A 56,870-nucleotide genomic window follows, 5' to 3' on the forward strand; every position below is an offset into this window, starting at 1 on the left:
GATGCAGGAACAGCCCGTAGAGCAGGCCGATCAGCAGGCAGCCAACCAGGTTGACCGCCAGCGTACCGAGATAAAAGTGCCGAGGCCAGTGGCCAGCCACCCAATTGGAGGTAGCGAAGCGCAACAGGGTGCCGGCAATGCCTCCGGCACTGACGGCGGCGACGAGTGCGATCACGGTTTTCTCCGCTGCCGGGGGCTGTTGCGGTCGAGCTCGGCCAACTGGCGCAGCTTCTCGCCGATCTTCAATTCCAGCCCGCGCGGCACCGGCTGGTAGTACTGGCGCGGTTCGAGTTCGTCGGGGAAATAGTCCTCGCCGGCGGCGTAGGCGCCCGGCTCGTCGTGGGCGTAGCGGTATTCCTCACCGTAGCCCAGTTGCTTCATCAGCTTGGTCGGGGCGTTGCGCAGGTGCAGCGGCACCTCCAGCGAACCGTGTTCGGCGGCTTCGCGCAGTGCCGCCTTGAAACCCACGTACACCGCGTTGCTCTTCGGTGCGCAGGCCAGGTAGGTGATGGCCTGGGCCACCGCCAGCTCGCCTTCCGGGCTGCCGAGGCGCTCCTGCACGTCCCAGGCCGACAGACACAGGCTCAGGGCGCGCGGGTCGGCGTTGCCGATGTCCTCGCTGGCCATGCGCACCACGCGGCGCGCCAGGTACAGCGGATCGCAGCCGCCATCGAGCATGCGCGCGAACCAGTACAGCGCGGCATCCGGGTTGGAGCCGCGGATGGATTTGTGCAGCGCGGAAATCTGGTCGTAGAAGGCCTCGCCGCCCTTGTCGAAACGCCGCCGGCTGTCGCCGAGCAGGCTCTGCAACAGATCGACGCCGATTTCGCCGCCGTCTTCCGCCAGGTCCGAGGCGTTTTCCAGGAAGTTGAGCATGCGCCGGCCATCACCGTCGGCGGCGGCCAGGAGCATTTTGAAAGCCTCGTCGCCAAGGCGCAGCTGGCGCTTGCCCAAGCCGCGCTCCTCGCTCAGCGCACGCTGCACCAGGCGCCGCAGGGCCTCCTCGTCGAGGCTCTTGAGCACATAGACCCGCGCCCGCGACAACAGCGCGTTGTTCAGCTCGAACGAGGGGTTTTCGGTGGTGGCGCCGATGAAAATCAGCGTGCCGTCTTCGACATAAGGCAGGAAGGCGTCCTGCTGCGACTTGTTGAAACGGTGCACTTCGTCGACGAACAGGATGGTCCGCCGCCCGTACTGGGCCGCCTGCTGCTTGGCGATCTCCACCGCATGGCGGATTTCCTTGACCCCGGCGAGCACCGCCGAAACCGTTTCGAAATGCGCGTCGCAGAACTGCGCCAGCAGCCGCGCCAGGGTGGTCTTGCCGACCCCGGGCGGGCCCCAGAAGATCATCGAATGCAGCGCGCCCTGCTCCAGGGCCTCGCGCAGCGGCTTGCCACGTGCCAGCAGGTGCTGCTGGCCGACGTATTCGTCCAGGTTGGCCGGGCGCATGCGCGCGGCCAGGGGCTGGGCAACCGGTTCACTGCGAAACAGGTCCATGGACGGCTGTACGACCTCTTACTCTTGGATCACATCCGCGCCTTTGGGGATGTCGAACTTGAACTTGCTCGCCGGTACCGGCTCGTTGGCCTTGACCCCGGTGAAGACGATGTTGGTGCGCTGGCCGACACTGTCGATCAGTTGCATGTCATTGACCAGGCCCTTGCGGAACGACAGGCGCAGGGAGTCGAACAGGGTGTCCTTGGTCTTCGGGCGCAGTTCGAAGTCCATCACTTCGCCCTGCTCCTTCGAGCTGATGTCGAAGCTCTGGCTGATCTTCGATACGTCACCCGACAGCAGCAGCGCCGGGGTCTGGGTCAGGCGCTGGTCGAGCTTCTTGATGGTCGCCTGTTCCAGGTCCGGGTCCCACAGGGTGACCTTGGCACCGTCGGACACCACGACCTGCTCCTGCGGCGCGTCGGTGTGCCAGTAGAACAGGCCCGGACGCTGTACCGCCATCTGCCCGGTGGTTTCCTGCAGCTGGGTGCCGCTGGCGTCAAGGGTCAGCTGGGAAAAGTTGGCACTGATGGTCTTCGAGTTGTTCAACAGCTGGGTCAGGCGGGCCACGTCGGCCTCGGCGGCGAACAGCGAAGCGCTGGACAGGCTCAGAGCGGAAACCAACATCATGCGAATCAGGCGCATGGCAATCCTCGTTGCAGAATGAATGAACCGGCGGGCGTCGTTGCCCGCCAGTGAAACCTGGGTATCAGTCGCGCGGCGATCCCGGGGCGATGACTTCGCGGGAACCGTTGGTGTTCATCGGCGTGACCACGCCGGCCATCTCCATCGCCTCGATCATCCGCGCGGCACGGTTGTAGCCGATCTTCAGCTTGCGCTGCACCGCGGAAATCGAAGCACGACGGCTTTCCAGGACGAACTGCACCGCCTCGTCGTAGAGCGCGTCGGTCTCGGCGTCGTCGCCGCCCTCACCGCCGCCGCCACCATCGAAGCCACTACCGGCTTCCTCGACACCGTTGAGGATGTCGTCGTTGTAGTCGGGAGCACCGCGCAGCTTCCAGGCCTCGACCACGCGATGCACTTCGTCGTCGGAGACGAAGGCACCGTGCACACGGATCGGCAGACTGGTGCCCGGCGGCATGTAGAGCATGTCGCCGTGACCGAGCAGCTGCTCCGCGCCACCCTGGTCGATGATGGTCCGCGAGTCGATCTTGCTCGACACCTGGAACGCCATGCGCGTCGGGATGTTGGCCTTGATCAGGCCGGTGATGACGTCCACCGACGGGCGCTGGGTGGCGAGGATCAGGTGGATACCGGCGGCCCGCGCCTTCTGCGCGATACGCGCGATCAGTTCTTCGACCTTCTTGCCGACGATCATCATCATGTCGGCGAATTCGTCCACCACCACCACGATGGTCGGCAGGGTATTCAGGGTCGGCGGCACGTCGTCCATGCTTTCGCGGCGGAACATCGGGTCGTAGATCGGCTCGCCGGCTTCCTCGGCGTCCTTGATCTTGCGGTTGAAGCCGGCCAGGTTGCGCACGCCCATCGCAGCCATCAGCTTGTAGCGCCGCTCCATCTCGGCGACGCTCCAGCGCAGGGCGTTGGCGGCATCCTTCATGTCGGTGACCACCGGGCAGAGCAGGTGCGGAATGCCTTCGTAGATCGACAGTTCGAGCATCTTCGGGTCGATCATGATCAGCTTGGCGTCTTCCGGGCCCGACTTGAACAGGATCGACAGGATCATGGCGTTGACCCCCACCGACTTGCCCGAACCCGTGGTACCGGCCACCAGCAGGTGGGGCATCTTCGCCAGATCGGTGATCACCGGCTTGCCGCCGATGTCATGGCCGAGGGCCATGGTGACCGGCGACTTGGCCTCGTCGTACTGCGGCGACGACAGCACCTCGGAGAAGCGCACGATCTGCCGGTCTTCGTTGGGAATCTCGATACCGACGGTGGTCTTGCCCGGAATCACCTCGACCACACGCACGCTGGTTACCGCCAGGGAGCGCGCGAGGTCCTTGGCCAGGTTGGCGATGCGGCTGACCTTCACACCGGCGGCCGGCTGGATTTCGTAGCGGGTGATCACCGGGCCCGGGTGGATCGAGTCCACGGAAACCTCGACGCCGAATTCCTTCAGTTTGATTTCCAGCAGCTGGCCGACGCCTGCCAGCGATTCCGGGGAGTAGTTGACTTTCTTCTTCTCGGCCGGATCGAGGATGGAAATCGGCGGCAGCGTGCCTTCGACGGCGCTGTCGACGAACAGCGGCGCCTGCTTCTCCTTCTGCACGCGCTTGCTCGGTTCTGGAGCCTTGACCGGGGCCGGCATGATTACCGGCGGAGTTTTTTCTTCGCGTTCGGCGACATGCCTGGCCAGCGCCTGGTCGCGTTCGATGATGCGCTCGCGGGCCTTGGCCTGCTCGCGACGGTCCGGAACGACCGGGGCCACCACTTCATTGACCTGCTGATCGACCTCGCGCAGTTGCGCGACCAGTTGCTTGCGCTCGAGACGGGCATTCCACCAGCGGCTGGCGGCGCCCTGGATCAGTTCGAACAGATCGAGGGTGATCTTGCCGGTGATGTCCATCACTTTGAACCACGACAGGTCGGTGAACACGGTCAGACCGAAAAGGAACAGGGCGATGAACATCAGGGTACTGCCCTGCACGTTCAGGGCGTTCTTCGCCAGATCGCCAAGGCTCTCGCCCAGTGCACCTCCGGCCGAAGCCGGCAGGCTCGGCGCGGAATGGAAGTGGATATGCGCCAGCGCGGCACCGGACAGGACCAGGAACACCAGGCCGATCAGGCGCCAGGAGAACAGCCAGCCGCTCCACTGCCAGGGCTGATGGCGCTCGCGGAAGATCTGCCAGGTCTTGATCGCCAGCAGCAAAGGGAAGATGTAGGCGAAATAACCCAGCACCATGAACAGGATGTCGGCGAAGAAGGCACCGGCACGGCCCGCGGCGTTCTGCACCTGATCGACGGTGCTGGTGTGACTGAAGCCGGGGTCGGCCTGGTCGTAGGTCAGCAATGCCATCCACAGATAAAGGCACAGGGCGCCCATGGCAATCAGGGCACCTTCCTTGAGCCTGTAATGCAACTGCTGGCGCCAGAGCGGCTCGGGATTGGGTGTTGCTGTGGGTTTCTTCAAAACTCGTCTATTCCTGCGCTTTGTGCGCGTCCAACCGTGATTGACCAAAGGGGACGGTCAACAAATCACTACTTTTAACATTACTGCCGAACGATCGCCATTACGGCTCGGCGGAACGAGCCATGACAGAGACAAAATTCCCCTGCAACAATTTGAGCACGCATTTTCTTTTGTGACAAAGGCTTATGCGGTGTTTTTGCGTAGTTGGGACAACTGTCCCCGGGTTAAGTTGCGCTACATGGCACAAGGCCCCGCGCCCGCACCACGACGGGCTTGTCCGAAGACGCTGGTTCGGGTCATGCTGAGCGCCCTCCCCTTGCGTGTCGATGACAATGCTCACCTGGCTGAACCGCAACACGCTGGACTTCCCGCCACTGGAACGCGCCCTGCGCGATCCCGACGGCCTGCTGGCCGCGGGCGGAGATCTGCGACCGGAACGCCTGGTCCAGGCTTACCGCCACGGCTGCTTCCCGTGGTACCAGGATGGCCAGCCGATCCTGTGGTGGTCGCCCGATCCGCGCACGGTGATGTTTCCGGACGAGTTGCACGTATCCCGGTCATTGCGCAAATTCATTCGCCAGGGCCACTACCAGGTCAGTTTCGACCAGGACTTTGCCGCGGTGATTCGCGCCTGCGCCGCGCCACGCGCCTATGCCGACGGCACCTGGATCACCGACAGCATGCAGGCGGCCTACATCGAGCTGCACCGCCGCGGGCTCGCCCATTCGGTCGAGGTGCGCCGCGACGGTGAGCTGGTCGGCGGCCTCTACGGCCTGGCCATGGGCCGCCTGTTCTTCGGCGAGTCCATGTTCAGTCGCGCCGACAACGCCTCCAAGGTGGGCTTCGTCGCGCTGGTGGAACACCTGCGCGATGCCGGTTTCGTCCTCATTGATTGCCAGATGCCTACCGACCATCTGCACAGTCTCGGTGCCCGGCCTATCGCCAGGGCGAGCTTCGCCGACTATCTGCGTCAGTATCTCGACCAGCCCAATCGCGCCACCTGGATCTGCACCCCGGCCGTTTGCTAGGCGAGTTTTCACAGCTGGCTTACAATTAGTAAAAAACACCTGCCGAGGGGTTGATCATGACTGAGTTGGCGCGGTTGAAGTTCTATGCCACTCAACCCCATGCCTGCAGCTACCTGCCTGACGAGCAGGCCACCACGCTGTTTCTCGATCCGAGTCAGCCGATGGACGCCACCGTCTATGCGGACCTGTCGGAAATGGGCTTTCGCCGCAGTGGCGACCACCTTTACCGGCCCCATTGCCAGAACTGCAATGCCTGCGTACCGGCGCGGATTCCGGCTGCACGCTTCTCCCCCAATCGTCAGCAGAAACGCATCATCAAGCGCAACGCCGACCTGGTGGTGACCCCTGCCCGCCCGTCCTTCAATGAAGAATACTTCGACCTGTATCGGCGCTATATAGAGCAACGCCACTCGGATGGCGACATGTATCCGCCGAGCCGCGACCAGTTTTCCACCTTCCTGGTCCGCGACCTGCCGTTTTCACGTTTCTACGAGTTCCGCCTGGAGGGCCGCCTGGTCGCCGTGGCGGTGACCGACCTGCTGCCCAATGGCCTGTCGGCGGTGTACACCTTCTACGAGCCGAGCGAGGAACGACGCAGCCTGGGCCGCTTCGCCATTCTCTGGCAGGTCGGCGAAACCCTGCGTCTGGAGCTGGACGCGGTTTACCTCGGCTACTGGATCAAGAACTGCAAAAAAATGAACTACAAGACCCAGTACCGCCCCATCGAACTGCTGATCAACCAGCGCTGGGTCACCCTGAACTGAAAACCTTGGCTTGACCTTCCTTTTTCGGGCACAATGCACGCCACTTTTTGTAGCCGGGTGCTTCTGTGGCCGGCCATAACTGAACACCGAGGGCTTTACTGCATGTCGAAAGAAGACAGCTTCGAAATGGAAGGCACTGTCGTCGACACCCTGCCCAACACCATGTTCCGCGTGGAGTTGGAAAACGGGCACGTCGTAACCGCGCACATCTCCGGAAAGATGCGCAAGAACTACATCCGTATCCTGACTGGCGACAAGGTCCGCGTCGAACTGACGCCGTACGACCTGAGCAAAGGCCGCATCACCTACCGCGCTCGCTAAACGTCGATACGACGAAAAAGCCCGGCAGATGCCGGGCTTTTTCGTTGCTGCAGAACGTCGCGGGGCAAGCCCCGCGATTTTCGTCAGGCCATTTCCGCCGTGGTTTCGAAGTCGAAGACCAGTTCGCCATCGCGGATATCGACATGCACCACACCGCCGTGCTCGGCCAGCTCGCCGAACAGGATCTCCTCGGCCAGCGGCCGCTTGATCTTGTCCTGGATAAGCCGTGCCATCGGTCGCGCGCCCATCTGTGCATCGTAGCCGCCTGTCGCCAGCCAACTGCGCGCCGCATCGGACACTTCCAGCAGGACGCGCTTGTCCTCCAGTTGCGCCTGCAGTTCGGTGAGGAACTTGTCCACCACGCTCTTGATGGTTTCGTGAGTGAGGCGACCGAACTGGATGATGGTATCCAGACGGTTGCGGAACTCCGGCGTGAAGCTCTTCTTGATCACTTCCATCGCGTCGGACGAATGATCCTGATGAGTGAAGCCAATCGACGCACGGGCCGCGGTTTCCGCACCGGCGTTGGTGGTCATGATCACGATCACGTTGCGGAAGTCCGCCTTGCGCCCGTTGTTGTCGGTCAGGGTGCCGTGGTCCATGACCTGCAGCAGCAGGTTGAAGACTTCCGGATGCGCCTTCTCGATCTCGTCGAGCAGCAACACGCAGTGTGGCTGCTTGGTGATCGCCTCGGTGAGCAGACCGCCCTGGTCGAAACCGACATAACCCGGAGGCGCACCGATCAGGCGCGACACGGTGTGCCGCTCCATGTACTCGGACATGTCGAAGCGCACCAGCTCGACCCCCAGCGCCTTGGCCAGTTGCCGCGCCACTTCAGTCTTGCCCACCCCGGTCGGACCGGAGAACAGGAAGGACCCGACCGGTTTGTCCGGCGCTTTGAGACCGGCACGAGAAAGCTTGATCGCGGTGGCCAGCGAGTCAATGGCCGCATCCTGACCGAATACGGTCAACTTCAGATCGCGCTCCAGATTACGCAGCAGCTCCTTGTCGGAACTGGTGACGTGTTTTGGCGGAATCCGCGCGATCTTGGCGACGATGTCCTCGACCTGCGGCACCTCGATGCGCTTGACCCGCGCCTCGACCGGCTGCAGACGCTGATAGGCGCCAGCTTCGTCGATCACGTCGATGGCCTTGTCCGGCATGTGTCGGTCATTGATGTAGCGCGCCGCCAGTTCAGCCGCGGCACGCAGGGCCTCATCGCTGTATTCGATGCTGTGATGCGACTCGAAACGGCCTTTGAGCCCGCGCAGGATGCCCACGGTGTCTTCCACCGACGGCTCGCTGACATCGACTTTCTGGAAGCGCCGCGCCAGAGCCCGGTCTTTTTCGAAGATGCCGCGGAATTCCTGGAAGGTGGTCGAACCGATGCAGCGGATATCGCCGGAAGACAGCAGCGGCTTGAGCAGGTTCGAGGCGTCCATCACCCCGCCGGATGCCGCGCCGGCACCGATGATGGTGTGAATTTCGTCGATGAACAGGATCGCTTGCGGACGTTTGCGCAGCTCTCCGAGCAGCGCCTTGAAGCGCTTCTCGAAATCGCCGCGGTACTTGGTCCCGGCCAGCAACGCACCAAGGTCCAGGGAGTAGACCACGCTGTGGGACAGCAGGTCCGGCACCTGGCCATCGACGATACGCTTGGCCAGCCCCTCGGCGATGGCGGTCTTGCCGACACCGGCCTCACCGACCAGCAACGGATTGTTCTTGCGCCGCCGGGCGAGAATCTGCGCTACCCGTTCGACTTCGGTTTCGCGACCGACCAGCGGATCGATCCGGCCCTGACGCGCCAGTTCGTTGAGGTTGCTGGCATAGGCGTCCAGAGGATTGCCCGAGGACGACGTTTCGCCGCCGTCCTCGTCCTGCATCTCCTGCTCGCCTTCCTGGTGTTCACCATGTCCCGGAACCTTGGAAATGCCGTGGGCGATGTAGTTGACCACATCGATGCGAGCCACGCTTTGCTGCTTGAGCAGGAACACCGCCTGGCTTTCCTGCTCACTGAAAATCGCTACCAGCACATTGGCACCGGTCACTTCACGCTTGCCCGAGCTCTGTACATGGAAAACGGCACGCTGCAGCACCCGTTGGAAGCCCAGAGTCGGCTGGGTCTCACGGTCCTCGTCGTGTACGGGGATCAAAGGTGTGGTGGAGTCGATGAACTCCTGCAGATCGTGTTTGAGCTTGTCGAGATTTGCGCCGCATGCACGCAGAACGGTGGCGGCTGCCTCGTTGTCCAGCAATGCCAACAGAAGGTGCTCGACGGTCATGAACTCATGACGCTTCGAGCGCGCCTCCTTGAAGGCCAGATTGAGGGTGACTTCGAGCTCGCGGTTTAACATAGCTTCACCTCATACCCAAGTGGTCGGCGATTAACCGTCCTTCTCGATTTCACAGAGTAGCGGATGCTGGCTTTCCCTGGCGTATTGGTTGACCTGCATGGCCTTGGTCTCGGCGATGTCGCGGGTAAACAATCCGCACACTGCCCGCCCTTCTGTATGGACGGCCAGCATGACCTTGGTCGCCAGCTCGCGGTTCAGGTTAAAAAACACCTCGAGCACTTCGACGACGAAATCCATCGGTGTGTAGTCATCGTTGAACAAAACCACCTTGTACATCGGTGGCGCCTGCAGCGCCGGCTTGGACTCCTGTACGGCCAGGCCGGAACTATCGTCCTCATGCGATTGCGGGCGATCCTGATTGAATGTTAGTCGAATCTGGCTATGTGCATGCATGGAAAGAATTTCATCATTTCGACAGGTTAAGGTTGTGGGTTGACCGCTGTAACCGGCGCAGAATACGGCCCGTCGCCTGACCTTGACTATCGGCAAAACGGTGTTACAACCAATAAGAACCCACCGTGGTCGATAAAGATCCGCGCAGTCAACCAGAAATTTCGCAGGTTCGTATGCGGATGGAGTGGATGATACTCCAGTGATGGAGTCCTTTGCAGAGGGATATGAGGATGGCAAGCGGTAAAGTCAAGTGGTTCAACAATGCGAAGGGTTACGGCTTCATCAATGAAGACGGCAAATCGGATGACCTGTTCGCGCATTACTCGGCAATCCAGATGGACGGCTACAAGACGCTGAAAGCCGGACAGGCCGTAACTTTCGAAATTTTTCAGGGCCCCAACGGACTGCTGGCCAAGAACATCCAGGCTTGTAAAACCGGTAGCGAGGTCCAGAGCGCCACGTCCACGGCCGCAAGCATCTGACCACAGGCAGCACTTTCAGTCGAAACCGGCCAACCGCCCAAAAGGCGGTCGGCCGGTTTTTCTTTACATGTGCTTGATCAGCGCTTCGCCGAAGCCGGACGACGAGACCAGGGTCGCGCCTTCCATCAGCCGTTCGAAGTCGTAGGTCACGGTCTTGGCGCGGATCGCGCCGTTGGTACCCTTGATGATCAGGTCGGCAGCCTCGGTCCAGCCCAGGTGGCGCAGCATCATCTCCGCGGACAGGATCACCGAACCCGGGTTCACCTGATCCTTGCCTGCGTACTTCGGCGCGGTGCCGTGGGTCGCCTCGAACATCGCCACGGTGTCGGACAGGTTGGCGCCCGGCGCGATACCGATACCCCCCACTTCCGCCGCCAGGGCATCGGACAGGTAGTCACCGTTGAGGTTGAGAGTGGCGATCACGTCATATTCGGCCGGACGCAGCAGGATCTGCTGGAGCATCGCGTCGGCGATGGCGTCCTTGACGATGACTTCGCGGCCGGTTCTCGGGTTCTTGAACTTCATCCACGGGCCGCCGTCCAGCAACTCGGCACCGAACTCGTTCTTCGCCACCTCGTAGCCCCAGTCCTTGAAGGCACCCTCGGTGAACTTCATGATGTTGCCCTTGTGCACGATGGTCAGCGACTTGCGGTCGTTGTCCACGACATACTGCAGGGCCTTGCGTACCAGACGCTGGGTGCCTTCCTTAGACACCGGCTTGACGCCGATACCGCAGTCCTGGTCGAAACGGATCTTGGTGACACCCATTTCCTCCTTGAGGAACTTGATCACCTTGTTCGCCTCGGGCGACCCGGCCTTCCACTCGATGCCGGCATAGATGTCCTCGGAGTTCTCGCGGAAGATCACCATGTCGACGTCGCCAGGTTTCTTCACCGGACTCGGCACGCCGTCGAACCACACCACAGGGCGCAGACAGACGTACAGGTCGAGTTGCTGGCGCAGGGCCACGTTGAGGGAACGAATGCCGCCGCCGACCGGAGTGGTCAACGGTCCCTTGATGGAAACCACGTAATCCTTCACCGCATCGAGGGTTTCCTGGGGCAGCCAGGTGTCCTGGTCATAGACCTGGGTGGCCTTCTCGCCGGCATAGACTTCCATCCAGGAAATCTTGCGCTTGCCGCCGTAAGCCTTCTCGACCGCAGCGTCGACCACTTTGATCATGACCGGGGTGACGTCGATGCCAATGCCGTCGCCTTCAATGAACGGGATGATCGGATTGTCTGGAACATTGAGAGAATGGTCTGCGTTGACGGTGATTTTGTCGCCGACTGCCGGAACCTCGATTTTCTGGTATCCCATGCTGCACTCCGCTTTTTTCTTGGTTTGAAGTCCTGCAATCCCCAGAGCCTAACCCACTTGGCGGCGAACGGAAACCTTGTCGCCAAAACCGTCACGAAGCGGGAAAACGCTCTACATCTTTGGTCTATAGACGATTATCCGATATGTTCGTCTTGATGATTAGGACCAAGGAATTGGTATACTGCGCCGGTGACTCAAGGGTCACTCGGGGCGAGATGTCCGCTACAGGCCCCGCGGCCCCGACAAGACTGGACTGTTACCGCGGTCCAGCCGTTTGACACTCGACTGATGCAACCCACCATCACAGCCCGGGATCCTCGACTTTCCGCTCATGGATGTGTCTGAGCGAAGCGCTTACCCTGCGCGCCCTACCGAGATTCCGAGCACGCTCAGCAAAACAGAGAGTTAACCCGAATATGTCCACCCGATCCAAGATCATCTACACCTTCACCGACGAAGCCCCCGCCCTCGCCACCTTCTCGTTGCTCCCTATCGTCGAAGCCTTCACCGCTACCGCCGACATCGCGGTAGAAACCCGGGACATCTCTCTCGCGGGCCGCATCCTTTCCGCCTTCCCAGAACAGCTCGGCGCCGACAAGCAAGTGGCCGACCACCTGGCGGAACTGGGTCGACTGGCGACCACCCCTGAAGCCAACATCATCAAGCTGCCGAACATCAGCGCCTCGGTTCCACAACTGAAGGCCGCGATCAAGGAGCTGCAAGGCAAGGGCTTCAACGTTCCGGATTATCCGGAAGCACCGGCCAACGACGCCGAGAAGGAAGCCCGCACCCGCTACGACCGCATCAAGGGCAGCGCCGTGAACCCGGTCCTGCGCGAAGGCAACTCCGACCGCCGCGCCCCGCTGTCGGTCAAGAACTATGCCCGCAAGCACCCGCACAAGATGGGCGCCTGGGCCGCTGACTCCCAGTCTCACGTCGCTCACATGAGCCACGGCGACTTCTACGGCAGCGAAAAAGCCGCACTCATCGAAGCCGATGACAGCCTGCGTATCGAATTGCTGGGCAAGGACGGCTCCACCACCGTTCTGAAAGAAAAAACCGCGGTCAAGGCCGGCGAGATCGTCGACTGCGCGGTCATGAGCACCAAGGCCCTGCGCGCCTTCGTCGCCAAGGAAATCGAAGACGCCAAGGCCAGCGGCGTACTGCTCTCGGCCCACCTGAAAGCCACCATGATGAAGGTCTCCGACCCGATCATGTTCGGCCAGATCGTCGCCGAGTACTACGCCGACGCGCTGAACAAGCACGCCGCCGTCCTCGAAGAAATCGGCTTCAACCTGAACAACGGCATCGGCGACCTGTACGCCCGCATCAAGTCCCTGCCAGCCGAGCAGCAGGCGCAGATCGAAGCCGACATCCAGGCCGTCTATGCCGTTCGCCCGGCCCTGGCCATGGTCAACTCCGACAAGGGCATCACCAACCTGCACGTGCCGAGCGACGTGATCGTCGACGCCTCGATGCCGGCGATGATCCGTGACTCGGGCAAGATGTGGAACACCGCGGGCCAGCTGCAGGACACCAAGGCGCTGATCCCGGATCGTTGCTACGCGACCATCTACCAGGCCGTGATCGAAGACTGCAAGAAGCACGGCGCCTTCGACCCGACCACCATGGGCAGCGTACCGAACGTCGGCCTGATGGCACAGAAAGCCGAAGAGTACGGCTCTCACGACAAGACCTTCCAGGCCAAGGCCGACGGCGTCATCCGCGTCGTGGACAGCAAGGGCAACCTGCTGCTGCAACAGGAAGTGGAAGCAGGCGACATCTTCCGCATGTGCCAGACCAAGGACGCACCGATCCAGGACTGGGTCAAGCTGGCCGTCAACCGTGCTCGCGCCAGCAGCACCCCGGCGATCTTCTGGCTCGACCCGCAACGCGCCCACGACGGCGTGCTGATCGAGAAAGTGCAGAAGTACCTGAAGGATCACGACACCACCGGCCTGGACATCCGCGTCCTGGCCCCGGTCGAAGCGATGAAGGTTTCCCTGGAGCGCATCCGCGCGGGCCAGGACACCATCTCGGTCACCGGCAACGTGCTGCGCGACTACCTGACCGACCTGTTCCCGATCATGGAACTGGGCACCAGCGCCAAGATGCTGTCGATCGTGCCGCTGATGAACAACGGCGGCCTGTTCGAAACCGGCGCTGGCGGTTCGGCGCCGAAGCACGTGCAGCAACTGGTCGAGGAAAACTTCCTGCGCTGGGACTCGCTGGGTGAGTTCCTGGCCCTGGCCGCCTCCCTGGAGCACCTGGGCAACGCCTACGCCAACCCGAAAGCCAATGTACTGGCTGCTACCCTGGACCAGGCCACCGGCCAGTTCCTGGATACCAACAAGTCCCCTGCGCGCAAGGTCGGCGGTATCGACAACCGTGGCAGCCACTTCTACCTGACCCTGTACTGGGCCCAGGCACTGGCTGCACAAACCGAAGACGCCGCGCTGCAGGCGCGCTTCGCTCCGCTGGCCAAGGCACTGACCGAGAACGAAGCGACCATCGTCGCCGAGCTCAACGCCGTCCAGGGCAAACCAGCCGAAATCGGTGGCTACTACTTCACCGACGTCGAGCTGACCAGCAAAGTGATGCGCCCAAGCCAGACCTTCAACAGCGCGATCGCCGCACTGTAAAGGCAGCTTGAAGTAACAAGAAAAACCCCGGCCACGCACCGGGGTTTTTCTATTTCGCCCCGAACGACACCGGCCCCTACGGGGGCGGCGCAACGCTCAACAAGGACTCCACCATGACCTGGCAACCCCACATCACCGTCGCCACCATCGTCGAAGACCAGGGCCGTTTCCTCCTGGTCGAGGAATTCAAGGCCGGCAAGCACGTTTTCAACCAGCCCGCCGGCCACCTGGAAGCCAACGAAACCCTGCTTGAGGCTGCCCTGCGGGAAACCCTTGAGGAAACCGCCTGGGACGTCGAACTCACCGGCGTGGTCGGCATCTACCTGTATACCGCTCCCAGCAACGGCGTGACCTACCAGCGCATCTGCTTCGCCGCCAAGCCGTTGAAGCATCATGCCGACCGCGCCCTGGACAGCGATATCGTGCGCGCCGTGTGGATGACTCGCGAGGAACTGCTGGCCGATCCGCAACGCTGGCGCAGCGAGCTGGTGCCGCAGTGCATCGAGGATTACCTGAGCGGCCCGCTGCACAGTCTGGCGCTGATCCGTAATTAAGGCGCCTTTCGCCTTGCAGGACGCAGCCTGATAGAATCGTCGTCTTTTTCCAGATACGCACCCAAAGCCATGTCCGAACCAGCTCTCCAAGAACCCGAAAAGACCCGCGTCATCGTCGGCATGTCCGGCGGCGTGGACTCTTCCGTTTCCGCTCTCCTGCTGATGGAGCAGGGCTACCAGGTGGAAGGCCTGTTCATGAAGAACTGGGAAGAGGACGACGGCACCGAATACTGCACCGCCCGCGAAGACCTGGCCGACGCCCAGGCCGTGTGCGACCGCATCGGCATCAAGCTGCACACCGCCAACTTCGCCGCGGAATACTGGGACAACGTCTTCGAGCATTTCCTGGAAGAGTACAAGGCCGGCCGCACGCCGAACCCGGACATCCTGTGCAACCGCGAAATCAAGTTCAAGGCGTTCCTCGACTACGCCCTGTCCCTGGGCGCCGACCTGATCGCCACCGGCCACTACGTGCGCCGCCGCGATAGCGACAATCGCACCGAGCTGCTCAAGGGCCTCGACCCGAACAAGGACCAGAGCTATTTCCTCCACGCCGTCGGCGGCGAGCAGATCGCCCGCACCCTGTTCCCGGTGGGCGAACTGGAAAAGCCCGAGGTCCGCGCCATTGCCGAGAAACACGGCCTGGCCACGGCGAAGAAGAAAGACTCCACCGGCATCTGCTTCATCGGCGAACGTCGTTTCAGCGACTTCCTCAAGCAGTACCTGCCAGCCCAGCCCGGCGAGATCCAGACCACCGATGGCGAGGTCATCGGCCAGCACCACGGCCTGATGTACCACACCATCGGCCAGCGTCAGGGCCTTGGCATCGGCGGCCTCAAGGACGCCGGCGACGAGCCGTGGTACGTGCTGGAAAAAGACCTGTCGCGCAACGTGCTGGTGGTCGGCCAGGGCAATGAGCACCCGTGGCTGTTCTCCCGCGCCCTGCTCGCCTCGGACATCTTCTGGGTCAACCCGATCGATCTGTCCGTGCCGCGGCGCCTGACCGCCAAGGTGCGCTACCGCCAGAGCGACCAGGAATGCACCCTGGAACGCACAGCCAGCGGTTATCGCGCAGTGTTCGACGAGCCGCAGCGCGCGGTAACGCCCGGCCAGTCCGTGGTGTTCTATGACGGTGAAGTCTGCCTCGGTGGCGGCGTGATCGAGATCGCCGAGCCGTGGAGCAGCCGCGGATGAACCAGACGCAGGAACAATTGATCGCGCTGGGCGGTGTGTTCCAGGCCGCCGTGCTGGTGGACCGCATCGCCCGTACCGGCTCGGCCAGCGAAGCCAACATCGGCTGCATGCTGGGCAGCCTGCTGGTGCGCGACCCGAAGAACACCCTGGAAGTCTTCGGCGGTGACGACATCAACCTGCGCGACGGCTACCGCGCCCTGGCCAGCGCCCTCGAGCGCGATCCCGGCAGCCTGCAGCGCGAGCCGCTGCGCTACGCCCTGTCCATGCTCGGCCTGGAGCGCCAGCTGGCCAAGCGTGGCGACATGCTGGAAACCATTGGCAACCGCCTGCCGCAGATCCAGTCCCAGGCCGATCATTTCGGCCTGGTTCACGAAAACGTCATCGCCTCGAGCGGCGCGCTGTATCAGGATACGTTGAGCACCCTGCGCCAGCGCATCCAGGTCCATGGCGACATGCGCCACCTGCAGCAGACCAACAATGCCTCCAAGATCCGCGCCCTGCTGCTTGCCGGCATCCGCGCCGCGCGCCTGTGGCGGCAACTGGGCGGACATCGCTGGCAACTGGTGTTCAGCCGCCGCAAGCTGCTTCGCGAGCTGTACCCGATGCTCCGCGGCTGAGCCGCAAGAACACGACCCGGCTGGCAATACCTTTTGTCAGCCACCCGACCCGGACGCATTTTTCATGTATGATATGCGCCCTCTCAAAAGCCTGACTGTCCGAGAACACCCCATGCAGCTCTCCTCGCTCACTGCGGTTTCCCCTGTAGACGGCCGCTACGCCGGCAAAACCCAGGCCCTGCGCCCCATTTTCAGCGAATACGGCCTGATCCGTTTCCGCGCCCTGGTCGAAGTGCGCTGGCTCCAGCGCCTGGCCGCCCACCCGCAGATCGCCGAGGTCCCGGCCTTCTCCGCCGAAGCCAACGCCCTGCTCGACGGCCTGGCCAATGAGTTCGCCCTCGAGCACGCCGAGCGCGTCAAGGAAATCGAGCGCACCACCAACCACGACGTCAAGGCCATCGAGTACCTGCTCAAGGAGCAGGCCGCCAAGCTGCCGGAGCTGGCCAAGGTCAGCGAGTTCATCCACTTCGCCTGCACCAGCGAGGACATCAACAACCTGTCCCACGCCCTGATGCTGCGCGAAGGCCGTGACAGCGTGCTGCTGCCGCTGATGCGCCAGATCGCCGAAGCCATCCGCACCCTGGCGCACCGCTTCGCCGACGTACCGATGCTGTCGCGCACCCACGGCCAGCCGGCATCGCCGACCACCCTGGGCAAGGAACTGGCCAACGTCGTCTACCGCCTCGAGCGGCAGATCGCGCAGGTTGCCGCCGTACCGCTGCTGGGCAAGATCAACGGCGCCGTGGGCAACTACAACGCACACCTGTCGGCCTACCCGCAGATCGACTGGGAAGCCAATGCCCGCGCCTTCATCGAGGACGAGCTGGGCCTGGTGTTCAACCCGTACACCACGCAGATCGAGCCGCACGACTACATCGCCGAGCTGTTCGACGCGATCGCCCGCTTCAACACCATCCTCATCGACTTCGACCGCGACGTCTGGGGCTACATCTCGCTGGGCTACTTCAAGCAGAAGACCGTCGCCGGCGAAATCGGCTCCTCGACCATGCCGCACAAGGTCAACCCGATCGACTTCGAGAACTCCGAAGGCAACCTGGGCATCGCCAACGCGCTGTTCCAGCACCTGGCCAGCAAGCTGCCGATCTCCCGCTGGCAGCGCGACCTGACCGACTCCACCGTGCTGCGCAACCTCGGTGTCGGCTTCGCCCACAGCGTGATCGCCTACGAAGCCAGCCTCAAGGGCATCGGCAAGCTGGAAATCAACACCGCGCGCATCGCCGAAGATCTGGACGCCTGCTGGGAAGTCCTGGCCGAGCCGATCCAGACCGTGATGCGTCGCTACAACATCGAGAACCCCTACGAGAAGCTCAAGGAGCTGACTCGTGGCAAGGGCATCAGCCCGGAAGCGCTGCTGACCTTCATCGACGGCCTGGACATGCCGGCCGACGCCCGCGAAGAGCTGAAGAAGCTGACCCCGGCCAGCTACATCGGTAACGCAGCGGCGCAAGCCAAGCGCGTCTGATCCACGACCCGCGTTTTAACGCCCGGCCGAGCCGGGCGTTTTTATTCCTGAAAGAAAATTGTCTTTTTTCAATAGGTTACTCATGAATCCTGATATCCCACTGCAGCTTCTCGGCGGTTTGACCGCGCGCCAGTTCATGCGCGACTACTGGCAGAAAAAACCGTTGCTGGTCCGTCAGGCCTTTACCGATTTCGAAAGCCCCATCGACGCCGACGAACTGGCCGGCCTGGCCCTGGAAGAGGAAGTCGAATCGCGCCTGGTCCTTGAACACGGCGAGACCCCGTGGGAGATGCGTCGCGGCCCGTTCACCGAGGAAACCTTCGGCACCCTGCCGGAGCGTGACTGGACCCTGCTGGTGCAGTCAGTCGACCAGTTCGTCCCGGAAGTCGCCGAGCTGCTGGAGCACTTCCGCTTCCTGCCGAGCTGGCGCATCGACGACGTGATGATCAGCTTCGCCGCACCGGGCGGCAGCGTCGGTCCGCACTTCGACAACTACGACGTGTTCCTGCTCCAGGGCCACGGCAAGCGCAACTGGAAGGTCGGGCAGATGTGCAACAGCGACAGCGCCCTGCTGGAGCATGCCGACCTGCGCATCCTTGCCGACTTCGAGCAGAGCGACGAGTGGGTCCTGGAGCCCGGCGACATGCTCTACCTGCCGCCACGCCTGGCCCACTACGGCGTTGCCGAAGACAACTGCCTGACTTACTCGGTGGGCTTCCGCGCGCCAAGCGCCGCCGAAGTGCTGACCCACTTCACCGATTTCCTCGGCCAGTTCCTCACCGATGAAGAGCGCTACAGCGACGCCGATGCCCAGCCGGTCAGCGACGATCCCCACCAGATCCAGCACGATGCCCTCGGCCGCCTGAAAAGCCTGCTCAACGAGCACATGGGCGACGAACGCCTGCTGCTGACCTGGTTCGGCCAGTTCATGACCGAGCCACGCTACCCGGAACTGGTCAGCGGCGAAGAACTGAGCGAGGAAGATCTGGTCGACAGCCTGGAACAGGGCGCGATCATCATCCGCAACCCGAGCGCACGCCTGGCCTGGTCGGAAGTGGACGACAACCTGCTGCTCTTCGCCAGCGGCCAGAGCCGCCTGCTGCCAGGCCATCTGCGTGAACTGCTGAAGCTGATCTGCGCCGCCGACGCCCTGCACATCGAGAACCTGGCCGACTGGCTGGGCGACGAAGCCGGCCTGGAACTGGTCTGCCAACTGGTCCAGCAAGGAAGCCTGGGGTTCGCCAATGAATAAGATCAAGGTCCGTCTGGCCGACTGGCACAAGGACAATGCCGATATCCGGCGCATTCGCGAGGCGGTATTCATCGCCGAGCAGAACGTGCCGCCGGAACTGGAATGGGATTCGGACGATAACGATGCGATCCACTTCCTTGCCGTCGAGGACGACTACGCCATCGGTACCGCACGCCTGCTGCAGGATGGCCAGATCGGCCGGGTTTCGGTACTCAAGGACTGGCGCGGGCTGAAAGTCGGCGATGCACTGATGCAGGCGGCCATCGTCGAGGCGCAGGACCGCGACCTGAGCCAGCAGATGCTGACGGCGCAGACCCATGCCACGGCGTTCTATGAGCGCCTGGGGTTCCGGGTGGTCAGCGAGGAGTTCCTGGAAGCCGGGATTCCGCACGTGGACATGGTACGAGACTCGAAACCGCTGTAACACGCCCTTCCCCGTAGGAGCGAGGCTTGCCCGCTCCTACGGGGATCCATGCCAACCCCCTTACAACTTTCACAATCTTTGCCATCATGTCCATTCCACCCGCGGAGATCATGGACATGCCGCTACGCCCCCTGCTCGCCTCCCTGCTTCTGTCGCTCAGCCTCAACGCGCTGGCCGCCACTGAAGTCCTGCCCCTGAACCACCGCACCAGTGCCGAAATCCTCCCCACCGCGCAAGCCTTCCTGGGCCGCGACGGCACCGTCAGCGCCTTCGAGAACAAACTTATCGTCAAGGCAGAACCCGGCAAGATCGACGAACTTCGCACACTTCTACGCGATCTTGACACAGCGCCGAAACGCCTGCTGATCAGCGTCGACAACAACGACAGCAACTTCCAGGACAACCGCGGCAACGCCCGGATCATCCGCTACGGCACCGCCAACCGCGATGGCGGCCTGCAGCAGGTGCAAGCCAGCGAAGGCACCCCGGCGCTGATCCAGATCGGCCAGAGCATTCCCGTCACCAGCACCCAGACCGACAGCTACGGACGCCTGCAAAGCCAGACCGAATACCGCAACGTCACCCAGGGCTTCTATGTCACCGCCAGCGTCGCCGGCGACACGGTGCATCTGAACATCAGCACCAACAACGACCGCATGAGCCAGGAGCGCCCGGATGTAGTGAAAGTACAAAGTACCGACACGAAGGTCACCGGCAGGCTCGGCGAATGGATCACGCTCGCGGGGTTCAATGCTCAAAGTCAGGCCGAACGCTCTACCTCGGCCCTCTCGTACTCGACCCAGCGCGGCGAAAACATGACATTGCGGGTAAAAGTCGACGAACTGGGCGCAGGCCAATGAAATCAAGGCCTCGACCAACGGCCTTGAAACTGACTGATGGGTCGCCTTAGACCAAAGATGTAGTGGAATGAAAAAACCACTACAAAACATTTGACGGCCTGAAATCGCAGAGGCATGATGGCCCCGCTCCCGCTAATCAGGGGCCCTGGCAAGGGCCTTCGGGTCGCGCCTCGAACCTACCCCCGAGGCCGATTCGTGTCTGTACAGCCCACAAGGCGCGTTTGACGAGATTACGACTGGAACGAAGTTGTCCCGAGGGACGGAAGCGCATCAAACGGTACACGGCATTCACTGATCGAAGCAGCACGGCATCCACGAGCCAACCTGCCCGGCAGTCGCCCGCACCTGCTCACTTCCTCCCCCGAGCCCATCGTTCAACGTCGCGATTTCGCCAGACGAGACTGATTCATCGCCAGCGTTCCTGAGCCGCGAGCATTCGGTGCTGCCCCTGTAAGAACAGCGCAGCCGACAGAGCGAACATTTTTCACCAAGACCTATGCGACGAGGTTTATTTCCATGGCACTGACACGCGAACAGCAAATTGCAGCCCTCGAAAAAGACTGGGCCGAGAACCCGCGCTGGAAAGGCGTGACCCGTACCTACACCGCTGCCGATGTCGTCCGTCTGCGTGGTTCGATCCAGCCAGAGCACACCCTGGCTCGCCTGGGTGCGGAAAAACTGTGGAACCTGGTGACCAAGGGCGCGCATCCGTCCTTCCGCCCTGAGAAAGATTTCGTCAACTGCATGGGCGCCCTGACCGGCGGCCAGGCTGTTCAACAGGTCAAGGCCGGTATCCAGGCCATCTACCTGTCCGGCTGGCAAGTGGCTGCCGACAACAACTCGGCCGAATCCATGTACCCAGACCAGTCCCTGTACCCAGTGGACTCGGTACCGACCGTGGTCAAGCGCATCAACAACTCGTTCCGCCGCGCCGACCAGATCCAGTGGAAAGCTGGCAAGAACCCAGGCGACGAAGGCTACGTCGACTACTTCGCGCCGATCGTGGCTGACGCCGAAGCCGGTTTCGGTGGCGTCCTGAACGCCTACGAGCTGATGAAGAACATGATCGAAGCAGGCGCCGCCGGCGTTCACTTCGAAGACCAGCTGGCTTCCGTGAAGAAGTGCGGCCACATGGGCGGCAAGGTACTGGTTCCAACCCAGGAAGCCGTGCAGAAGCTGACCGCTGCCCGTCTGGCGGCCGACGTTTCCGGCGTACCGACCATCATCCTGGCCCGTACCGACGCCAACGCCGCTGACCTGCTGACCAGCGACTGCGACCCGTACGACCAGCCGTTCGTGATCGGCGAGCGCACCCAGGAAGGTTTCTACAAGGTTCGTGCCGGCCTGGATCAAGCCATCGCCCGCGGCCTGGCCTACGCTCCTTACGCCGACCTGATCTGGTGCGAAACCGCCAAGCCGGACCTGGACGAAGCCCGTCGCTTCGCCGAAGCGATCAAGAAGGAATACCCGGACCAGATCCTGTCGTACAACTGCTCGCCTTCCTTCAACTGGAAGAAGAACCTGGACGACGCCACCATCGCCAAGTTCCAGCGCGAACTGTCGGCAATGGGCTACAAGCACCAGTTCATCACCCTGGCCGGCATCCACAACATGTGGCACGGCATGTTCAACCTGGCGCACGACTACGCCCGCAATGACATGACCGCCTACGTCAAGCTGCAGGAGCAGGAATTCGCTGACGCATCGAAAGGCTACACCTTCGTTGCTCACCAGCAGGAAGTCGGCACCGGCTACTTCGACGACATGACCACCGTGATCCAGGGCGGTTCGTCCTCGGTGACCGCGCTGACCGGCTCCACCGAAGAAGAGCAGTTCCACTGATTCAAACGCTGTAGCATTCGGGTAACACGCGAGGCCCGGGACCTGTGATGGGGTTCCGGGCCTCGTTTCATTTTCTCCCCGCACCTGCGTGTCGCGATCCTTTGGCTATGCTTGCACGCACGCCAGATCAAAGGACCGGCCATGCCCCGCTCCACACCCCTGCTCGCCCTCGCCCTGCTGGGCGGCGCCCTCTATCTATATGCACTGCACGCCGGCAGCCCCTGGCTGGCCCTGGCGGCAAAACCGATTCCGGTGCTGATGCTGCTGCTCTGGTTGGCCCGCGCGCCGGCAACGGCCTATCGCCACGCCGTCATGGCTGGACTGGGTCTGTCGATCGTCGGTGACCTGGCCCTGGCCTGGCCGGGGGACTGGTTCGTCGCTGGCCTGGCCGCGTTTCTCTGCGCCCACCTGGCGTATCTCTGGGCATACCTGGGCAGGAGGCGCCACCTCGCCGCCGGCGCCCTGCTGATCGCCGCGCTGTGTGGCGCCAGCCTGTTCGGCCTGCTGGCCTGGCACGGCCTCGGTGCGCTGCTGGTGCCAGTAGCGCTGTACGCCCTGACCATCAGTGCCATGCTCTGGCGCGCCCTCGCCTGCGGCGGCCTGGCCGGCATCGGCGCACTGAGCTTCGTGTTCTCCGACAGCCTGATCGGCATCGACCGCTTCGTCAGCCCGTTCGCTGCCGCGCCGTACCTGATCATCCTGTTCTACTGGCTCGGCCAGTGGGCGATCGCCGCCTCGGCGCAGCCGGCGACATCCGCCGAAACCTTGATCCAGAGCGCGACGGCACAGAACAAAAGCGTCTAGAACACGGCTGCAAGTAACTTGCGGGGCAAACAAGCAATGAACTTCTTAGTTGACTCGAACAGTCGGAATAACAGCAGGCCTGCAAATGATATCAATTATCATTCCGAAACTTGCCGTTCATTACGCCTGGAAAGAAACATAATTAACGAAACCGGCGACAATGCCCGAAATACAAGGCTTTCAGCGAGTTACGAAAGATTTTTGTTCTTAATCCTACGAATAAATTTGCAGCAGAAATTTTACTTGCACCCGGTTTACCCATAAAATCAGCGCGATAGATTCCGCTGCGACATATCGTCACTGCTCTACTTCTTTTCAAGCTCAGAGACCACGTGCTCTGTTAAGGATTCTCAGCATGCCCGATTCGACTGGACTGATCGCCCACAACTGGGGTTTTGCCATTTTCCTGTTGGGTGTCGTCGGCCTTTGCGCCTTCATGCTCGGCCTGTCCAGCCTGCTCGGCAGCAAGGCCTGGGGCCGCAGCAAGAACGAACCGTTCGAATCCGGCATGCTGCCCACCGGCGGCGCCCGCCTGCGCCTGTCGGCAAAATTCTATCTGGTCGCGATGCTGTTCGTGATCTTCGATATCGAAGCCCTCTTTCTCTTTGCATGGTCTGTGTCCGTCCGCGAAAGCGGCTGGACCGGATTCGTCGAAGCACTCGTTTTCATAGCAATTCTGTTGGCAGGTCTTGTCTACCTTTGGCGGGTCGGGGCGCTCGATTGGGCTCCCGTGGGTCGCCGCAAGCGGCAAGCGAAGCTGAAACAATGAGGCTTTGGCAATGCAATACAATCTCACCAGAATCGATCCGGATGCGCCCAACGAGCAGTATCCCATCGGAGAACGGGAAACCGTCTCCGATTCGCTGCTAGAGGACCAGGTCCACAAGAACATCTTCATGGGCAAGCTCGAAGATGTGCTCAGTGGCGCGGTCAACTGGGGTCGCAAGAACTCCCTGTGGCCGTACAACTTCGGCCTGTCCTGCTGCTACGTGGAGATGACCACGGCGTTCACCGCGCCGCACGACATCGCCCGTTTCGGCGCCGAAGTGATCCGGGCTTCACCGCGTCAGGCCGACTTCATGGTCATCGCCGGCACCTGCTTCATCAAGATGGCGCCGATCATCCAGCGCCTGTACGAGCAGATGCTGGAACCGAAGTGGGTCATTTCCATGGGTTCGTGCGCCAACTCCGGCGGCATGTACGACATCTACTCGGTCGTCCAGGGGGTCGACAAGTTCCTCCCCGTGGATGTCTACGTACCCGGCTGCCCGCCTCGCCCTGAAGCGTTCCTGCAAGGCCTGATGCTCTTGCAGGAATCGATTGGCCAGGAGCGACGCCCTCTTTCCTGGGTCGTCGGCGATCAAGGCGTGTACCGCGCCGAGATGCCGGCCCAGAAAGATCTGCGTCGTGAACAGCGCATGCAGGTGACCAACCTGCGCAGCCCCGACGAAGTCTGATCCAGCGACCTGCCGCCCGTTCCCAGGAACCGGCGGCCTGGCTTCATTCTCTACGTTGACCGAAAGCGACCGAGACCATGACAGCGGACACCGCTATTTATATTCCGCCTTACAAGGCTGACGACCAGGATGTGGTCGTCGAACTGCACAACCGTTTTGGCGCCGAGGCGTTCACCGCCCAGGAAACCCGCACCGGCATGCCGGTGCTGTGGGTTGACCGCGCCCGCCTCATCGAAGTGATGACCTTCCTGCGCAACGTCGCCAAGCCGTACAGCATGCTGTTCGACCTGCACGGCGTCGACGAGCGCCTGCGTACCCAGCGCCGCGGCCTGCCGGGTGCCGACTTCACCGTGTTCTACCACCTGCTCTCAGTGGAACGTAACAGCGACGTGATGATCAAGGTTTCCCTCAGCGAAACCGACCTGAGCGTGCCGACCGTCACCGGTATCTGGCCGAACGCCAACTGGTACGAGCGCGAAGTCTGGGACATGTTCGGCATCGACTTCCCGGGCCACCCGCACCTGACCCGCATCATGATGCCGCCGACCTGGGAAGGTCACCCGCTGCGCAAGGACTTCCCCGCCCGCGCCACCGAGTTCGACCCGTTCACCCTGAACCTGGCCAAGCAGCAACTGGAAGAAGAAGCCGCGCGCTTCAATCCGGAAGCCTGGGGCATGAAGCGTCAGGGCACGAACGAGGACTACATGTTCCTCAACCTCGGCCCGAACCACCCGTCCGCCCACGGTGCGTTCCGTATCGTCCTGCAGCTGGACGGTGAAGAGATCGTCGACTGCGTCCCGGACATCGGCTACCACCACCGTGGCGCCGAAAAGATGGCCGAGCGCCAGTCCTGGCACAGCTTCATCCCCTACACCGACCGCATCGACTACCTCGGCGGGGTGATGAACAACCTGCCGTACGTCCTCGCCGTCGAGAAGCTGGCCGGAATCAAGGTGCCGCAGAAGGTCGACACCATCCGCGTGATGCTCGCCGAATTCTTCCGCATCACCAGCCACCTGCTGTTCCTGGGTACCTACATCCAGGACGTCGGCGCCATGACCCCGGTGTTCTTCACCTTCACCGACCGTCAGCGCGCCTACACCGTGATCGAGGCCATCACCGGCTTCCGTCTGCACCCGGCCTGGTACCGCATCGGTGGCGTCGCCCACGACCTGCCGCGCGGCTGGGACAAGCTGGTCAAGGACTTCGTCGAATGGCTGCCCAAGCGCCTCGACGAGTACACCAAGGCCGCCCTGCAGAACAGCATCCTCAAGGGCCGCACCATCGGCGTTGCCCAGTACAACACCAAGGAAGCCCTGGCCTGGGGCGTTACCGGTGCCGGCCTGCGTTCCACCGGCCTGGACTTCGACCTGCGCAAGGCCCGCCCTTACTCCGGCTACGAGAACTTCGAGTTCGAAGTGCCGCTGGCCCACAACGGCGATGCCTACGATCGCTGCATGGTCCGTGTCGAGGAGATGCGCCAGAGTATCCGCATCATCGACCAGTGCCTGCGCAACATGCCGGAAGGCCCGTACAAGGCGGATCACCCGCTGACCACGCCGCCGCCGAAAGAGCGCACCCTGCAGCACATCGAAACCCTGATCACCCACTTCCTGCAGGTTTCGTGGGGCCCGGTCATGCCGGCCAACGAGTCCTTCCAGATGATCGAGGCGACCAAGGGCATCAACAGTTACTACCTGACGAGCGACGGCGGCACCATGAGCTACCGCACCCGGATTCGCACGCCGAGCTACCCGCACCTGCAGCAGATCCCTTCGGTGATCCGCGGCAGCATGGTCGCGGACCTCATCGCGTACCTGGGCAGTATCGACTTCGTTATGGCTGACGTGGACCGCTAAGCATGAACAGCACGCTTATCCAAACCGACCGTTTCGCCCTGAGCGAAACCGAGCGCTCGGCCATCGAGCACGAGATGCATCACTACGAGGACCCGCGCGCGGCGTCCATCGAAGCCCTGAAGATCGTCCAGAAGCAGCGCGGCTGGGTGCCGGACGGCGCTATCCACGCCATCGGCGAGATCCTCGGTATCCCGGCCAGCGACGTCGAAGGCGTGGCTACCTTCTATAGTCAGATCTTCCGCCAGCCGGTCGGTCGCCACATCATCCGCGTCTGCGACAGCATGGTCTGCTACATCGGCGGCCACGAGTCCGTGGTCGGCCAGATCCAGAGCGAACTGGGCATCGGCCTCGGCCAGACCACCCCGGACGGCCGTTTCACCCTGCTGCCGGTGTGCTGCCTGGGCAACTGCGACAAGGCCCCGGCGCTGATGATCGACGACGACACCTTCGGCGACGTGCAGCCGGCCGGTGTAGCCAAACTGCTGGAGGGTTACGTATGACCATCACTTCCTTCGGCCCGGCCAACCGCATCGCGCGCAGTGCCGAGACCCATCCGCTGACCTGGCGTCTGCGCGATGACGGCGAACCGGTATGGCTCGACGAATACCAGGCGAAGAATGGCTATGCCGCGGCACGCAAGGCCTTCGCCCAGATGTCCCAGGACGACATCGTCCAGACCGTCAAGGACTCCGGCCTCAAGGGCCGCGGCGGTGCGGGCTTCCCCACCGGCGTGAAGTGGGGCCTGATGCCGAAAGACGAATCCATGAACATCCGCTACCTGCTGTGCAACGCGGACGAAATGGAGCCGAACACCTGGAAGGACCGCATGCTGATGGAGCAACAGCCCCATCTGCTGGTCGAGGGCATGCTGATCAGCGCCCGCGCCCTCAAGGCCTACCGCGGCTACATCTTCCTGCGTGGCGAATACACCACCGCCGCGCGCAACCTCAACCGCGCCATCGACGAAGCCAAGGCCGCCGGCCTGCTGGGCAAGAACATCCTCGGCAGCGGTTTCGATTTCGAGCTGTTCGTGCACACCGGTGCCGGCCGCTACATCTGCGGTGAAGAAACCGCGCTGATCAACTCGCTGGAAGGCCGCCGCGCCAACCCGCGCTCCAAGCCGCCCTTCCCCGCCGCCGTCGGCGTCTGGGGCAAGCCGACCTGCGTCAACAACGTCGAGACCCTGTGCAACGTGCCGGCGATCGTCGATGGCGGCGTCGACTGGTACAAGTCGCTGGCCCGCGAAGGCAGCGAAGACCACGGCACCAAGCTGATGGGCTTCTCCGGCAAGGTGAAGAACCCCGGCCTGTGGGAACTGCCGTTCGGCGTCACCGCCCGCGAGCTGTTCGAGGACTACGCCGGCGGCATGCGCGACGGCTACAAGCTCAAGTGCTGGCAGCCAGGCGGCGCCGGTACCGGCTTCCTCCTGCCCGAGCACCTCGATGCACAGATGTACGCCGGTGGCATCGCCAAGGTCGGCACCCGGATGGGTACCGGCCTGGCCATGGCCGTGGACGACAGCATCAGCATGGTCTCCCTGCTGCGCAACATGGAAGAGTTCTTCGCCCGCGAATCCTGCGGCTGGTGCACCCCGTGCCGCGACGGCCTGCCATGGAGCGTGAAGATGCTGCGCGCACTGGAGAAAGGCCAGGGCAAGCGCGAGGACATCGACACCCTGCTGCAGTTGGTCAATTTCCTCGGCCCAGGCCGCACCTTCTGTGCTCACGCACCCGGTGCCGTCGAGCCGCTGGGCAGTGCCATCAAATACTTCCGTCCGGAGTTCGAGGCCGGTGTCGCCAGCAATCCTGCTGCCGAGACCCTGAGCCCGAACCTGGCCAAGCCTCTCCAGGCCGGGCCGATTGTGGTCGGCGCATAACAAGATGAAAAAGCGGAGGGTCCGTGCCCTCCGCCAGCCGCGCAGGCTCGCCCGACTTGGTCGCGCGAGCCGCGGGCTCACCGATTTCCATTAGCCACACCCGCTCACGCGGGCCAACGAAGAACTTTGAACCATGGCCACTATCCACGTAGACGGCAAAGCGCTCGAAGTCAACGGTGCGGACAACCTGTTACAGGCGTGTCTGTCGCTCGGCCTCGACATCCCCTATTTCTGCTGGCACCCGGCGCTCGGTAGCGTCGGCGCCTGCCGGCAGTGCGCGGTCAAGCAGTACACCGACGAGAACGACACCCGTGGTCGTATCGTCATGTCCTGCATGACCCCTGCCTCCGACGGCACCTGGATTTCCATCGACGACGACGAGTCCAAGGCGTTCCGCGCCAGCGTCGTCGAATGGCTGATGACCAACCACCCGCACGACTGCCCGGTCTGCGAGGAAGGCGGTCACTGCCACCTGCAGGACATGACGGTAATGACCGGCCACAACGAGCGCCGTTACCGTTTCACCAAGCGTACCCACCAGAACCAGGAACTCGGCCCGTTCATCGCCCACGAGATGAACCGCTGCATCGCCTGCTATCGCTGCGTGCGCTACTACAAGGACTACGCCGGCGGTACCGACCTGGGCGTCTACGGTGCCCACGACAACGTCTACTTCGGCCGCGTCGAGGACGGTGCCCTGGAGAGCGAGTTCTCCGGCAACCTGACCGAGGTCTGCCCGACCGGTGTGTTCACCGACAAGACCCACTCCGAGCGCTACAACCGCAAGTGGGACATGCAGTTCGCCCCGAGCATCTGCCACGGTTGCTCCAGCGGCTGCAACATCAGCCCCGGTGAGCGCTACGGCGAACTGCGCCGCATCGAGAACCGCTTCAACGGTTCGGTCAACCAGTACTTCCTCTGCGACCGCGGCCGCTTCGGCTACGGCTACGTCAACCGTGCCGACCGCCCGCGCCAGCCATTGCTCGCCGATGGCAGCAAGCTGGGCCTGGACGCCGCCCTGGACAAGGCCGCCGACCTGCTGCGCGGCCGTACCATCGTCGGTATCGGCTCGCCACGCGCCAGCCTGGAAAGCAACTACGGCCTGCGCGAGCTGGTCGGTGCCGAGTACTTCTACTCGGGTATGGAAGCCGCAGAGCTTGCGCGCGTGCGCCTGGTCCTGCAGGTGCTGAACGACAGCCCGCTGCCGGTCCCGACCCTGCGCGACATCGAGGACCACGACGCCGTGTTCGTCCTCGGCGAAGACCTGACCCAGACCGCTGCCCGCGTCGCCCTGGCCGTGCGCCAGGCCACCAAGGGCAAGGCCGAGGCCATGGCCGAAGCGATGAAAGTGCAACCGTGGCTCGACGCCGCGGTGAAGAACATCGGCCAGCACGCGCTGTACCCGCTGTTCATCGCCAGCCTGGCCGAGACCAAGCTGGATGACGTCGCCGAAGAATGCGTGCACGCCGCTCCCGCCGACCTCGCCCGTATCGGTTTCGCCGTGGCCCACGCCATCGACCCGAGCGCCCCGGCCGTCGAAGGCCTGGACGCCGAGGCCCTGGAACTGGCCAAGCGCATTGCCGACGCCCTGGTCGCCGCCAAGCGTCCGCTGATCGTTTCCGGTGGCTCGCTGGGCGAAAAAGCCCTGATCGAAGCCGCGGCCAACATCGCCAAGGCCCTGAAGCTGCGTGAAAAAGCCGGCTCCCTGAGCCTGGTGGTGCCGGAAGCCAACAGCATCGGCATGGCCATGTTCGGTGGCGACTCCGTCGACGCCGCCCTCGACGCCGTGATTTCCGGCAAGGCCGACGCCATCGTCGTCCTGGAAAACGACCTGTACAGCCGCGTGCCGGCCGCCAAGGTCGATGCCGCCTTCGCTGCCGCCAAAGTCATCATCGTTGCCGATCACTCGAAGACCGCGACCACCGACCGCGCCCACCTGGTGCTGCCGGCCGCCTCCTTCGCCGAAGGCGACGGCACCCTGGTCAGCCAGGAAGGCCGCGCCCAGCGCTTCTTCCAGGTATTCGATCCGACCTACCTGGACAGCAGCATCCTGGTTCACGAAGGCTGGCGCTGGATGCACGCCCTGCGTGCAACCCTGCTGAACAAGCCGGTGGACTGGACCCAGCTGGACCAGGTCACCAGCGCCTGCGCCAGCGTCGCGCCGCAACTGGCCGGCATCGTCAACGCCGCGCCGTCCGCCGCGTTCCGCATCAAGGGCATGAAACTGGCGCGCGAACCGCTGCGCTACTCCGGTCGTACCGCCATGCGCGCCAACATCAGCGTGCACGAACCGCGTACCCCGCAGGACAAGGACACCGCCTTCGCCTTCTCCATGGAAGGCTACTCGGGTTCCGCCGAACCGCGTTCCCAGGTGCCGTTCGCCTGGTCGCCGGGCTGGAACTCGCCGCAAGCCTGGAACAAGTTCCAGGACGAGGTCGGTGGCCACCTGCGCGCCGGCGATCCAGGCACCCGCCTGATCGAGTCGCAAGGCGATCGCCTGAACTGGTTCGCCAGCGTTCCGGGCGCCTTCGCCCCGGCCCGCGGTACCTGGAAAGCGGTGCCGTTCTACCACCTGTTCGGCAGCGAAGAGAACTCTTCCCGCGCCGCCCCGGTGCAGGAACGCATCCCGCAGCCTTACGTCGCGCTGGCCAAGTCGGAAGCCGATCGCCTGGGCGTCAACGAAGGTGCCCTGCTCAGCCTGAACGTAGCCGGCCAGACCCTGCGCCTGCCGCTGCGTATCAATGAAGAACTGGGCGCTGGCCTGGTTGCCCTGCCGAAAGGCCTGGCCGGTATTCCGCCAGCCATCTTCGGTGCATCCGTCGAAGGCCTGCAGGAGGCAGCACAATGAGCTGGTTCACCCCCGAAGTGATCGATGTGATCATCGCCGTCCTCAAGGCCATCGTGGTCCTGCTGGCGGTGGTGGTCTGCGGTGCGCTGCTCAGCTTCGTCGAGCGGCGCCTGCTGGGCTGGTGGCAGGACCGCTACGGTCCGAACCGCGTCGGCCCGTTCGGCATGTTCCAGATCGCCGCCGACATGCTGAAGATGTTCTTCAAGGAAGACTGGAACCCGCCCTTCGTCGACCGCATGATCTTCACCCTGGCCCCGGTGGTCGCCATGAGCGCGCTGCTGATCGCCTTCGTGATCATCCCGATCACCCCGACCTGGGGTGTCGCGGACCTGAACATCGGCCTGCTGTTCTTCTTCGCCATGGCCGGTCTGTCGGTGTACGCCGTACTGTTCGCCGGCTGGTCGTCGAACAACAAGTACGCCCTGCTCGGCAGCCTGCGTGCCTCCGCCCAGACCGTGTCCTATGAAGTGTTCATGGGCCTGGCGCTGATGGGCGTGGTGGTCCAGGCCGGTTCGTTCAACATGCGCGACATCGTCGACTACCAGGCACAGAACCTGTGGTTCATCATTCCGCAGTTCTTCGGCTTCTGTACCTTCTTCATCGCTGGCGTCGCCGTGACTCACCGTCACCCGTTCGACCAGCCGGAAGCGGAGCAGGAACTGGCCGACGGTTACCACATCGAGTATGCCGGCATGAAATGGGGCATGTTCTTCGTCGGCGAGTACATCGGCATCATCCTGATCTCGGCGCTGCTGGTAACCCTGTTCTTCGGTGGTTGGCACGGTCCGTTCGATCTGCTGCCGCAGATCCCGTTCGTGTGGTTCGCCCTGAAAACCGGTTTCTTCATCATGCTGTTCATCCTGCTGCGCGCTTCGATCCCGCGCCCGCGCTATGACCAGGTGATGGACTTCAGCTGGAAGTTCTGCCTGCCGCTGACCCTGATCAATTTGCTGGTGACCGCTGCGATCGTGTTGCTCAACACGCCAGCTGTTGCGGCCCAGTGAGGATTTGACCCATGTTCAAATATATTGGCGACATCGTTAAGGGCACCGGCACCCAGCTGCGCAGCCTGGTGATGGTGTTCTCCCACGGGTTCCGCAAGCGCGACACCCTGCAATACCCGGAAGAGCCGGTCTACCTGCCGCCACGCTACCGTGGCCGCATCGTGCTGACCCGCGACCCCGATGGCGAAGAGCGCTGCGTAGCGTGCAACCTGTGTGCCGTGGCCTGCCCGGTGGGTTGCATCTCGCTGCAGAAAGCCGAGACCGATGACGGACGCTGGTACCCCGAGTTCTTCCGCATCAACTTCTCGCGCTGCATTTTCTGCGGCCTCTGCGAGGAAGCCTGCCCGACCACCGCGATCCAGCTCACCCCGGATTTCGAAATGGCCGAGTTCAAACGTCAGGACCTGGTGTACGAGAAAGAAGATCTGCTGATCTCCGGCCCCGGCAAGAATCCCGACTACAACTTCTACCGTGTTGCAGGTATGGCCGTTGCCGGCAAGCCGAAAGGCGCCGCGCAGAACGAAGCCGAGCCGATCAACGTGAAGAGCTTGCTCCCTTAAGGAAGAAAGATGGAATTCGCTTTCTATTTCGCATCCGGTGTCGCTGTGGTGTCCACCCTTCGGGTGATCACCAACACCAACCCCGTGCACGCCCTGCTCTACCTGATCATTTCCCTGATCTCCGTGGCGATGACCTTCTTCGCCCTCGGCGCACCCTTCGCCGGGGCCCTGGAAGTGATCGCCTACGCCGGCGCCATCATGGTGCTGTTCGTCTTCGTGGTGATGATGCTCAACCTGGGGCCGGCCTCGGTCGCCCAGGAACGTGGCTGGCTGACCCCGGGCATCTGGGCGGGACCGGTGTTCCTCGCCGCCCTGCTCCTGCTCGAACTGCTCTACGTACTGTTCGTCACCCCGAGCGGCGCGGCCATCGGCCACACCACCGTAGACGCCAAGGCGGTCGGTATCAGCCTGTTCGGTCCGTACCTGCTGGTAGTCGAACTGGCCTCCATGCTGCTGCTCGCCGCGGCAGTCACGGCCTTCCACGTCGGCCGCAACGAGGCGAAGGAGTAATCACATGCCCGCAATTCCTCTCGAACACGGTCTGGCCGTCGCCGGCATCCTGTTCTGCCTCGGTCTGGTCGGCCTGATGGTCCGCCGCAACATTCTCTTCGTGCTGATGAGTCTGGAAATCATGATGAACGCCTCGGCACTCGCGTTCATCGTCGCTGGCGCCCGCTGGGCGCAGCCGGATGGGCAGATCATGTTCATCCTGGTGATCAGCCTGGCAGCCGCCGAGGCCAGTATCGGCCTGGCGATCCTGCTGCAGCTGTATCGCCGCTTCCACACTCTCGATATCGATGCAGCCAGTGAGATGCGCGGATGAACCTTCTCTTCCTGACTTTCGTATTCCCCCTGATCGGCTTCCTGCTGCTGTCGTTCTCCCGCGGTCGTTTCTCGGAGAACCTGTCGGCGCTGATCGGTGTCGGCTCGGTCGGTCTGTCGGCCATCGTCGCTGCCTGGGTGATCTGGCAGTTCAACGTCGCGCCGCCGGAAAACGGCGTGTACACCCAACTGCTGTGGCAGTGGATGTCGGTCGACGGCTTCGCCCCCAGCTTCACCCTGCACCTGGATGGCCTGTCGGTCACCATGCTCGGTGTGGTGGTCGGCGTCGGCTTCCTGATCCACCTGTTCGCCTCCTGGTACATGCGTGGCGAAGCCGGCTACTCGCGCTTCTTCTCCTACACCAACCTGTTCATCGCCAGCATGTTGTTCCTGATCCTGGGCGACAACCTGCTGTTCATCTACTTCGGTTGGGAAGGCGTGGGCCTGTGCTCGTACCTGTTGATCGGTTTCTACTACAGCAACCGCAACAACGGTAACGCGGCACTGAAAGCGTTCATCGTCACCCGTATCGGCGACGTGTTCATGGCCATCGGCCTGTTCATCCTGTTCCAGCAGCTCGGCACCCTGAACATCCAGGAACTGCTGGTGCTGGCCCCGCAGAAGTTCCAGGCGGGCGATACCTGGATGGTCCTGGCGACCCTGATGCTGCTCGGTGGCGCGGTCGGTAAATCCGCCCAGCTGCCGCTGCAGACCTGGCTGGCCGACGCGATGGCCGGTCCTACCCCGGTTTCGGCACTGATCCACGCGGCGACCATGGTCACCGCGGGCGTCTACCTGATCGCCCGGACCCACGGCCTGTTCACCCTGGCCCCGGACGTGCTGCACCTGGTCGGCGTGGTCGGTGGTGTCACCCTGGTCCTGGCCGGCTTCGCCGCCCTGGTGCAGACCGACATCAAGCGTATCCTCGCCTACTCGACCATGAGCCAGATCGGCTACATGTTCCTCGCCCTCGGCGTCGGTGCCTGGGACGCGGCGATCTTCCACCTGATGACCCACGCCTTCTTCAAGGCCCTGCTGTTCCTTGCCTCCGGTGCGGTGATCGTCGCCTGCCACCACGAGCAGAACATCTTCAAGATGGGCGGCCTGTGGAAGAAACTGCCGCTGGCCTACGCCAGCTTCGTGGTGGGTGGTTCGGCCCTGGCCGCGCTGCCGCTGATCACCGTCGGTTTCTACTCCAAGGACGAGATCCTCTGGGAAGCCTTCGCCAGCGGCAATACCGGTCTGCTCTACGCCGGCCTGGTCGGTGCCTTCATGACCTCGCTGTACACCTTCCGCCTGATCTTCATCGCCTTCCACGGCGAAGCCAAGACCGAAGCCCATGCTGGCCACGGTATCTCCCACTGGCTGCCGCTGGGCGTGCTGATCGTCCTGTCGACCTTCGTCGGCGCCTGGATCCACCCACCGCTGGCTGGCGTACTGCCGGAAAGCGCGGGTCATGCCGGCGGCGAAGCCAAGCACAGCCTGGAAATCGCCTCGGGCGCCATCGCCATCGCCGGTATCCTGCTGTCGGCGGTGCTGTTCCTCGGCAAGCGTCGTTTCGTCACCGCGGTGGCCAACAGCGGCATCGGTCGCCTCCTCTCGGCCTGGTGGTTCGCCGCCTGGGGCTTCGACTGGATCTACGACAAGCTGTTCGTCAAGCCTTACCTGCTGATCAGCCACATCCTGCGTCGCGACCCGGTCGACCGCACCATTGGCCTGATTCCGCGCATGGCCCGTGGCGGACACGCCGCCATGAGCAAGACCGAAACCGGTCAGCTGCGCTGGTACACCGCTTCGATCGCCGTGGGTGCCGTGCTCGTGCTCGGCGCCGTTTTGATGGCTGCGGTCTGATATGAACCTTGCGACTTTGCGAAAGGAATTGAGCCCGTCATGATTTTGCCTTGGCTGATCCTGATCCCCTTCATCGGCGGCCTGCTGTGCTGGCTGGGTGAGCGCTTCGGCGCCACCCTGCCGCGCTGGATCGCGCTGCTGACCATGTCCCTGCTGCTCGGTATCGGCCTCTGGCTGTGGGCACACGGTGACTACACCCTCGCCCCCGCTCCTGGCGCCGCGCCGCAGTGGGCGGTCGAGTTCAAGGTCCTCTGGATCGAGCGCTTCGGCATCAGCCTGCACCTGGCCCTCGACGGCCTGTCGCTGCTGATGATCCTGCTCACCGGCCTGCTCGGTGTGCTGTCCGTGCTCTGCTCGTGGAAAGAGATCCAGCGCCACGTCGGCTTCTTCCACCTCAACCTGATGTGGATCCTCGGCGGCGTGGTTGGTGTGTTCCTCGCCCTCGACCTGTTCCTGTTCTTCTTCTTCTGGGAAATGATGCTGGTGCCGATGTATTTCCTCATCGCGCTCTGGGGTCACAGCTCCTCCGACGGCAAGAAGACCCGGATCTACGCGGCGACCAAGTTCTTCATCTTCACCCAGGCCAGCGGCCTGATCATGCTGGTGGCGATCCTCGGTCTGGTGCTGGTCAACTTCAACAACACCGGTGTGATCACCTTCGACTACACCCAGTTGCTGAAGGCCGAACTGCCGGCCGGTACCGAATACCTGCTGATGCTCGGCTTCTTCATCGCCTTCGCGGTCAAGCTGCCGGTGGTGCCGTTCCACTCCTGGCTGCCTGACGCTCACGCCCAGGCGCCGACCGCCGGTTCCGTCGACCTCGCCGGTATCCTGCTGAAGACCGCGGCCTACGGCCTGCTGCGCTTCGCCCTGCCGCTGTTCCCCAACGCGTCGGCGGAGTTCGCGCCGATCGCCATGACCCTGGGCCTGATCGGGATCTTCTACGGTGCCTTCCTGGCCTTCGCACAGAGCGACATCAAGCGCCTGATCGCGTTCTCCAGCGTGTCGCACATGGGCTTCGTCCTGATCGGCATCTACTCCGGCAGCCAGCAGGCCCTGCAAGGCGCGGTGATCCAGATGCTCGCCCACGGTCTGTCGGCAGCGGCGCTCTTCATCCTCAGCGGCCAGCTGTACGAGCGCCTGCACACCCGTGACATGCGCCAGATGGGTGGCCTGTGGCACCGCATCGCCTACCTGCCGGCCATCAGCCTGTTCTTCGCCGCGGCGTCCCTCGGCCTGCCGGGCACCGGCAACTTCGTCGGCGAATTCCTGATCCTGATCGGCAGCTTCGTCAGTGCCCCATGGGTCACCGTCATTGCCACCTCCGGCCTGGTATTCGGTTCGGTCTACTCGCTGATCATGATTCACCGCGCCTACTTCGGCCCGGCGAAATCGGAAGAAGTCCTGGCCGGCATGGATACCCGCGAAATGATCATGGTGCTGGGCCTCGCGGTCCTGCTGATCGTTCTGGGCGTCTACCCGCAGCCGTTCCTCGACACTTCCGCCGCCACCATGAGCGGTGTGCAGCAGTGGCTCGGCTCCGCTTTCACTCAACTCGCTTCGGCCCGGTAAGAGCGCTATGGACCTGACGATTCAACACTTTATCGCGCTTGCGCCGCTGCTGATCACCACCATCACCGTCATCGTGGTGATGCTGGCGATCGCCTGGCGCCGCAACCACTCGCAAACCTTCCTGCTGTCGACCGTGGGCCTCAACCTGGCCCTGCTGTCGATCCTGCCGGTCCTGAAAATCGTGCCCCTGGCGGTCACCCCGCTGCTGACCATCGACAAGTTCGCCTGCCTGTACATGGCGCTGATCCTGGTCGCCACCCTGGCCTGCGTCACCCTCGCCCATGCCTACCTGGGTGATGGCGGCTCGGGCTACCCGGGCAACCGCGAAGAGCTGTACCTGCTGATCCTGATGGCCGCCCTCGGCGGTCTGGTCCTGGTCTGCGCACAGCACCTGGCGGGCCTGTTCATCGGTCTGGAACTGCTCTCGGTGCCGGTCTACGGCCTGGTCGCCTATGCCTTCTTCAACAAGCGCTCGCTGGAAGCCGGCATCAAGTACATGGTCCTGTCGGCCGCCGGTTCCGCGTTCCTGCTGTTCGGCATGGCCCTGCTCTACGCCGACGCCGGCAGCCTGGCCTTCGACGCCATCGGCAAGGCCCTGGCCACGACCAGCATGCCTAGCCTGATGGCCCAGCTGGGCCTGGGCATGATGCTGGTCGGCCTGGCGTTCAAGCTGTCGCTGGTACCGTTCCACCTGTGGACGCCGGACGTCTACGAAGGTGCTCCGGCACCGGTCGCGGCCTTCCTCGCCACCGCGAGCAAGGTGGCGGTGTTCGCCGTCGTCGTGCGCCTGTTCATGCTCTCCCCTGCCGCCAGCAGTGGCGTGCTGACCACCGTGCTGTCGGTGATCGCCGTCGCCTCGATCCTGGTCGGCAACCTGCTGGCGCTGACCCAGAGCAACCTCAAGCGTCTGCTCGGTTACTCGTCGATCGCCCACTTCGGCTACCTGCTGATCGCCCTGGTGGCGAGCAAGGGTCTGGCCCTGGAAGCCATCGGCGTGTACCTGGTCACCTACGTGATCACCAGCCTGGGCGCCTTCGGTGTGATCACCCTGATGTCCTCGCCGTACAACGGTCGCGATGCCGACGCCCTGTACGAGTACCGCGGCCTGTTCTGGCGCCGTCCGTACCTGACCGCGGTGCTGACCGTGATGATGCTGTCGCTGGCGGGTATCCCGCTGACCGCCGGCTTCATCGGCAAGTTCTACATCATCGCCACGGGTGTCGAGTCGCAGTTGTGGTGGCTGACCGGTGCGCTGGTCGTGGGTAGCGCCATCGGCGTGTTCTACTACCTGCGCGTCATGGTCACCCTGTACCTGATCGAGCCGAACCTGCGTCGTCACGATGCACCGTTCAACTGGGAACAGCGCACCGGCGGCGTCATGCTGCTGGCCATCGCCATCCTGGCCTTCGTCCTCGGCGTCTACCCGCAGCCGCTGCTGGACATGGTGCAACATGCCGGTCTGCAACTGATCGGCTGAGCCACCCCGGAAAAACAGACACCCCGCTTCGGCGGGGTGTTTTTTTTCCAGCGCATTGGCGCGCCCTCCCTGGTCTCCAGCGCTCGCCGGATCAGCGTCCCTCTGACCGCTCCCAGCACTACCCGAGCGCAAGCCCCTCCTGCACCGAGGGCAATGCGGCCCGCCGCAATTCATTGTCGGCACGCGGCAGATGCACGTCCGGATTGGGCATACCGCTGGGGGACAGTTCGTGAGTCATCTCGAACTCGGCCCGCACCGACCAGCCGCAGGCCTCCGTGGTGCATTGCAGATAAGCCACCCGCAGAAAGATGTGCCGCCCCTCGCTGGTACGTATGCGCATGCGGCTTTTGCAGTGCGGGCATACAAGCTTGTAAGTACTCACTGTGGCCTCCCTGGTGCCGCATGAACCGGCGCCAGTTCGACTCGGAAACAGCGCACAGTGCTGCTATGACGGTAATTCATTCTTATTCCAATCTCCTGTAAGCTCGATACAAGCAACGGAAATTTCCTATACAAAACACGGAAATTGCCGACATTTAATTTCCCCATACGAGTAGTGCTCGATGTTGCAAAGAGAGACAATGCGATTTGCATACTTTTTTGCCGAACATTATATCAGCACCCCAGAGGATTACTCGTTATGAGTATTAATGGATTTGCTGCGGTGCTTGCCAGGATGAAGCTCGTCACCCAGTCGGCCACCGACTCCAGCCTGTCATCGGCATTGGGTGTAAGTCCTCAGACAGTCAGCAGCTGGAAAGGTCGCGACAGCATTCCTTATGCAATATGCGTAGACCTCGCGGAGAAGCACGGCGTCTCCCTGGACTGGCTGCTGGTGGGCGAGGGTCCGAAGTTTCGCGCCCATGCCCAGCGCGCGCTCTCTCCGGCAAGCGACCCCGACTGGGAAGCGCAACTGCTCGCCCAGGTGCGCCTGCTCAGCCCCCAGGATCAACGCGCCATTGCCCTCGTCGTCCAGGAAAAGCAGCGCATTCGCGAGCTCGAACAGCAGGTCGAAGCGATCTCCAGCCTGCTGCCGCAACTCAATAAGTGAGTCGACTCAGGATCCGCTGCGCAAGCGCTGGACGATATCCCGCAGGGACGCGCCATCCAGCCAGATCATCACCTTGATGACGATCGGGATGACCACCACCGCACCGATGAACGCCGCCTCTCCTCCCGAGAGAAACGGACCGATCGAACGCATCAACGGCGTGAACAGATAGCCGACACCCGCCGACAGCAGTAGCGAACCGATGCGTTGCCAGGCCTTGAGAAAGCCTCGCGTACTGGCCACCAGCCACGCCCCCAGCACCGAACCGAATAGCACGTCGCCCTCCACCGAAGGGAGCGCCGCGGCAAGCCCGAGCCCGACGAAAAGGCTGGAAAGGGTCGAAGACGTTGGATCATGCATGGAACAGCCCCCCGGCATCAGGACCGCCCGATTCGACGGGCCAGCAGGCCATAGCGAAGCGCCTTGATCACTGCCTCCACCCGGGAATGCACGGAAAGCTTGCGCAGCACGTTGCCGACATGAAAGTTCACGGTCGACTCCTTGCAGGCGATGATCTGCGATATTTCCCACGAGGTCTTTCCACAGGAACACCAATACAGCACCTCTTCTTCACGAGGCGTCAGGGTCGGCGGGTCCATGACGAGCAGCGGCGCGGCTGCGGTGGCGTTGCGTGGCATGGTGGTTATCTCCGTATGCGCTGCCCGGAGAATTCCCGGGCCGGTTGACGATGGGCGAACGATACGGAGGCCATCGCGAGTCAGACCAGTCGTACAACTTGTGGCTAATGAGGCTACAAATCAGGGGAATAAAGTCCTCCATCAACAACGGAAGAAAAGGGTGATTTCACAGCCCTTTCGTTCGTCTGACTCCACATTGCCCGCCAGAAAAATCAGTTGGAGCTGTACGATGCCGTCACCGCTGTCCCTGCACTCTTCCCTGTGCCTGCTTGGCCTGGCCCTGACCGGCGCCAGCAGCGCCCAGGCCGCGGATACCGTCGAACTCAACCAGGTGTTGATCCAGGGGCAACAGCAGGACGACCTGCAGGCAGCCCGGGAGCGCCTGCGGGAAGTACCCGGGGCCAGCAACCTGGTGGATATGCAGCGCGTCGGGCAGGGCCGGGTCGCCAGCAACCAGGATGTACTGGCCTATCAGCCGGGTGTATTCGCCCAGTCCGCCGGCAACGATGGTGTTCGCCTGTCGATTCGTGGTTCCGGCATCAACCGCGCCCCGGGCGCCCACGGTTCGGGCACCTACGTGATGTTCGACGGCCTGCCGCTGACCGGCCCGGGCGGCACGCCCTACGAACTGTTCGAACCGCTGTGGCTGAGCCGCGCCGAGGTGCTGCGCGGGGCCAATGGCTTCGATCGCGGCGCCCTGGCCCTGGGCGGCGCGATCGACTACGTGACGCACACCGGCCATGATGCCGCGCCCCTGCAACTGCGCTACGAAGTCGGCAGCCGCGGCTACCAGAAGCGCCATATCAGCTCCGGCCAGGTGCTGGGTGACCTGGACTACTACGTGGCGCTGACCGACAGCGAGTACGACGGCTATCAGAAGCACAGCAGCGGCAGCGGCAAAGGTGTCGCGGCGAATGTCGGCTACCGCTTCAACCCGAACCTGGAAACCCGCTTCTACCTGCGCTACCGGGAGACCGACAACGACCTGGCGGGACGTCTGACCAAGGACCAGATCGAGCATCACCCACGGGCGGCCAATCCCGGTTACTACAGCCGCAACGACAGCCGCCCGCAGCCCGGCAGCACCTGGCTGGCGAACAAGACCACCTTCTACCTCGACGACGATTCGCAACTGGTGGCCGGACTGGTCTATCACGACTATCCGATGGATCTGCGCGAAGGCCCGATGCGTCTGAAGGTGGCCTACACCGACGTCAGTGGCACGCTCGATTACCAACGCCGCCACACCCTGTTCGGTCACGAGAGCAAGACCACCGTCGGCTGGCGTACCACCAAGCACCTGCCCAACAGCGGTGCGTCGCAGTATTCGCGGGTGAACGATATCGTCAGGGCGAAAACCCGCGACTTCACCTACCAGGGTTCGGACACCGTCCTGCATATCGGCAACGAACTGGAACTGGTTCCGGACCTGTGGCTGACCAGCGGCCTGGCGGCGATCTATACCCGCCGGGAAAGCGCCGTGACCTACCCGGCCTCCGGCGGCAAGGTCAGCCTCAACGACTGGGACTACGCGCCACGCCTGGGCCTGCGCTACGACCTCAGCCCGGCGCTGCAGCTGTACGGCAACCTCAGCCGCTCGGTGGAGCCGCCGCACCCGTGGTCACTGATCTGGAGCGCGCCGACCCAGACCCAGCCGATCGAACTGAAGAACCAGAGCGCCACCACCCTCGAACTGGGTGCCCGCGGCGACTCCGAGCTCGGCCGCTGGGACCTGGCCTGGTACTACTCGGCCGTGCGTCACGAACTGCTGCAGGTGGAGATCCAGGCGCCATTCCGCAGCGAGGTCAACGCCAGCCCGACCGTGCACCAGGGCATCGAGGCCGGGCTCGACAGCACCCTGTGGGAACGCGCCGCCGTCGGTCGCCTGTCGCTGCGCCAGGCCTACACCTTCAACGACTTCCACTACCGCGACGACAAGGTGTTCGGCGACAACCGCCTGCCGGGCATCCCGATGCACTACTACCAGGGCGAGCTGCGCTTCGACCTGCCCAGCGGTTTCTATGCCGGGCTCAATACCACCATGGCCTCGAAGATGCAGATCGACTATGCGAACAGCTACGAGGCCGACGCCTACGCCATCCTCGGCGCCACCTTCGGCTACAACGCGCCGAAGCAGGACTGGCAGACCTGGCTCGACCTGCGCAACCTGACCAACAAGCGTTATGCGGCCATCGTCGTGCCGGGGTACAACGACAATGGCGCGGATGTCGCGCGCTCGGTGCCGGGGGAAGGGTTCGGGGTGTATGCGGGGGTTTCGTATACCTTCCGCTGAAGATCACGTTCGCAGGGGCTGGCCTGCCTGTAGGAGCGTGGCTTGCCCGCGAAAGGACCGCACAGCGGTCCCACGATCTCATGGCCGCCACCCTTTTGGGACCGCGTTGCGGTCCTTTCGCGGCGGTTCGGCGCCCCGACAAGCCACGCTCCTACGAGGCCTGTACCGTCGAATCAAGGCGGCAACTGCACCTGCGGCCGCGTGCTGGTGAAAATCCCCCAGCTGGAGACGAACAACGCCGCGATCAACGGCCCGATGACGAAACCATTGAGCCCGAACACCGCCAGCCCGCCCAGGGTCGAGACCAGAATCAGATAATCCGGCAGGCGCGTGTCCTTGCCCACCAGCAACGGCCGCAGCAGGTTGTCCACCAGGCCGATCACGCAGACGCCGAACGCCGTCAGGACCACGCCCTGCCACACCGCGCCGCTGAACAGGAAGTACACCGCCACTGGCCCCCAGACGATGCCCGCGCCCACCGCCGGCAGCAGCGACAGGAACGCCATCAGTACCGCCCACAACAGTGCGCTCGGCACATCCAGCACCCAGAAGATCAGGCCGCCCAGCGCCCCCTGGGCGATCGCCACCAGCAGGTTGCCCTTGACCGTCGCGCGTACCACGCGGTTGAACTTCAATTGCAGCCGGCGCTTCTGCTGCTCGGCCAGCGGTACCGCCTGGCGGATCCTGCGGACCAGTTCGGCGCCATCGCGCAGAAAGAAGAACAGCAGGTAGAGCATCACGCCGAGACTCACCAGCAGCTCGAAGGTGCTCTGGCCGAAGCTGTAGGCCTGGCTGGCAAGAAACTGGCTGCCCTCCACCGCGCCCTTGGTCACCTTGTCGCGCAGCCCCTCCAGGTCACCGATGCCCATGCGCTCCAGACCGTGCTGGAGCACTGCCGGCAGCACATCCTTGAAGCGCTCGACATACCCCGCGACATCCAGCTCACCGCTTTCGATGCGCTTGTAGATCAGGCTGCCTTCCTGGACCAGCAGCCCACTGACGACGATCACCGGCAGCACCGCGATCAGCAGGCAGGCCAGCAGGCTCAGGCCGGCCGCCAGATTGCGCCGCTGGCCCAGACGCAGCAGCAGGCGCCGCTGCATCGGCGCGAAGAGAATGCCGAGGATCACCGCCCAGAACACCGCGCCGTAGTACGGCAGGAGGATCCAGATGAACGCCAGGGTCACCAGGACCAGCAAGCCGACCAGGGTCTTTTTCTGCAATGCCGTTTCGTTCATGTCCGCTCCTTAGCACTCTGACCTTTAGTGCGCGGCGCAACGAAGAAAGTGCCATTGCCACAGATCAATAAATCGCTCGCGGCGGCGGCGTAGCATCCTCGCCTTTTGCCCCGACCCGATCATGACCGACCTGACCAAGCCCGAACTGCTCGCCCCCGCCGGCACCCTGAAGAACATGCGCTACGCCTTCGCCTATGGCGCCGACGCGGTCTACGCCGGCCAGCCGCGCTACAGCCTGCGGGTGCGCAACAACGAGTTCGACCACGCCAACCTGGCCCTCGGCATCAAGGAGGCGCAGGCCCAGGGCAAACGCTTCTACGTGGTGGTCAACATCGCCCCGCACAACGCCAAGCTGAAGACCTTCCTCAAGGACCTCGAACCGGTGATCGCCATGGCCCCGGACGCGCTGATCATGTCCGATCCGGGGCTGATCATGCTGGTCCGCCAGCACTTCCCGCGGATGCCGATCCACCTCTCGGTGCAAGCCAATACGGTGAACTGGGCCAGCGTGGCGTTCTGGCAGAGCCTCGGCCTGACCCGGGTGATCCTGTCACGGGAACTGTCCCTGGAGGAGATCGAGGAGATCCACCAGCAGGTGCCGGAAATGGAGCTGGAAGTCTTCGTCCACGGCGCCCTGTGCATGGCCTATTCCGGGCGCTGCCTGCTGTCCGGCTACCTCAACCGGCGTGACGCCAACCAGGGCAGTTGCACCAATGCCTGCCGCTGGAAATACAGCGCCAGCGAGGCGACCGAGAACGAGACCGGCGATATCGTCCGCCAGGTCGAGCCGACCCTCGGCCTCGGCGCCCCGACCGAGCAGGTCTTCCTGCTCCAGGAAAGCAACCGTCCGGACGAGGACATGCCGGCCTTCGAGGACGAACACGGCACCTACATCATGAACGCCAAGGACCTGCGCGCGGTGCAGCACGTCGAGCGCCTGACCCGCATGGGCGTGCATTCGCTGAAGATCGAGGGGCGCACCAAGTCGCACTTCTACTGCGCGCGCACCACCCAGGTCTACCGCCAGGCCATCGACGACGCCGTGGCCGGTCGCGCGTTCGACCGGGGGCTGATGCTCGATCTCGAATCCCTGGCCCAGCGTGGCTACACCGAAGGCTTCCTGCGCCGCCATGTGCATGACGAGTACCAGAACTACCAGCGCGGCAACTCGGTGTCGGAGCGCCAGCAGTTTGTCGGTGAACTGACCGGGGCGCGGGTCGACGGGCTGGCGGAAGTCCAGGTGAAGAACCGCTTCGCGGTCGGCGACCACCTGGAACTGATGACGCCGGGCGGCAATTTCCATTTCGACCTGGAGCAACTGCGTGACCGTCAGGGCAAGCCGTTGCAGGTCGCCCCCGGTGACGGCCATGTGGTCTACCTGCCGGTACCGGAGCAGGCAGACCTGGCCTATGGCCTGCTGATGCGCGACGTCAGCGCCTAACCCCGCGGCGCGGCCGGCGCGGTTTGGCCCTGGGCGGCCATGCCGGCTTCGTCGCGCGCGCGGATCACCAGCGAGCGGTATTGCGGATCGGCCTTGATCTGCGCCTCGGTGAACGGCGTCGGGTACCACTGCTTGGCCGAGAAGGCGCGGGTCTGGTCGCTGCCATGGGGCGAAGCGGCCTCGCTGGACTGGGAGAACACCAGCAGGCCCTGGGCCTTGGGCCCCTGGTCATCGAAGGTCACCAGTTGCAGGTAACTGGTGCCGCTCACCACCAGGCGTTTGCCCGGCGCCACCTCGACACTCTGGATGGCGTTGTACACCCCGAGATCGGCCGGACCACCAGGGATCGGCGTGCCATCGGCGGCCTGCTGGATCTGGCCCCACTGGCGCTGGCCGTCGAGCCCGGCGGCACTGGCCGCGGCCGCGGAAGCGCGCACCGCGTCGCCCAGTGCGGTCGCCACCTCGGCACGCTCATAGGCCAGCCCGCGCGGGGTGTACCAGGGATCGTCCGGGTTGAACGCCACTCGCCAGAAATCGCCCTTCTCGCGCAAGGCCTCGACGATGGACTGGAAGTGCACCAGGCCCAGGCCGCTGTCGAGGTTGGCGCGGCCATCCCAGCTGGCCAGCGCGGTGCAGACATCCTTGAGCGTGGCATCGGCGCCGGTCCCGGCGCACCACTTGAGCAGATCCGGCAGCAACACGTCAGCGAGGTAGACCCGGTCGTCCGTGACCATGCGTTTCAGGTCCTCGGCGTCGAGCTTGCCGGGCTGTTCCAGACGGGTCAGGGCGAACCGGGTGCGCGGACCGAGGGGCAGATGGTCACGGCTGATCACCGGGGAGAACCCGCTCAGCGGCTGCGCCGGATTGACCAGCCAGGCCGTGTCGTTGGAATGCTGGACGAAGTCCGCGCGACTCAATTGCGGCTGCATCTGCGCCGGGAAGATCCCCGGCTGCGCGGCGCGCGGATCGACCTTCCAGTCGCATTCGCCGCGCGAGCCGTCGAGGACGATCAGTTCCTGCCCGGCCTTGGGATCGCTGCAGCGACCCAGCAGGTCGGCATCGACATAGGGCACCACCGACTGGTTCAGATACAGGGTCTGGCCGCTGGCGTCGGTGGCCAGGGTGTTGACCCAGGGGATCCCCTGCAGCCGCTGCACCGAAGCCTGCAATGCGGCCAGGCTGTCGGCCTGGTTGAGCGCATGCCACTGCTGCAGGACGCGGGTGTTGTCGAGGTTGGCGTCACGCAGGCTGAAGGCGACCTGCGGCGTCCAGTCCAGGCGCCCCGGCCACTGCACCAGCGGACCGAAACGGCTGCTGTACAGCTCGCGACTGACTTCGCGCAGTTGCCCGTCCTCGCCCTTGACCGTGACCGTCACCTGCTGCCGCTGCAGCGGCAGCGACTGGCCGTCGAACAGGTAGCGGGTCGGATCCCGCGGATCCAGTTGCAGGCGATGCAGGGTGAAATGCCGCGAGGCATCCACCGTGTGGGTCCAGGCCAGATGACGGTTGAAGCCGATGTTGATCAGCGGCAGCCCAGGCAAAGCCGCGCCCATCACATCCAATTGGCCGGGAATGGTCAGGTGCATCTGGTAGAAACGCATGCCACCGCTCCACGGGAAATGTGGATTGGCCAGCAGCATGCCGCGGCCCGTGGCCGAGCGCTCGCGTCCCAGTGCCACGGCATTGCTGCCGCGCTCCAGGGCGAAACGCTGCTGGCGCTCCAGGGCGACACGGAAATCCTGCGTGCCGTGCTGCGCGGCGACATTGGGCGGCGTGGCGCCCACCACGGCTTCGGCGAACTGGCCGACGCCCCCCTCCACCAGCAACCGCCGCGTCAGCTTGACCAGATCGAAGGCGGTGATCGGCCGCAGCCATTCGGCCTGCCGGCACTCGGCGGGCAGGCCCTGCCCGCGGCGCTCGGCCAGGGCGCGGTTGAAGCCCTGGGCATAGCCTTCCAGCGATGCCTGGATCGGCGCCGGCTGCGCCTGCCAGAACGCCGACACCGCCTGCGGCGTGTTCAACCAGGTGAAGAACAGGTCGCTGGCGAGGTTTTCCCGCTGTTCCAGGGTGCGCTGTTCGGGGCCGAGGTAACGCGAGCGCTGGCCATTGACCGTGAGCACTTCATTGGCCAGCAGGCACAGGTTGTCCTGGCCGTAGGCATAGCCGATGCCATAGCCGATACCGCGGTCGTCGCTGGCGAGGATATGGGGCACGCCGAACGTCGTGCGACGGATCTCGGCGGAAGTTTCACCCGGGTTTTCCCGGGCCTGGGCGGCAAGGCCGAGGCCGGCGAGCAGCACGGCCAGGCAGAGTCTGGAGAAGGGAGGATTGATGATCACGCGAACTCCGGCCGGATCAGGATGTTGGGGGCATCCTGAAAGAACGAAGTCCAGATGAAAAATTTACGGTAAAGGCGCTGCTGCTTCGTTACATCAAGGAACGCGGAATTTTTTTCCGCGAACGTTGCAGATTTGTCGCTTTCATTCGTCTTATAGATTGGGAGCGTCATTTGAACGCAGGACAGATCGGCTCTGAAAAGGGAGTTTTACCCATGTACAACCCGCAACAGCAACCCGCGCAGGTACTGCGCTACAGACGCAAGGTGAACACCGCATTGCAGGTCAAGAGCGAGATCGCGGAGACCGAGGAACGCGGCGGCAACGAGCAGATCCGCGAACTGCTGCGGGTCTTCGGCCTGCGCACCAGCCTGATCCGCCTCAAGGTCATCGACGCCTTGCACATGGCCGATCGCGAGGGTCGCAGCATCGGCGTGCGCGGCATTCACAGCCAACTGGAAAAACTGGATATCCCGCTGTCGTTCCTGAGCGTGCGCGAGGTGCTCAAGCGCCTGTGCGTCGAAGGCGTGATCAGCATGGGCAGCGACAAGTGCTACAGCCTCAACCCCCAGGCCCGCGCGGTCCTGGAACAGCCCCTGGCACGTTGAGCGACCGGCCGGCAAGCGCCGGCCGCCCTGCTTCGCCCGCGATCAGGGTTTGACCTTGCGGCGCAGAATGCCATTGATGACCACGAACACCACCGCCAGCCCCATGGCGATGTACTGGAACATCTGCTCGGTGAGCACGCCCTGCTTCACCAGCCAGGACAGGCCCAGCATGGCGGCCAGCAGGACCAGGGTCATCAGGATGGAATATTTCAGGCGTTGCCGTTGAGTCATTGAGAAATCCTTGCGACAGCTGTGGTGACGGCCGGTGAATGGCCGGGCGCCATGATACATCGCTACCGCTGCCGGAGCATGCTTTCCCGGTTTTTTCCTCGGTCGACAACTGAAAACATCCGGGACTCCGGGCCTACGCCCCTCCTGCGAGTCGACCCTCCCATGCCCATCCGCACCCTGCTCGGCAGCCTCGCGCTGTCCACCAGTCTTCACGCCCACGCGCTCAGCACCGAAAGCCTGACTGAACCCGATCTCCTGGCCCTGGCCAGCACCCTGGCGCAGAGCGCTGGCAGCAGCCAGTGGCAGCAGCTCTGGCAGCGCAGTCGCAGTGCCGGCCACCTCAGCCCCGGCAACGTCGCGCACTTCACCCTCGGCCAGCAACAGATCGCCCAGCTGACCCTGGCCACCCTGGACAAGCCCCAGTCCGCCCGGGCCGAGAGTGGCACCCGTGCCCGCTATCGGCGCGATTTCCAGCCACTGGTACTGGGCAGCGACAACGGCAAGCCACTGACCGCCCTGTGCCTCTGGGTCGACTGGCGCACCCTGCCGGAACGGGTCAGTGGCTCACCAACGTCCTGGATGGGCCAGGTCAGCCTGCTGGTCAGCAAACCTTGCCCTTGAGTCAACCTTGGCGAAGCAGATGCAGTCCTCTTGTGAGGGATCTCGAGAACACAAGGGCTGCTGGCCAAGACAGGGGGTCCTGCCTACCGTCAGCGACCATGAAACTTACAGTGCTTTGACTTCTGGGCTACCGCACCTGACCTGCTTGTCACCTAGCGACAGCAGTACGCCTGGTCGAGAATCGATCTCACGCCACTTGGCCGGCTCGGTGCTCACCCGCTTCTTGCCCGGCACGGATGCTCAGGCCTTGTGTGGCCCAAAGACAGCCCCCCACTGCTCACGCAAGAAAACAAGGAAGTCATCATGCAATCCTGCGACCTGAAGCGAATCGACATAGAGCAACTTCCGCAATCGCTGCAGATGCTCATCGACTGTATCGGCATCGAACATGCGTACCGTCTGACCCACATCTACGGCGGTCGCCCCAAATACATTCCCAAACATCGCGAACGCACCTCGCTGGCGGAAATCCTCCCGCCGGATGCGCTGGAAGCATTGATCAAGCGCTATGCCGGCATGGCCCTGGAAATTCCCAAGTGCGATCACTTCAACCGCCAGTTGCGCAACCAGCAGATCCAGGAGGAAAGTTCCAACGGTCTGTCGCGCAGCGTCCTGGCCAACAAGTACGGCCTGAGCCTGCGCCAGATCGGCAACATCCGCCGCCAGGAGGCGCACTCGCGCTGAACCATCAGTGACGGGCGGCACAAGCCGCCCGCTGCAACCCGCGCAATCCCGCGCATATCGAGAGAAGGAATTCTTGAATGTCCATCGACAACAGCCTCATCGGCTCGGTCATCAACGCCCTGCCACTTGACCGGATGATCTCCGGCCCCCTGCAGGCGATGATCCAGGCCCAGGTGACGGCGAGCAAAAGCTACGCGGACTTCCTCCTGGGCGTCTGCATCAGGGACGGCAAGGCCGTCTCCATCCAGTTCGACTACGACGAATCCATCGTCGACGAACAGGGTGTCTACAAAGGCACTGTGTCGCGCAAGATGCAGGTCCCGCTGCTGGCGGCCATCGCCCACCCGAACATCGTGATCGAGGAAGGCACCATCGATTTCGAACTGACCATCAGCCAGCAAGCCGAAGACACCAAGGAAACCGCCGGTTCCGCGGAGTTCGGCGCGTCCCTTGGCTGGGGTCCGTTCAAGGTCGATGTGCGCGGCCAGGTCAGCCACAAGTCGGCGCAGACGCGCAAGACCGACACCCGTGCGCGCTATGCCATCCACACCCGCGTCTCCCGCCAGGCGCCACCGGAGGCGCTGATGCGGGTGATCGACTACCTCACCGAGGCCGCGACCAAGCCGCTCACCCTGCCCGACAGCAAGGCGCAGAACCTGGACGCGCCGCCCACCGACAACGCGCTCAAGGGCCCGGAAGGCCAGGGCAAGCCGCAAGACAAGCAGCAGGCCCCCGCCTGACCCCCGCCGCACCTGAACGCCCCACCGCCCCGCCCGCCCCGGGCGGGGCACCTGTCACCTCGATAAGGAATGCCGCCCGTGGACCAGACGCCCTCCAAGGAACCGATTGCCACCAGTGATCTGTGCGACATCACCCGCGGCCTGCAGGAAGCCGCCTCCGCCACCACCGGCCTGATCGCCCAGCAGTACATCAAGCTGTTCGACCAATTCTTCGATTACGACAGCCAGGCGCTGGGGGCGCCGATGAAGGCGAAGATGGTCGAAGTGACGATGGACGACCGGCATACCCTGAAGATCCCGCTGATCGCTCTGGTCGCGCCACGCGGTCTGGCCCTGGAACGCATGCAGGTCGACCTCTCGGTGAAGATCCAGAACACCCGCCCCGCCACCGGCCAGTGCGCCGAGGCCGGGCACCAGCGCTTCTTCGTCAAGGTCGGCCAGCAGACCCGCCGCCAGGGTGACGCCCGCGACCCGGACGAAGTGCAGATCCGCATGCAGTTCCAGGCCTGCGAGCCGCCGGAAGCCCTGAACCGGCTGATCGAGGAATACACCCATCTGATCTCGCCCGTGCGCCAGCCCGATCCGCCGCCCGCCGACGACGAATTCGTCGAGGCGGCGACCGTACGCTGACCCTCAGAAATCCCTTTTGTAGAACAGGTCCAGGGAGCTGGCCAGGCCACTGGCCGCCTCCAGGTACAGGCGCTTGCTCAGCAGATAGCGCAAGGCGATGGTGTTGGCCGGCTCGAACACGCCAACACCGTAGCGCAGGCTGAGCTTCTCGGTCAGGTTGCCGCTGGCCACCACGCTGGTGCGCTGGCCACTGCCCTCGGTGTCCAACTGGAAGTCCTCGATCCCCAGGCTCGACGCCAGGCTGCCAGTGATCCCCGCGCTACCCGCCAGGCCCAGGCCCAGCGCCGCCTGCGCCAGCATGTTGTTGTCCTCGCCGGTGGTGCTCAACGGACGCCCGAGCACCAGGTACGACAGCGCCTGCTCCTGGCTCATCGCCGGTTCCGAGAACACCTGGGTGGTCGGCTGTTCGGCGCTGCCGGTCAGGCGGATGCCGGCGATCACGTCGTCGGTCTTGCGGATCGCTTCGATGTCCAGATAGGGCTGGTCGATGGGACCGGCGAACAGCAACCGCGCCCGGCGAATGGTCAGGCGCTGGCCGTAGGCGCGATAGCGACCGTCGGCCAGGCTCAGTTCGCCGCGGGTATCGAGGTTGTCGCCGATATGCACATGGCCGAGCAGATTGGCGCTGAGGCCGAAACCGCTGAACGCGAGTTTTTCCTGGCCGACCTGGACATCGATGTCCATCGCCACCTGCATCGGCGCCTTGCCCTCTTCGGTCTGATGACCAACGATCACCGTATCCTCGGACACCTTGACCGTGGACGGCGGCAGCTCGCGCACGGTGATCGTGCCCTTGGGTACCAGGACCTTGCCGCTGATCGCCAGGCGCTCGCCCTGCAGATTGATCTTCAGGTCCGGAGCCACTTCCAGCGCCGCATAGGGTTCGACATTGACCGGCAGACGCTGCCCCTGCAGCGCCAGGTCCACCATCAGCACGCGGCCCCAGCCGATCTGGCCGCGCAATTGCCCCTGACCGACCTCGCCGCTGCGCCAGTCACCGCTCAGTTGCACCTGTTCGCCAGCGATCATGGCTTGCACGCTGAGGTCGCGCAGGCTGATCGGCAACTCGGTGCCGCCGACCTCGCCCCCGGACAACACCAGGCTGCCATTGACCTGCGGCGCCAGCAGCGAGCCGGAAATCCTGCCGCTGCCATTCAATTGCCCGGCCAGGCGCTCGACCATCGGCACGAACGGCCGGGCCACCGCCAGGTCCAGGCCGCGAAGGCTGAAGTCACCACTCAGCGGCTTGTTGCGTGCCAGCGGATCGATGCGCGCCGACAGACTCAGCTCACCCAGCCGGCCGCCGCGAAAGTCCAGGCGGGTGTCGACCCGACGCGGCCCGAGGGTGCTGTCCAGACGCAGGCTCTGGTAAGGAAAATCGATCCACTGGCCTTTCTCGCGGATACGCAGGGTGCCGCCGCTGGCATCCACCTGCACCGCGCCCTTCGGCCCACTGGCCGGCAGATCGAGATTGATGTCGGCGTTGAGCTGGCCCTGCCAGGCGAAGTCTTTCGGCAGCCATTGCGCCAGGCTGTCCAGCGGGAACTGCTTGAGGTGATAGCGAATCCGCGGCTCCGGCGCCAGGCGCTGCGGATCGCCACACAGGCTGGCCTGCCCCGCGCGCCAGCAATGCGCGCCGAAATCGATCTGGCCATTGCCCAGGCGTTGCAGGGTGGCCGGTGCCTGCAGGCGCCAGTCCTGGCCACCGGCCTGGATTTCGCCGCGCGCCAGACGGCCGCGCCAGTCGCCCTTGCTGCGCTCGAATTGCCCGTCCAGGCCGAGGTCGAGCTTGAGCTGCGGGCCGTCCAGGGCCAGTTGCAGCTGCTGCTGGCGGATATCGCCCTGGCCCTTGGCGGTCAGGGTACCCAACGCGGTCTCGCCGGCGCGGATACCGCTGGCGGTGAGGTTGATCACGGCCTTCTGCGCGCGGTCGAGGCGCGCTTCGAGTTCAAGGTTCTGCAACCGGTTTTCCGCCTGCGCCAGTTGCGCGCCCTGCAACTTGAGCTGGCCTTGCGGTGCGTCAAGCGTACCGGCGACATCCAGACGCCCGGTGACCCGCCCCTGCAGTTGCGGCCAGAGCTGGCCAAGGCGTGGCAGGTTGAGGTCGACCTGTCCGGCCAGGCGCTGTTGCAGGCTGCCACTGCCGTTGATCTGGTTGTCGCCCAGGCGCACCTGCAAGGTCCCGAGGGTCCATTGCTCGCCCGCGCCTTCGGCCTTGACCTGCAACAGCGCTGGCTGGCCGCGCAGGCGGCCCTTGAGATCGAGGTCGGCGCTCAGCGAAAGCTTGTCGTTCTTCAGCTCGCCCTTGCTGCGCAACGGTCCGCCGAGGGTGCCGGGCATTTCCACGAGCCAGTAGGCGGGATCGAAATTGGACAGGTCCAGCGCCGCGTCCCAGGCCACGCCGTCGGCGAAAGCCACGCTGACACTGCCGGCGGCCTTGCCCTGCCCGGCTTCCAGGGCCAGTTGCGGCAAGCTGATCCGGCCGAGATCGCCCTTGAACGGGCTGCTCAGCTTGAACGCACCGGCGGGGCCGTCGAGGTCGCCGCTGAAATCGCCCTCGTAGTTGCCTTCGCGGTACTGCACCTGCGCCTTCAGGCGATGCAGCACCACCTGCGGCGGCGGCTCCAGCGGGTACAGGCGCAGCCAGGGGAAGTCCAGCCAGTCGAGGGTGGCCCTGGCCGTCAGGGCGTTCTGCCAGTCGGCGCTGGCGGTGAGCGTGAGGCGTTGCTCGTTGGCGGCCTGCAGGTCGAGCGCGGCCAGTTCGGCGCCCTTGGCATCGACCCGACCACGCACGGCGAGGCTGATCGGTCCGTCCTTGGCCGCCAGGTTGCCGGCACCGACCAGTTGATAACCCTTGGCCAGATCGCCATGGGCAGTGAGTTCGAGCTGCTCGAACAGCAGCGTGTCCGGGAGGCTGGCGGCGGCCTTGAACTGCGTCGCGCTGAGGTGCACCTGCGCCGGCAGATGCTCGGCCAGCGCTTGCACCTGGCCGCTCAGGCGGCCTTGCAGATAGCCGCTGCTGTCGGCCTGCAACTCCAGGCTTTTCTGCAGTTCGCCCTTGACCTGCAGCGCCAGTTGCCAGGCCTGGCCGTCCACGGCGGGCAGTTGCACCTGGCCCTCGGCCTGCAGCGGCCAGTCACCACTGGGTTGCAGCAGGCCCTGAAGTCTCAGGTGCAGGTCGTCGCGCCGGAGCTCGAGGCTGTCGATCTTCAGGCCGGCACGCGTCCAGTGCGCCGCCAGGGTCAGGCCACTCAACTGCTCGGCGCCATCCAGACGCAAGGTGCCAACCTGTACCTCGCCCAGCTCGATGGCCAGCGGCAGGTCGAGCGCGGGCAATTGCAACGGACCGCTGTCCGGATCGGTTTCGCTGGGCGCGAAGGCCAGTTCGACACTCGCCGCGTGCAACTTGTCCAGGCACAGGGTGCGGCGCAGCAGGCAGCCCGGCGACCACTCCAGCAGCGGCGCGATCAGCTCGACGCGATCGCCGCCCTGCTCCCAGAGCAGCCGCTCGGCCTGCCATTGCCGGGCCAGGCGTCCCTGGAAGTTGTCTACCGTCAGTCCCGGCACCAGCCCCAGCGCCCAGCGGCTGCCGGCCTGGGTGCCGAGCACCGCGACGATGCCGAGCAGTAACAGGAGCAGCACGGCCAGCAGGCCGATGCCCAGGGTTTTCATTACCTGCCTCACAGCTCCGGCCCCATCGAGAAGTGCAAACGAATACCGCCGTCGTCATCCAGCGCCTTGGCCAGGTCGAGGCGCAGCGGCCCCACCGGCGAGATCCAGCGCACGCCGAAACCGACCCCGGTCTTGAGGCTGGGCAACTCCAGGTTGTTGAAGGCGTTGCCCTGGTCGACGAAAGTCGCCAGGCGCCATTTATCGGCGACCTGATACTGATACTCGGCACTGCCGGCGACCATGTAGCGCCCGCCGATACGGTCGCCATCGCTGTTTTCCGGGGACAGGGTCTGGTAGTCGTAGCCGCGCACGCTCTGGTCGCCACCGGCGAAGAAGCGCAGCGACGGCGGCACCGACTTGTAGCCATTGGTGGCACTGCCGCCGAACTGCGCCCGGCCGAGAAAGCGATGGTTCTGCCCGAGGGTGGTCAGGCCCTTGAGCAGCACCGTGCCATTGAACAGGTTGGTATCGGAGAGCAGACCCTCCTTGGCCACTCGCGCATCGAACTGGATGCGATAGCCATTGTGCGGGTCGATGCGGTTGTCGCTGCGCAGATAGGTGTAGCTGATGCCCGGCATCAGCAGCGTGCTCAGCCCCGAGTCGTCGCCGAGCCGATATTCCTCGCGCTGCCATTTCAGCGAGACCACCCGTTGCCAGCCACTGGGCAGCTTGCTGTGCCATTCCGGGCCGACGGTGAGGAGCTTGCTGAGGGTGTCGGTGTTGGCGATCTCTTCGTTCTGATAACCGCCGGCGAAACGCAGCTTGTCGGTCAGCGGCGGATCCAGGGGAATGTCGTACCACATCCCGATGTTCTGCCGCGGCGCCGACAGTTCGCTCTCGATGCCGTAGCTGTGGCCCTGCGGGTTGACCCAGTGGCGGGTCCAGTTGGCCTTGCCGCGCGGCCCGACGTCGGTCGAGAAGCCCAGGCCCAGGCCCATGGTCCGCGGCTTGCGGGTCTGCACGTCGACCGCCACCGGGATGCTCTGGCCGACCGCGGCGCTCGGCGCGGCATCGACCCGTACCCCTTCGAAGTAGCCGCTGGACTGCAGGGCGTTGTTCAGTTCGGCGATCAGTTCCGAGTCGTAGGGCGTGCCTTGCTTGAACGGCACCATGCGTTGCAGCAGCGCTTCGTCGAACGGCGAGTCGCCCTCGAACTGCACCTTGCCGAGGGTGAAGCGCGGGCCGCTGGCGTAGATCAGTTCGATATCGGCGATCCCGGCGGCCGGGTCCACCGACAGGCGATTGCGGGTGAAACGGCCGTTGAAGAAGCCATAGCGCGAGGCCTGGTTCTGGATCAGACGCTTGGCGTCCTCGTAGTGCCCATGGTTGAGCACCTCGCCACTGCGCAGCGCCTTGCTGTCGGGAATGCGGAATGCCTTGAGTTCGCTGGCCGGCCCTTCGATGCGCACGCTGACGTTGCGCAGATGGATCGGCTCGCCGGGTTCGATCGTCAAACGCAGGCGCGGGCCCTTGTCTTCGTCGCGCGGCGGCAACACCTCGCTGGCGATCCGCGGCTGGTAGTAGCCCAATGCCTGGGCGGCCTTGCGGGCCTGCTCCTCGGCGCCACGGCTGAAGCGCAGCAGCGCCTCTTCGTCGCGTTCGCCGAGGCTTCCGATATAGCCTTCGACATTGGCCTTGAGTGCGTTGTTGGCGGGTTTGATGCGGATAACCAGTTCACTCTGCGCCGCGGCCGCGAGACTGCTGGCCAGGCACAGGATCAAACCACAGGTGAAGCGTCCTGAATACGTCATAGGCGCGGATGCTACCAGAGCCAGGCGCCGGCTTGCATGTCGAAAGCCGTCTGCCATCGGCCCCGGTCAGGCCCGTGCCCGCTCGATCCGTTGCGGACTGGGATGGAAGAACAGATGTTCGCGGATCGGCCCGACCGCCACCTCGCCGATTTCCACGTAGCCCTGGCGCTGATAGAACGCCAGGTAATGTTCATTGCCGGTATCGAGTACCACGCCACGGGAGGTTTCATCCTCCGCGCACCAGTCGTGCACCGCCGCCAGCAGTTGCTCGCCGTAGTGCTGTCCCTGGAACTGCGGATGGATACCCAGCAACGGCAGGATGTGCACGGCATCACCCGGCAGACAGGCCATGAGCGCGGCGCGGTATTCGAGGTAGCGGCGGGTGCAGCGAAAGCCGGTGGACAGGACCATGCGCATGCGCCAGGCCCAGCTCTCGGTGACGCCGAGACGGCGCACCGGCGGCGAGATCAGGGCGATGCCGATCAGCCGGTCATCCACCAGCAGCCCGAGGGCCGGCAGGTCCTGGAGGAAATGCTGGCGAACCCGCTCGCGCACCAGCGCCCGCACCCGCTGGTCGAAGCCCGGCCGCTCGGCCTCGAACAGATAGCCGTAGGTGGGTTCGTGGCGATAGGCGTGGTACAGCAGCGAGCGTGCCTCGCGGCTGTAG

General features: G+C 63.9%; 51 protein-coding genes (2 of these 51 cut by a window edge). 35 read left to right on the top strand and 16 right to left on the bottom strand.

All coding sequences use genetic code 11. The features are described from left to right. The 4 genes from crcB to ftsK form a co-directional block, all read right to left on the bottom strand. Positions 1-175: the beginning of a fluoride efflux transporter CrcB gene (crcB, locus tag CHB99_RS13215; RefSeq protein WP_042125431.1), read on the bottom strand. The gene continues 200 nt to the left of window position 1, outside the view; only the first 175 of its 375 coding nucleotides appear in the window; its start codon is at positions 173-175; its stop codon lies off the left edge, out of view. Continuing rightward, the gene (locus CHB99_RS13220; protein ID WP_042125433.1) at positions 172-1,497 is read right to left on the bottom strand and encodes a replication-associated recombination protein A; all 1,326 of its coding nucleotides are present in this window, start codon (positions 1,495-1,497) and stop codon (positions 172-174) included. The genes crcB and CHB99_RS13220 overlap by 4 nt, the downstream gene beginning before the upstream one ends. Before the next feature lie 18 nt (positions 1,498-1,515). Continuing rightward, positions 1,516-2,139, bottom strand: a complete 624-nt coding sequence (lolA, locus tag CHB99_RS13225; protein ID WP_042125435.1) for an outer membrane lipoprotein periplasmic chaperone LolA — start codon at positions 2,137-2,139, stop codon at positions 1,516-1,518. A gap of 64 nt (positions 2,140-2,203) precedes the next feature. After that, complete coding sequence (ftsK, locus tag CHB99_RS13230) at positions 2,204-4,609, bottom strand: DNA translocase FtsK (RefSeq protein WP_042125438.1); 2,406 nt, start codon at positions 4,607-4,609, stop codon at positions 2,204-2,206. 332 nt (positions 4,610-4,941) lie between these two features. Between ftsK and aat the strand changes: the two genes are divergently transcribed. The 3 genes from aat to infA all read left to right on the top strand — a co-directional run bounded on the left by aat (position 4,942) and on the right by infA (position 6,722). Next, positions 4,942-5,637 (top strand): leucyl/phenylalanyl-tRNA--protein transferase, encoded by a 696-nt coding sequence (gene aat, locus CHB99_RS13235; protein WP_042125441.1) that lies wholly within the window; start codon positions 4,942-4,944, stop codon positions 5,635-5,637. A gap of 56 nt (positions 5,638-5,693) precedes the next feature. After that, positions 5,694-6,401, top strand: coding sequence for an arginyltransferase (locus CHB99_RS13240; RefSeq protein ID WP_042125443.1), 708 nt, complete (start codon positions 5,694-5,696; stop codon positions 6,399-6,401). Positions 6,402-6,503: 102 nt separating this feature from the next. Then, entirely contained in the window at positions 6,504-6,722 is a 219-nt protein-coding gene (gene infA, locus CHB99_RS13245) for a translation initiation factor IF-1 (protein ID WP_002553999.1), read from the top strand. An 83-nt stretch (positions 6,723-6,805) separates the two neighbouring features. Here infA and clpA read toward each other — a convergent pair whose 3' ends face one another. Beyond that, positions 6,806-9,076 carry an ATP-dependent Clp protease ATP-binding subunit ClpA gene (gene clpA, locus CHB99_RS13250; RefSeq protein WP_042125445.1) on the bottom strand — a complete coding sequence of 757 codons (2,271 nt, stop codon included), beginning with the start codon at positions 9,074-9,076 and terminating at the stop codon, positions 6,806-6,808. Positions 9,077-9,106: 30 nt separating this feature from the next. Beyond that, complete coding sequence (gene clpS, locus CHB99_RS13255) at positions 9,107-9,469, bottom strand: ATP-dependent Clp protease adapter ClpS (protein ID WP_042125447.1); 363 nt, start codon at positions 9,467-9,469, stop codon at positions 9,107-9,109. 230 nt (positions 9,470-9,699) lie between these two features. On the opposite strand from clpS, the gene cspD reads away from it, so the two are divergent. Next, positions 9,700-9,951, top strand: a complete 252-nt coding sequence (gene cspD / locus CHB99_RS13260) for a cold shock domain-containing protein CspD (RefSeq protein ID WP_042125637.1) — start codon at positions 9,700-9,702, stop codon at positions 9,949-9,951. Between the two features lie 63 nt (positions 9,952-10,014). Here the strand turns inward: cspD and icd are convergent, their stop codons facing one another. Next, positions 10,015-11,271, bottom strand: coding sequence for an NADP-dependent isocitrate dehydrogenase (gene icd / locus CHB99_RS13265; protein ID WP_042125448.1), 1,257 nt, complete (start codon positions 11,269-11,271; stop codon positions 10,015-10,017). Positions 11,272-11,687: 416 nt separating this feature from the next. Here icd and CHB99_RS13270 point away from each other — a divergent pair, with 416 nt between their 5' ends. From CHB99_RS13270 to nuoN, 23 genes are all read left to right on the top strand, one after another. Next, a complete protein-coding gene (locus CHB99_RS13270; RefSeq protein WP_042125450.1) occupies positions 11,688-13,913 on the top strand; it encodes an NADP-dependent isocitrate dehydrogenase in 2,226 nt (741 codons plus the stop codon). Between the two features lie 113 nt (positions 13,914-14,026). Beyond that, positions 14,027-14,467 (top strand): NUDIX hydrolase, encoded by a 441-nt coding sequence (locus tag CHB99_RS13275; protein ID WP_042125452.1) that lies wholly within the window; start codon positions 14,027-14,029, stop codon positions 14,465-14,467. Between the two features lie 69 nt (positions 14,468-14,536). Beyond that, a complete protein-coding gene (mnmA, locus tag CHB99_RS13280; protein ID WP_042125454.1) occupies positions 14,537-15,661 on the top strand; it encodes a tRNA 2-thiouridine(34) synthase MnmA in 1,125 nt (374 codons plus the stop codon). Further along, positions 15,658-16,278, top strand: coding sequence for a high frequency lysogenization protein HflD (gene hflD, locus CHB99_RS13285; protein ID WP_042125456.1), 621 nt, complete (start codon positions 15,658-15,660; stop codon positions 16,276-16,278). The genes mnmA and hflD overlap by 4 nt, the downstream gene beginning before the upstream one ends. Before the next feature lie 112 nt (positions 16,279-16,390). Continuing rightward, on the top strand, positions 16,391-17,761 hold the full coding sequence (purB, locus tag CHB99_RS13290; RefSeq protein ID WP_042125458.1) for an adenylosuccinate lyase: 1,371 nt from the start codon (positions 16,391-16,393) through the stop codon (positions 17,759-17,761). An 82-nt stretch (positions 17,762-17,843) separates the two neighbouring features. Then, on the top strand, positions 17,844-19,013 hold the full coding sequence (locus tag CHB99_RS13295) for a ribosomal protein uL16 3-hydroxylase (protein WP_042125461.1): 1,170 nt from the start codon (positions 17,844-17,846) through the stop codon (positions 19,011-19,013). Then, positions 19,006-19,437, top strand: coding sequence for a GNAT family N-acetyltransferase (locus CHB99_RS13300; protein ID WP_042125463.1), 432 nt, complete (start codon positions 19,006-19,008; stop codon positions 19,435-19,437). Before CHB99_RS13295 ends, CHB99_RS13300 begins: the two co-directional genes overlap by 8 nt. A 116-nt stretch (positions 19,438-19,553) precedes the next feature. Then, positions 19,554-20,297 (top strand): secretin N-terminal domain-containing protein, encoded by a 744-nt coding sequence (locus CHB99_RS13305; protein WP_245655609.1) that lies wholly within the window; start codon positions 19,554-19,556, stop codon positions 20,295-20,297. Between the two features lie 516 nt (positions 20,298-20,813). Beyond that, positions 20,814-22,139, top strand: coding sequence for an isocitrate lyase (gene aceA / locus CHB99_RS13310; protein ID WP_042125467.1), 1,326 nt, complete (start codon positions 20,814-20,816; stop codon positions 22,137-22,139). Positions 22,140-22,280: 141 nt separating this feature from the next. Beyond that, entirely contained in the window at positions 22,281-22,943 is a 663-nt protein-coding gene (locus CHB99_RS13315) for a lysoplasmalogenase (protein ID WP_042125469.1), read from the top strand. A gap of 355 nt (positions 22,944-23,298) precedes the next feature. Continuing rightward, positions 23,299-23,712, top strand: a complete 414-nt coding sequence (locus CHB99_RS13320; protein ID WP_009400986.1) for an NADH-quinone oxidoreductase subunit A — start codon at positions 23,299-23,301, stop codon at positions 23,710-23,712. 10 nt (positions 23,713-23,722) lie between these two features. After that, the gene (locus tag CHB99_RS13325) at positions 23,723-24,400 is read left to right on the top strand and encodes an NADH-quinone oxidoreductase subunit B (protein WP_042125472.1); all 678 of its coding nucleotides are present in this window, start codon (positions 23,723-23,725) and stop codon (positions 24,398-24,400) included. 77 nt (positions 24,401-24,477) lie between these two features. Continuing rightward, positions 24,478-26,259 (top strand): NADH-quinone oxidoreductase subunit C/D, encoded by a 1,782-nt coding sequence (nuoC, locus tag CHB99_RS13330; protein WP_042125474.1) that lies wholly within the window; start codon positions 24,478-24,480, stop codon positions 26,257-26,259. A gap of 2 nt (positions 26,260-26,261) precedes the next feature. Beyond that, positions 26,262-26,759 carry an NADH-quinone oxidoreductase subunit NuoE gene (gene nuoE / locus CHB99_RS13335; RefSeq protein ID WP_042125476.1) on the top strand — a complete coding sequence of 166 codons (498 nt, stop codon included), beginning with the start codon at positions 26,262-26,264 and terminating at the stop codon, positions 26,757-26,759. After that, on the top strand, positions 26,756-28,135 hold the full coding sequence (gene nuoF / locus CHB99_RS13340; RefSeq protein WP_042125477.1) for an NADH-quinone oxidoreductase subunit NuoF: 1,380 nt from the start codon (positions 26,756-26,758) through the stop codon (positions 28,133-28,135). The genes nuoE and nuoF overlap by 4 nt, the downstream gene beginning before the upstream one ends. Before the next feature lie 133 nt (positions 28,136-28,268). Continuing rightward, positions 28,269-30,983, top strand: a complete 2,715-nt coding sequence (nuoG, locus tag CHB99_RS13345; RefSeq protein WP_042125479.1) for an NADH-quinone oxidoreductase subunit NuoG — start codon at positions 28,269-28,271, stop codon at positions 30,981-30,983. Beyond that, on the top strand, positions 30,980-31,987 hold the full coding sequence (gene nuoH / locus CHB99_RS13350) for an NADH-quinone oxidoreductase subunit NuoH (protein ID WP_042125481.1): 1,008 nt from the start codon (positions 30,980-30,982) through the stop codon (positions 31,985-31,987). The genes nuoG and nuoH overlap by 4 nt, the downstream gene beginning before the upstream one ends. Before the next feature lie 11 nt (positions 31,988-31,998). Continuing rightward, the gene (gene nuoI, locus CHB99_RS13355) at positions 31,999-32,547 is read left to right on the top strand and encodes an NADH-quinone oxidoreductase subunit NuoI (RefSeq protein ID WP_042125483.1); all 549 of its coding nucleotides are present in this window, start codon (positions 31,999-32,001) and stop codon (positions 32,545-32,547) included. A gap of 9 nt (positions 32,548-32,556) precedes the next feature. Next, the gene (nuoJ, locus tag CHB99_RS13360; protein ID WP_042125485.1) at positions 32,557-33,057 is read left to right on the top strand and encodes an NADH-quinone oxidoreductase subunit J; all 501 of its coding nucleotides are present in this window, start codon (positions 32,557-32,559) and stop codon (positions 33,055-33,057) included. 4 nt (positions 33,058-33,061) lie between these two features. Further along, a complete protein-coding gene (nuoK, locus tag CHB99_RS13365; RefSeq protein ID WP_042125487.1) occupies positions 33,062-33,370 on the top strand; it encodes an NADH-quinone oxidoreductase subunit NuoK in 309 nt (102 codons plus the stop codon). Continuing rightward, positions 33,367-35,220: an NADH-quinone oxidoreductase subunit L gene (gene nuoL, locus CHB99_RS13370; RefSeq protein ID WP_042125489.1), complete on the top strand. Its 1,854-nt coding sequence runs from the start codon at positions 33,367-33,369 to the stop codon at positions 35,218-35,220. Before nuoK ends, nuoL begins: the two co-directional genes overlap by 4 nt. Positions 35,221-35,259: 39 nt before the next feature. Beyond that, positions 35,260-36,792: an NADH-quinone oxidoreductase subunit M gene (gene nuoM, locus CHB99_RS13375; RefSeq protein WP_042125491.1), complete on the top strand. Its 1,533-nt coding sequence runs from the start codon at positions 35,260-35,262 to the stop codon at positions 36,790-36,792. A 7-nt stretch (positions 36,793-36,799) separates the two neighbouring features. After that, complete coding sequence (nuoN, locus tag CHB99_RS13380; protein ID WP_042125492.1) at positions 36,800-38,269, top strand: NADH-quinone oxidoreductase subunit NuoN; 1,470 nt, start codon at positions 36,800-36,802, stop codon at positions 38,267-38,269. 118 nt (positions 38,270-38,387) lie between these two features. On the opposite strand, the gene CHB99_RS13385 is transcribed toward nuoN, so the two are convergent. Continuing rightward, positions 38,388-38,651: an Ogr/Delta-like zinc finger protein gene (locus CHB99_RS13385; protein ID WP_042125494.1), complete on the bottom strand. Its 264-nt coding sequence runs from the start codon at positions 38,649-38,651 to the stop codon at positions 38,388-38,390. Positions 38,652-38,909: 258 nt separating this feature from the next. Here CHB99_RS13385 and CHB99_RS13390 point away from each other — a divergent pair, with 258 nt between their 5' ends. Beyond that, positions 38,910-39,320, top strand: coding sequence for a helix-turn-helix domain-containing protein (locus CHB99_RS13390; RefSeq protein ID WP_042125497.1), 411 nt, complete (start codon positions 38,910-38,912; stop codon positions 39,318-39,320). Positions 39,321-39,326: 6 nt separating this feature from the next. Here the strand turns inward: CHB99_RS13390 and CHB99_RS13395 are convergent, their stop codons facing one another. Next, positions 39,327-39,698 (bottom strand): putative holin, encoded by a 372-nt coding sequence (locus tag CHB99_RS13395; RefSeq protein ID WP_428977842.1) that lies wholly within the window; start codon positions 39,696-39,698, stop codon positions 39,327-39,329. After that, positions 39,698-39,958 carry a helix-turn-helix domain-containing protein gene (locus tag CHB99_RS13400; RefSeq protein ID WP_042125499.1) on the bottom strand — a complete coding sequence of 87 codons (261 nt, stop codon included), beginning with the start codon at positions 39,956-39,958 and terminating at the stop codon, positions 39,698-39,700. The genes CHB99_RS13395 and CHB99_RS13400 overlap by 1 nt, the downstream gene beginning before the upstream one ends. Positions 39,959-40,187: 229 nt before the next feature. Here CHB99_RS13400 and CHB99_RS13405 point away from each other — a divergent pair, with 229 nt between their 5' ends. Then, positions 40,188-42,251 (top strand): TonB-dependent receptor family protein, encoded by a 2,064-nt coding sequence (locus CHB99_RS13405; RefSeq protein WP_084702744.1) that lies wholly within the window; start codon positions 40,188-40,190, stop codon positions 42,249-42,251. Between the two features lie 173 nt (positions 42,252-42,424). Here the strand turns inward: CHB99_RS13405 and CHB99_RS13410 are convergent, their stop codons facing one another. Further along, on the bottom strand, positions 42,425-43,489 hold the full coding sequence (locus CHB99_RS13410) for an AI-2E family transporter (RefSeq protein ID WP_042125501.1): 1,065 nt from the start codon (positions 43,487-43,489) through the stop codon (positions 42,425-42,427). Positions 43,490-43,610: 121 nt separating this feature from the next. On the opposite strand from CHB99_RS13410, the gene trhP reads away from it, so the two are divergent. Then, positions 43,611-44,930: a prephenate-dependent tRNA uridine(34) hydroxylase TrhP gene (gene trhP / locus CHB99_RS13415; protein ID WP_042125502.1), complete on the top strand. Its 1,320-nt coding sequence runs from the start codon at positions 43,611-43,613 to the stop codon at positions 44,928-44,930. On the opposite strand, the gene pvdQ is transcribed toward trhP, so the two are convergent. Continuing rightward, complete coding sequence (gene pvdQ, locus CHB99_RS13420; protein ID WP_084702746.1) at positions 44,927-47,269, bottom strand: bifunctional acylase PvdQ; 2,343 nt, start codon at positions 47,267-47,269, stop codon at positions 44,927-44,929. The genes trhP and pvdQ overlap by 4 nt on opposite strands. A 212-nt stretch (positions 47,270-47,481) precedes the next feature. On the opposite strand from pvdQ, the gene CHB99_RS13425 reads away from it, so the two are divergent. Continuing rightward, a complete protein-coding gene (locus tag CHB99_RS13425) occupies positions 47,482-47,874 on the top strand; it encodes a fe2+ zn2+ uptake regulation protein (RefSeq protein WP_042125505.1) in 393 nt (130 codons plus the stop codon). 42 nt (positions 47,875-47,916) lie between these two features. On the opposite strand, the gene CHB99_RS13430 is transcribed toward CHB99_RS13425, so the two are convergent. After that, positions 47,917-48,105, bottom strand: a complete 189-nt coding sequence (locus tag CHB99_RS13430) for a hypothetical protein (RefSeq protein WP_042125508.1) — start codon at positions 48,103-48,105, stop codon at positions 47,917-47,919. Positions 48,106-48,267: 162 nt separating this feature from the next. Here CHB99_RS13430 and CHB99_RS13435 point away from each other — a divergent pair, with 162 nt between their 5' ends. The 4 genes from CHB99_RS13435 to CHB99_RS13450 all read left to right on the top strand — a co-directional run bounded on the left by CHB99_RS13435 (position 48,268) and on the right by CHB99_RS13450 (position 50,780). Next, positions 48,268-48,726: a hypothetical protein gene (locus CHB99_RS13435; RefSeq protein ID WP_042125510.1), complete on the top strand. Its 459-nt coding sequence runs from the start codon at positions 48,268-48,270 to the stop codon at positions 48,724-48,726. A gap of 303 nt (positions 48,727-49,029) precedes the next feature. Further along, entirely contained in the window at positions 49,030-49,410 is a 381-nt protein-coding gene (locus tag CHB99_RS13440; RefSeq protein WP_042125512.1) for a Mor transcription activator family protein, read from the top strand. A 77-nt stretch (positions 49,411-49,487) separates the two neighbouring features. Next, a complete protein-coding gene (locus tag CHB99_RS13445) occupies positions 49,488-50,150 on the top strand; it encodes a DUF2589 domain-containing protein (RefSeq protein ID WP_042125513.1) in 663 nt (220 codons plus the stop codon). Positions 50,151-50,219: 69 nt separating this feature from the next. Further along, positions 50,220-50,780: a DUF2589 domain-containing protein gene (locus tag CHB99_RS13450; protein WP_428977843.1), complete on the top strand. Its 561-nt coding sequence runs from the start codon at positions 50,220-50,222 to the stop codon at positions 50,778-50,780. 3 nt (positions 50,781-50,783) lie between these two features. Here CHB99_RS13450 and CHB99_RS13455 read toward each other — a convergent pair whose 3' ends face one another. The 3 genes from CHB99_RS13455 to CHB99_RS13465 form a co-directional block, all read right to left on the bottom strand. Continuing rightward, the gene (locus CHB99_RS13455) at positions 50,784-54,452 is read right to left on the bottom strand and encodes a translocation/assembly module TamB domain-containing protein (protein ID WP_377697627.1); all 3,669 of its coding nucleotides are present in this window, start codon (positions 54,450-54,452) and stop codon (positions 50,784-50,786) included. Between the two features lie 8 nt (positions 54,453-54,460). Continuing rightward, the gene (locus CHB99_RS13460; protein WP_042125519.1) at positions 54,461-56,203 is read right to left on the bottom strand and encodes an autotransporter assembly complex protein TamA; all 1,743 of its coding nucleotides are present in this window, start codon (positions 56,201-56,203) and stop codon (positions 54,461-54,463) included. A 66-nt stretch (positions 56,204-56,269) separates the two neighbouring features. Continuing rightward, positions 56,270-56,870 carry the 3' portion of a GNAT family N-acetyltransferase gene (locus CHB99_RS13465; protein WP_042125520.1) on the bottom strand. 50 nt of this gene lie beyond the right edge of the window, so only the last 601 of its 651 coding nucleotides appear in the window; its start codon lies beyond the right edge, outside the window; its stop codon occupies positions 56,270-56,272.

The sequence above is a fragment of the Pseudomonas japonica genome, from assembly GCF_900188455.1.
GTDB lineage: Bacteria > Pseudomonadota > Gammaproteobacteria > Pseudomonadales > Pseudomonadaceae > Aquipseudomonas > Aquipseudomonas japonica.

What these genes read in the sequence shown, in the direction of transcription:
- CHB99_RS13450 (WP_428977843.1), top strand. Translation starts at nt 50,220, where the DNA reads ATGCCGCCCGTGGACCAGACGCCCTCCAAGGAACCGATTGCCACCAGT.
- CHB99_RS13435 (WP_042125510.1), top strand. Translation starts at nt 48,268, where the DNA reads ATGCCCATCCGCACCCTGCTCGGCAGCCTCGCGCTGTCCACCAGTCTT.
- infA (WP_002553999.1), top strand. Translation starts at nt 6,504, where the DNA reads ATGTCGAAAGAAGACAGCTTCGAAATGGAAGGCACTGTCGTCGACACC.
- nuoK (WP_042125487.1), top strand. Translation starts at nt 33,062, where the DNA reads ATGCCCGCAATTCCTCTCGAACACGGTCTGGCCGTCGCCGGCATCCTG.
- nuoJ (WP_042125485.1), top strand. Translation starts at nt 32,557, where the DNA reads ATGGAATTCGCTTTCTATTTCGCATCCGGTGTCGCTGTGGTGTCCACC.
- nuoF (WP_042125477.1), top strand. Translation starts at nt 26,756, where the DNA reads ATGACCATCACTTCCTTCGGCCCGGCCAACCGCATCGCGCGCAGTGCC.
- CHB99_RS13315 (WP_042125469.1), top strand. Translation starts at nt 22,281, where the DNA reads ATGCCCCGCTCCACACCCCTGCTCGCCCTCGCCCTGCTGGGCGGCGCC.
- CHB99_RS13395 (WP_428977842.1), bottom strand. Translation starts at nt 39,698, where the DNA reads ATGCCGGGGGGCTGTTCCATGCATGATCCAACGTCTTCGACCCTTTCC.
- aat (WP_042125441.1), top strand. Translation starts at nt 4,942, where the DNA reads ATGCTCACCTGGCTGAACCGCAACACGCTGGACTTCCCGCCACTGGAA.
- CHB99_RS13410 (WP_042125501.1), bottom strand. Translation starts at nt 43,489, where the DNA reads ATGAACGAAACGGCATTGCAGAAAAAGACCCTGGTCGGCTTGCTGGTC.
- aceA (WP_042125467.1), top strand. Translation starts at nt 20,814, where the DNA reads ATGGCACTGACACGCGAACAGCAAATTGCAGCCCTCGAAAAAGACTGG.
- clpA (WP_042125445.1), bottom strand. Translation starts at nt 9,076, where the DNA reads ATGTTAAACCGCGAGCTCGAAGTCACCCTCAATCTGGCCTTCAAGGAG.
- CHB99_RS13320 (WP_009400986.1), top strand. Translation starts at nt 23,299, where the DNA reads ATGCCCGATTCGACTGGACTGATCGCCCACAACTGGGGTTTTGCCATT.
- CHB99_RS13430 (WP_042125508.1), bottom strand. Translation starts at nt 48,105, where the DNA reads ATGACTCAACGGCAACGCCTGAAATATTCCATCCTGATGACCCTGGTC.
- CHB99_RS13300 (WP_042125463.1), top strand. Translation starts at nt 19,006, where the DNA reads ATGAATAAGATCAAGGTCCGTCTGGCCGACTGGCACAAGGACAATGCC.
- CHB99_RS13460 (WP_042125519.1), bottom strand. Translation starts at nt 56,203, where the DNA reads ATGACGTATTCAGGACGCTTCACCTGTGGTTTGATCCTGTGCCTGGCC.
- mnmA (WP_042125454.1), top strand. Translation starts at nt 14,537, where the DNA reads ATGTCCGAACCAGCTCTCCAAGAACCCGAAAAGACCCGCGTCATCGTC.
- trhP (WP_042125502.1), top strand. Translation starts at nt 43,611, where the DNA reads ATGACCGACCTGACCAAGCCCGAACTGCTCGCCCCCGCCGGCACCCTG.
- CHB99_RS13445 (WP_042125513.1), top strand. Translation starts at nt 49,488, where the DNA reads ATGTCCATCGACAACAGCCTCATCGGCTCGGTCATCAACGCCCTGCCA.
- nuoH (WP_042125481.1), top strand. Translation starts at nt 30,980, where the DNA reads ATGAGCTGGTTCACCCCCGAAGTGATCGATGTGATCATCGCCGTCCTC.
- nuoC (WP_042125474.1), top strand. Translation starts at nt 24,478, where the DNA reads ATGACAGCGGACACCGCTATTTATATTCCGCCTTACAAGGCTGACGAC.
- clpS (WP_042125447.1), bottom strand. Translation starts at nt 9,469, where the DNA reads ATGCATGCACATAGCCAGATTCGACTAACATTCAATCAGGATCGCCCG.
- CHB99_RS13275 (WP_042125452.1), top strand. Translation starts at nt 14,027, where the DNA reads ATGACCTGGCAACCCCACATCACCGTCGCCACCATCGTCGAAGACCAG.
- nuoN (WP_042125492.1), top strand. Translation starts at nt 36,800, where the DNA reads ATGGACCTGACGATTCAACACTTTATCGCGCTTGCGCCGCTGCTGATC.
- CHB99_RS13325 (WP_042125472.1), top strand. Translation starts at nt 23,723, where the DNA reads ATGCAATACAATCTCACCAGAATCGATCCGGATGCGCCCAACGAGCAG.
- CHB99_RS13455 (WP_377697627.1), bottom strand. Translation starts at nt 54,452, where the DNA reads ATGAAAACCCTGGGCATCGGCCTGCTGGCCGTGCTGCTCCTGTTACTG.
- CHB99_RS13240 (WP_042125443.1), top strand. Translation starts at nt 5,694, where the DNA reads ATGACTGAGTTGGCGCGGTTGAAGTTCTATGCCACTCAACCCCATGCC.
- CHB99_RS13440 (WP_042125512.1), top strand. Translation starts at nt 49,030, where the DNA reads ATGCAATCCTGCGACCTGAAGCGAATCGACATAGAGCAACTTCCGCAA.
- CHB99_RS13220 (WP_042125433.1), bottom strand. Translation starts at nt 1,497, where the DNA reads ATGGACCTGTTTCGCAGTGAACCGGTTGCCCAGCCCCTGGCCGCGCGC.
- CHB99_RS13405 (WP_084702744.1), top strand. Translation starts at nt 40,188, where the DNA reads ATGCCGTCACCGCTGTCCCTGCACTCTTCCCTGTGCCTGCTTGGCCTG.
- nuoM (WP_042125491.1), top strand. Translation starts at nt 35,260, where the DNA reads ATGATTTTGCCTTGGCTGATCCTGATCCCCTTCATCGGCGGCCTGCTG.
- CHB99_RS13305 (WP_245655609.1), top strand. Translation starts at nt 19,554, where the DNA reads ATGCCGCTACGCCCCCTGCTCGCCTCCCTGCTTCTGTCGCTCAGCCTC.
- nuoL (WP_042125489.1), top strand. Translation starts at nt 33,367, where the DNA reads ATGAACCTTCTCTTCCTGACTTTCGTATTCCCCCTGATCGGCTTCCTG.
- nuoI (WP_042125483.1), top strand. Translation starts at nt 31,999, where the DNA reads ATGTTCAAATATATTGGCGACATCGTTAAGGGCACCGGCACCCAGCTG.
- CHB99_RS13295 (WP_042125461.1), top strand. Translation starts at nt 17,844, where the DNA reads ATGAATCCTGATATCCCACTGCAGCTTCTCGGCGGTTTGACCGCGCGC.
- nuoE (WP_042125476.1), top strand. Translation starts at nt 26,262, where the DNA reads ATGAACAGCACGCTTATCCAAACCGACCGTTTCGCCCTGAGCGAAACC.
- CHB99_RS13390 (WP_042125497.1), top strand. Translation starts at nt 38,910, where the DNA reads ATGAGTATTAATGGATTTGCTGCGGTGCTTGCCAGGATGAAGCTCGTC.
- hflD (WP_042125456.1), top strand. Translation starts at nt 15,658, where the DNA reads ATGAACCAGACGCAGGAACAATTGATCGCGCTGGGCGGTGTGTTCCAG.
- cspD (WP_042125637.1), top strand. Translation starts at nt 9,700, where the DNA reads ATGGCAAGCGGTAAAGTCAAGTGGTTCAACAATGCGAAGGGTTACGGC.
- CHB99_RS13400 (WP_042125499.1), bottom strand. Translation starts at nt 39,958, where the DNA reads ATGCCACGCAACGCCACCGCAGCCGCGCCGCTGCTCGTCATGGACCCG.
- CHB99_RS13425 (WP_042125505.1), top strand. Translation starts at nt 47,482, where the DNA reads ATGTACAACCCGCAACAGCAACCCGCGCAGGTACTGCGCTACAGACGC.
- CHB99_RS13270 (WP_042125450.1), top strand. Translation starts at nt 11,688, where the DNA reads ATGTCCACCCGATCCAAGATCATCTACACCTTCACCGACGAAGCCCCC.
- nuoG (WP_042125479.1), top strand. Translation starts at nt 28,269, where the DNA reads ATGGCCACTATCCACGTAGACGGCAAAGCGCTCGAAGTCAACGGTGCG.
- purB (WP_042125458.1), top strand. Translation starts at nt 16,391, where the DNA reads ATGCAGCTCTCCTCGCTCACTGCGGTTTCCCCTGTAGACGGCCGCTAC.
- icd (WP_042125448.1), bottom strand. Translation starts at nt 11,271, where the DNA reads ATGGGATACCAGAAAATCGAGGTTCCGGCAGTCGGCGACAAAATCACC.
- lolA (WP_042125435.1), bottom strand. Translation starts at nt 2,139, where the DNA reads ATGCGCCTGATTCGCATGATGTTGGTTTCCGCTCTGAGCCTGTCCAGC.